The following is a 46,516-nucleotide window of genomic DNA, read 5'->3' as shown; positions in this document are numbered from 1 at the left end:
GCAGTTGTGTAACTGAATGAGGTGACAAGATAATCAATGTACAGCTCAAATATTTGTTTATTTTTATTCATGGCTCTACTTTAGCGGTTTTCGAAATGAAAGTTTAGTGATAATGCGTAACATCAGTTAGATAATTTAAGGTTAACCATGTTTCGTTCTCTAGCCAGTCAACTTTCCTTGATAATAGGCACACTATTTCTTTTTTCCGCAATCGCGTTATTTCAATGGTACTTACACAGTAGCGAGAAATTTGCAGATGAAGTAGGGCAACGTCTACATCATCAACTTGCAGCGCATATTGTCGAAGATGATGCTAATTTAAAAAGCGGTATTATTGACAGCCGTCATTTAATGGATGCATTTCATACACAAATGCTGTTGGGCCCTGAGTGGGAATTTTACGCCTTAGATAAAAAAGGAAATATTCTTGCCTACTCGGCACCAGAGGGCGTGGTAAAACTTGATAACGTTAATTTATCCCCTATTGACGATTACTTAAATGGTCAAGCTTTACCCATATACGGTAATGACCCACGTACTCCCAATACACAGAAAATATTCTCAGTGAGTCCAATCAACACCCTATCAGGTCAGCTCGAAGGCTATCTCTATGTCATTATCGGCGGACAAAAACGTGATAGTGCCATTGCATTACTCTCTGATAGTAAAGTATTAAAAGACAGCGCATTCATATTATGTTCGGCCATTATCTTTGGTTTAATCGCCCTGTGGTTAGCCATTCATTTCATCACTAACCCGCTTAAAAAACTCAGTCAACGTAGCCTTCAATACGTACACAATGACTTCACCGATATGCCTCTGCCCCCTCATTCGTTTTTTACTAATAATGAAATCCGAGCATTAGAAGCTAGCTTTATGTCATCGGCACAACATATTAAACAGCAATTAAGCCAGATTAAAAATACCGAACAATTACGTCGAGAATTGTTATCCCATATCTCTCATGATTTTAGAACGCCGTTAACCGCATTAAATGGTTACTTAGAAACCTGGCTTATTAGTCCTGAAAATAAACGCAGTATGGAATTAATCCAACTCGCACACAAAAATGGTCTGCAAGTTAACCAGTTAGTGGAACAGCTATTTGAGTTGGCACGACTTGAAAGTGGTGATATTCAATTTATCCCAGAGCCTGTCAATGTAGTTGAACTTGCTCATGATGTAATACAACGTTTACGCTATCAAGCGGAGCAACAGGATGTGCAATTAAGTGTTAAGTTTAATCATGATAAAGGCAATATTGCCTACGCCGACATCAGCAAATTAGAGCGTATTTTAGTTAATTTAATTGACAATGCCATCCGCCATACTCAAGCAAAGGGAGAAGTAAAAGTACAAATTAACGACCATAGAAACACTGTGGAATTACAGATTATTGACAATGGCAAAGGCATACAACATGATGAGTTAGAAGCTATTTTCAAACCGAAATATCGAGCGAGTAATACGCAGGGCAATTTAACCAATGCCGGTCTTGGTTTATCCATAGTCAAACATTTATTAGCAATGCACCATAGTGATATTTCAGTCAGCAGCGAACCCGGTTTAGGCAGCCAGTTTACATTCGCTCTACCGAAAGCAGCTTCTGCTTAATTTAATTGTGAGTTGCTTGGCAAATGATACAATTAGTATTAGTAAAAACTCTTATTTATTAGATGTTTATATTAACAATTGAAATGACGTTCAGGAGAATATTATAAATGGCAAAGCAGAAGATAAGTTAGGGAAGACGCCGCCATTGCTTTTGCTTTGTTTATATTCTATTACGCTTATTGTCAGCGTAAATTGGTTATGGCAAGTTAGTTACCAAAATCTCATCGAAACCAATCAACAACAACTCTGCTTTTTGTCCCTATTTTCAAGATGCAATGCAAGGCAAGCAAGGACATTATTTTGCTCTAAGCTCTCGGTCTGGAAAACGCGGTTATTACTTCTCCTCTCCCGTCAGGCATGTGGCAGAAATTCGGGGGGGGCGTCGTTAAAATGGATCTTTCTTTAAGATAAAAAGACTATGATTGATTATGGTGCGCTTAGTTTTTTACCTAATTGAGCGATATTATTAATAACCGTCATTTGACGATTACAGAATTTATAATTGAACGTTAAACGACAGATGCAGAAAAGGAGACAAGCCGTCTCCTTTTTGATCGCTATTTAACCTCTGGTAGGGATAAGCAAATCGATACAGTGTAGTTATTTCCATGTGTTGCGGTGTTAATTCAGCGACCAATAGCCGGCTGGTTTGCCTTGAACTACACAAAAACATCAATACTGTATGGCATGATTTTTTAACTTTATAATCTAAAATAGAATTTTGCTTTCATTATCCAGAGTTATGGTTATTCAAGTAGGGATTAATCTAGGAAGAGATCTTTAATGTTTTTAAAATCACCTTTCCCTTCCGTGATTTCCTCAATTGATAGACCGGAAACTTCATGTGGGAAGACTAACCACTCTTCTGATTCATGAATATAGTAGTCAGGTACAATAGATACCGCTTTGTTTTTTGGTTTGTAATATGGCGTTGCAATGCGCACATCTGTTGGCATATTTAAACGCATTAATTCTTTTAATTTCTCAGTTAAGGCGACAACACTGCGTCCTGAATCGAATACGTCATCGACAATTAATAATCCATCATCAGCATTAGCATTTTCGATAATGTAATGTAGGCCATGTACTTTAATTGTTTTACTTTGCTTGCCAATGCCGTAATAAGAAGAGGTGCGTACTGCTATATGATCCGTTTCTACTTTTTTGTAATCAAAGTATTCTTGAACAGCGATACCAATCGGAGCGCCTCCACGCCAAATACCGACAATGAACTGTGGGCGAAAACCGCTATCGTATACTTGCGCAGCAAGACGGAATGAGTCTTCAAGTAGTTGTTGAGCGCTTATAAATACTTTGCTAGACATAATAATCTCTCTTTGTGAATTTTGCGCAGATTTTAGACTAACGAGATAAAATAACAATGTTCTAGATGCTTTTTACTGCATCTTATTTAAGAATGCCGTTAAAACTTGTTTTTCAGTGAGGTGACGAGAAGTGTAGCGCTGGTCAACAACCACTCGTTACCCTTAAACATGCTGTATTTGCACTGATAATGCTACTAGATGTGGTTATTCAACGCTCTATCTTTTTTGATTTTTATTTTTTCATTATTAAAAAGCAACAATACGTAATTGCTACTTATGCTTAGAGGGGCGTTCTTGATTGCGCAGATAATCTAATGATGACAATTTACGCTTGTGTTACGCAGTAGGTTAAATTGACAAGCGCTCTATTTTTCCTTCATATAATACGCTTACTGTAATAAGCTAGTTGTTTTCTAAGCGATCAAGGAGTAGTAAATGAGAATTGCAATTGTTGGTATTGGCGATATTGCAGAAAAAGCTTATTTACCTATTTTGACCCAGTTAGAGGAGGTTGAGTTGGTCTTTTGCACGCGTAATAAGATGACTCTACAAAGACTGGCTAAGCAGTATCATATTAAACAGGTATATCAAGATTATCGACAATTAAGTCATGTAAATGTTGATGCGGTTATGATTCACAGCAGTACGGCTTCGCACCTTGAAATAGCGTCCTTTTTTTTACAGCTCGGGGTGCCGACCTTTGTTGATAAACCCCTTGCCGATAACGCTTTTGATTGCGAAAAGATTTATGAATTGGCGCAAAAACAGCAGCAGCCTCTATATATGGGGTTTAATCGCCGTTTTATTCCATTGTATAAACGCTATTTCGGTGACCCACAATCGACACTACCTGATACTTCTTTATTGTCTTTACGCTGGGAAAAGAATAGGCACAATTTGCCGGGAGATATCCGTAAAGTTATTTTTGATGATTTCATTCACCCTTTAGATAGTGTCAATTTGTGTGCTAAAAGTAACCTTGAAGATGTCCACCTCAGTAGTCAATTCAAAGGTACTCAGTTGGCTAGGATTGATGTGCAATGGCAAGATGGGAATATGCTACTTCATGCCTCTATGAACCGTTTGCATGGCATAACCCATGAGCGAGTTTCTGTGGGTTTTGAAAACCGTGCTTATGAGTTTGATTCATTTATGACTGGAAAATGTTTGCAGGATAAGCAAACATTTCTTCTTCAACTTAAGGATTGGACGCCTATGCTCACAGCAAAAGGTTTTACTGCTATGATTGCTGATTGGATAAATGTAGTTAAATCAGGTCAAATGAAACAGTCTGTGATTGAGCGTAACCTAAGCACTCACCAATTAGCGGAGGCTGTCTGCCAAAAAGTACAAACAAAGCTGAGTGGCAGCGAACAAAAACGCCGCTATTAAACGGCGTTGCTCTTTGTCTGCGATGTTTGCTTTAACTTACTTCATTACCATTAGGATGGCCGCTAGTAAAACTTTGCAAATTATCCAGCGTGGTTTGCGCAATACTAGTCAAAGCTTCTTTAGTTAAAAATGCCTGATGACCCGTAAATATGACATTATGGCAGGCTGATAAACGGCGGAATACATCATCTCCGATAATCTCATCTGAATGGTCACCAAAAAAGAGTGAATCTTCCTCCTCATAAACATCTAAGCCTAACGCGCCGATCTTACCTTCTTTTAAGGCGCCAATCGCATCGGTGGCATTGAGCAGAGCGCCACGACTAGTATTAATTATCATTACACCATCTTTCATCTTATCAAATGATTGGCTCTTAAGTAGATGGTGATTATCGTCGGTTAGTGGACAATGCAGCGTGATAATATCACTCTGCTCAAATAACTGTTCAGCGGAAACATATTCCGCTCCCAGCTCAATAGCCTGCGCCGAAGGGTATGGGTCAAATGCCAGTAGCTTACAGCCAAATCCTTTTAAAATGCGCATAGCTGCAAGGCCAATTTTTCCTGTACCGATAATGCCTACCGTTTTACCCGACATATTAAAACCAACTAAACCGTGCAGTGAGAAATTAGCATCTCGGGTGCGCTGGTAAGCTTTATGGATACGGCGATTAAGAGTCATCATTAATGCTATGGCATGCTCTGCCACGGCTTCGGGTGAATATGCGGGAACACGCATAACTGTTATACCTAATTTTTTGCAGGCACTTATATCGACATTGTTAAAGCCTGCGCAGCGCATTACGAGCGCTTTAATACCAAGTTCTGCAAGCTTAGTTAATACGGGAGCTGACAAATCATCGTTGACAAAGGCACAAACCGCATCATAACCCTGTGCAAGCTGGCTGGTATGGATATTGAGTTGAGTATCAAAATATTTGAGCTGAATAACTTGCGAATTGATAAGTGGGTTGAAATGATTAATGTCATAACTGCGCGTACTGAACATGGCGACTTTCATAATATAACTCCAATTGAGAAAAATGATTGCTTATAGCGTTATAAACGCTTTTTAGTGGCAGGGCAATCAAAGATGAAAATTATCCGGGTAACGTTTCTATTATACGCATTTTTATGCAAGGCATGGGGAGAATGAATGATTATGGATAAACAAATAAAGCACAATAAAAGCCGCAAAATTGTTAGTTTGTACGGCTTTTTTAACTTTTTTAGTTTCTAATTAAGCGAGCTCCTCAACGAGTTGTGGGCCTGCCGTAACGAGCGCCTGTCCTTCGGCCTTATCGGTATAACGATCAAAGTTATTAATAAAGAGCTTCGCTAGCGCGTGTGCTTTTTTGTCCCATTGTGCTGCATTTTCATAAGTATCACGCGGATCCAAAATAGAGCTATGCACGCCCGGTAGCGCCAGCGGCACAGATAAGTTAAAAATTGGAATCTGCTTGCTTTCTGCCTTTTCAATGGAGCCATCTAGGATTGCGTCAATAATACCGCGTGTATCTTGAATTGAGATTCGTTTACCGGACCCATTCCAACCCGTATTGACCAAGTAGGCTTCGGCTCCACAAGCTTCCATCCGTTTGACTAATTGCTCAGCATATTGCGTTGGATGCAAGGTTAAAAACGCTGCACCAAAACAGGCTGAGAAAGTCGGTGTCGGCTCTGTTATCCCTCGCTCTGTGCCGGCAAGTTTAGCGGTGAAACCAGATAGAAAATGGTATTGTGCTTGCGCTTTAGTTAGCTTCGATACAGGAGGCAAAACACCGAAGGCATCGGCTGTTAAGAAAATAACTTTTTGTGCATGACCGCCTCTAGAAATGGGTTCAACAATATTAGCAATATGATAGATGGGGTAGGAAACCCGCGCATTTTCAGTTTTGCTTGCATCATCGTAATCGACGACACCGTTGGCATCTGTGACCACATTCTCCAGTAGCGCATCACGCCTAATAGCACGGTAAATATCCGGCTCAGCTTCAGCGCTCAAACGAATTGTTTTTGCGTAACAACCTCCTTCAAAATTAAATACACCATCGTCATCCCAACCGTGTTCATCATCACCAATTAAAGCGCGTTTCGGATCTGTTGATAGGGTGGTTTTACCTGTGCCAGAGAGACCGAAGAAAATAGCAGTATCACCCTCAGTGCCCATGTTAGCGGAGCAGTGCATTGATGCCATGCCATTGAGGGGCAATAGGTAGTTCATAATAGAGAAAATACCTTTTTTCATTTCCCCCCCGTACCAGGAACCGCCAATAACGCTCATATTTTCCGTGAGATTAAAGGCAACAAAGTTTTCAGAATTTAAGTCTTGTGCCTGCCACTCTGGATTGCTGGTTTTAGATCCATTCATTAGAACAAAATCAGGTTCAAAATCAATGAGCTCTTCATCTGTTGGGCGAATAAACATGTTGGTTACAAAATGTGCTTGCCAAGCTACCTCCATAATAAAGCGCACTTTTAGACGGGAATTTTCATTGGTTCCACAAAATGCATCAATCACAAATAGGCGTTTATTAGAAAGTTGTTTAGTGACGATATCTTTTAAATGCTGCCAAGTAGATGGGTCGATTGCTTTATTATCATTTTTACCTTGATCACTCCACCACACTGTATCGCGTGTCGTATCGTCTTTGACGATATATTTATCTTTAGGTGAGCGGCCGGTGAATATGCCCGTGTCGACAGCGACAGTGCCATTTTCGGTGAGTGTTCCTTTTTCGAAACCGGTTAAGTCAGGTGACATCTCCTCTGCAAACAGGGTGTCGTAACTTGGGTTGTAGATAATGTCAGAAACGTCGGTAATGCCATATTGACTTAACTTATCAGTCGATAGTGATTTCGCAAGTGTCATGTATCAGTTCCTCTTAAGTGGTTGAAATTTCATTTTTATTATTAAATAAAATGTCAGTATCTAGAGTAGGGGATTAAAAAGAAAGTGTGGGAGATCTAGTTCAAATAATCGGCTTAAATCACACTGATTTTTATCAAAGCAGCTCTTTTTATTGGGGATTTTTGATCTCTGGCGATATTTTTTTATTTTATGCCGCCAGATTATGCGATTCTTTAGCCCATTGAGGGGGCAGAGATCTTATCTCTGCTTTATTTTGGTGCATTGTGAATCAATGTTTAGTGTGTAATTTCTCTTAGGTAAGCTTGTAACGGCAGCGTTAACAGCTGTTTTTAGCCCTTTTCAATTCATTTGTCACTTTTGTTACATAAATTGTTGCTTTTGTTGAGTATGGTATAGATTTTGCTCTTATCAGATTAAATGTTTGTAATTTGGTAAGGATTAAAATGGATCTAACAGCACAAGAGCGCCACTGGTTACCTCTGTTTGGAGCAACGGGTAAGCTCGCTATGGGTAAGGCGTGCTGGTTAAATAGCTCACGTAAGAAAACATTGGAACAAACCTTTACCAGTATCGCTAATACGCGGGTGCGCATTTTAAAATCTTGGGTAAATACGCAGTGGAGTTTCCTCTCTGATGCTTCGTTGTACATTACCTCCAAAGAGGAGGGGGAATGGCAAAATTCTTTGCAGAGCTTGTTGGCAAGGAACAATGATTTTTCGGAGCTGTTTATCGTGTTTGCTGATGGCCGTGTTGCATGCTCCAGTTATACTCCTTATTCACAGCAGGTGGTTGATGCGAAGGTGCTCCAAAAAGGGCTGCAAGCACAGTTTCTCCATGGCCCCTATTTGGATCCGCAAACTGAAGTAGTCGGTTCTTCAAGCTCCTCTTTTCATGACGCGGTTACGCTTATGTATTATCAGCCGCTGGTGGTTGACAAGCAAACGATAGGCTGCCTTTGTGGCCGGGTACCGAATGATGTGATGGGGGATCTTATCCAGCGCGAAGCGGGGCATGTTTATAGTGAATCAGGCGACAACTATATTTTTATGGTGCAGTCCAATCTGAATCCTGCAATTTCAGAGGGAACTGCATTGTCACGCTCCCGTTTTGAAGACAATACCTTCTCTCATGGGGAAAACCTTAAATCCGGGGTTAATACAGACTGGGGGATAGTAAAAGTAAGGGCGCATACTGAATTTGAAATCCGTTTTACCGATCCTGCAACTGGACAACTGCATCCCGGTGTCAGGGAAACCATCCGCCATGGCGAAAATCTTTATGTAGATTACCCGGGGTATTCTGATTATCGGCATATTCCAGTTATTGGTAAGGGGGTCACTTTTCAGCTACATGGCTCGCCAGATGTCTGGGGGATGATGTGTGAAGCTGATCTGGAGGAAGTTTACCGTCATCGCTCACTGACTTATACATTGGGTAAAAAACTGAGTTTTGCGATCAGTTTACCATTTGTTAGCCACCTTGTTGCCACTAGCTGGTTTGTTTTGTCACCTTTGCAAAGTCATCTTCTATTAGGCAGCGCTTCTTTATTGGCTATTTTTTGGTTCAGCTATTTTGCGCTTAAACCTGTTACAACGCACTTAAAACATATGATCGAAGTGATCCAGATGCTGGCGGAGGGGGATGCCAACCTTAATCATAGATTTAACACGGCACAGTTCAGTGCGGATGAATCTGGCGATCTGGGACGCTGGATTAACAGTTTTATTGATAATCTGGATAATATGGTCAGTGAGATGATCCACGCCTCCAATGAAGTTAAGGAGGTTAGTGAATCAATGCTACGCCGCTGCCTGAGTGTCGATAGGTCCAGTAAAGCGACCAGTTATTCCATCGGCTCTATGTTGAACTTATCTGCGAGCCAACAGGATGAGATAGCAAGTGCTACTGTTTCAGCGCACATTATGCAGCAACTCATGCATGATCTTGTTGAAAAATCGCAACAAGAGTATACGCAGGCGGTCAGTAATACTAACCAGATTAAAGAGATAGTTTTAGCATCGGCAAAAAGTGTGAATGACGTAAATGGGCAGATGAAAGAGATTGGTGCGATCGTTGGCTTGATCACTGAAATTACAGAGCAAACCAATCTGCTTGCACTCAATGCGGCGATTGAAGCGGCGCGAGCAGGTAAACATGGCCGCGGTTTCTCGGTTGTTGCGGATGAGGTGAGAAATCTAGCCACTAGAACATCTCAGGCTGCCAGCCATATTGGTAATATAACAGAAAAATTAAGCAAACAATCAGAGATGGCGGTTCGTTATATGGAACAAGGGGTTAAAAATGTCGACCAAAATAATTTTGTGATGGATTCGGGTGAAAGAAGTCTGAAGTTAAAAACGGCAGTTGAAAATATGTTCGACACGATGAAGCAGATAGCCAGTAGTAGTGAACAGCATGGTGAAACAGCCAAAGATGCGCAAAGTACCACGACCTCCATGGAAGTTTCGTCGCAGCAGCTGCTGCGCCGTACGACGCTGGTGAAAAATGCTGTTTTACGTCTCAACACACTGGTTGAGCGTTTTGAAGTATCGAAGCGAGCGACTTAAATAATAGTTATTTGATAAAGTTGCCATAAAAACGGAGGAGAGATATTCAGATCTCTCCTTTTACTTTTTTAGCTGCTAATGCTGCGTATTGTGCTGATCTGTTAACAGTATTTTTAAATCATCAGCTTCAAAGTGGTAATCGCTTGCGCAATATTCACAATGCATATCGATAGCACCATTCTCTTCTAGCATCTCTAAAATTTCTTCTGGGGCAATAGATGCGAGCGAAGATAAGCAACGTTCTTTAGAGCAGCTGCATTTAAAAGAGATTACTGTTGGTTCAAATAACCGCAGCGTTTCTTGGTGATACAAACGATGCAGTAATTGAGCATTTTCGAGCGTATATAATTCTTCCTCTTTAACAGTGGATGCTAATGCACTGACATGCTGGAATTGCTCCTCATGATCCTCATTAACCGCCGGTAATGTTTGCAATAACAAGCCGGCAGCTTGCGGTTTGTCGATATTGCTCGCATGTAAAATAATACGTGTTGGCAATTGTTCTGACTGTGCAAAATAATCCTCTAAGCATTCACTAAGTGACTCTTTGCGCAATTCAACAATGCCTTGATAGCGTTCACCATTATCCGGAGTAATGGTGATTAGAAGATGCCCTTTGCCAATAAGTTGTTTAAATGATAGGCCAGTGGTATCCCCTTCAACACGTGCTGTGCCGCGTAATTCTTGGTCCTGATTGCCATTAATAACCGCTAAGTTTAGCGGACCATCTCCCTGTAGCTGCACCGAGATCTTACCTGCGAATTTTAACGTGGCTGTCAATAGGCTGGTGGCGACTAATAATTCACCAATAATGTTAACAATTTCTGTGGGGTAATGATGATTTTTAATGATTTCACTAAAGCTATTATGTGCGCGGGCTATTTCGCCGCGGATTTGATAATCATCAAAAATAAAACGTTGTAGTTGGTCACTCATTTTGTCGGTTCTCTCTTAAATATCACCTAAAGCCTAGTCGTAAGTTGCAGTATTGCGTTGTATTTTGGCTTGGATTAGTTCTCTGCGCTGTTTCTTATTGGGTTTGCGCTCGGGATGTGGGGCATTTTGTAAACTTAATTTTCGTAAAATTTGGTACTGCTCGCGTTTCTTTAGACTTTCTACTGTCTCTTTATACAATGTTTCAGCAATCGGCGCCCCTTGGCGTTGATCTGCTAATATTTCAACCTTAACTTGTTTAACGAGATCACCTTGACGAATAGTTAAAAGTGCGCCGAGTTCCATAATTCGGCTCGCTTTACCACGCTGTCCGTTATAGTGCACTTTTCCGCCCTGTACCATTTCACGTGCAATGCTACGCGTTTTGTAAAAACGAGCTGCCCATAACCATTTATCTAAGCGAATTCTTTTCTCTGTCATTTTTTCACTCTCTTCATTGTGAAAAAACAGTATAGCAAATTGCAATAGCCAAACCAGCTACAAAAATAGACGAGTCGCAGGTTGATAAACGCGTTTTTTATGAAACAGCCGGGTTGCTGTTAACCGACTCCTTCTCAATCTGGTCACTATTTATTCCCCTAATTGGGGATAAGCACTTATTTTTTAGCCAGTTTAGATATACCCCACATTATTGATGTATTATGCTGGTTGCTAAAATAGGAACTGATGTAGCATGGCCGCTCACTGATTAGTGTGCTTTACTGTGTGTTAGATACTTAGAATGAGAAATGAAGCAGGGTATATGTTTATATCATTATCAATTTTATTACAAAAAACTTCTGGACTAGTGGTCGTGCTGGTAAGTAGTTTGTTAGCATATCAATTTGCTTTATTCACTTGGTTTTTATTACCAGAAGAGATGCCTTCGTATCAATGGACGGCCCCAATGATGAAAACGGGCGCCAAGGATAACAAGATTGGGACTAAAAAATTACAGCAGCAGCATCTCTTTGGTGAACTTGCAAAAGTTGAAAATACCGTAAAAAAAGTAGTCACGGTAAAGGAACTGCCAAAAACAAAATTAAATTTAAATCTAGTCGGGGTCGTTGCCGCTACCGAACCGTCATCTTCTAGTGCTATCGTCGCTTATCAAAACAAGCAAGATAGTTACTTTATTGGTTCAAAAATTGATGGAACAAATGCACTTGTTTCTGAAATATATGAAGATCGTATTATTATCGATGTCGATGGCGAATCGCAGACACTGATGTTAGATGGTGTTGATCAACTGAGTAAACAAAGAGCGATTCACGAAGCTCAAGCCCCAGCAGCATTCGTTGAAAGTGATGACAATGATGAAGTGAGTACGGTTGAATTAGATCGCGAAGCCTTGTTAAAAGATCCCGGTAAGCTGACTGATTATATCTATATTTCACCAGTACGGGAAGGCGGAGATGTGAAAGGGTATCGTGTCAAAGCAGGTAAAGATAGCAGCTTATTTGAGCAAGCCGGATTGAAAGATGGCGATCTTGCGATTGCATTAAACGGCATCGATTTAACGGATACACAGCAGGCATTTTCGTTAATGAAAGAGTTTCCGACGATGACTGAGATGAGTTTGACAGTTGAGAGAGACGGGCAGTTACACGACTTGTATTTACGAATTCCGTAATTTAGTCGCAAATAATGAGATTACATTATTATAGAAGAATTATAACAAGTAGTTAATCCGTAACAGAAAGTATAGATTTGGAGTTTCAGTTAAGATGATATGTTTAGGAATAAAAAACAGACTAGGTAAATTATTAAGTCTGAGTCTGTTTGCTTTAGTACTTAATGGAGCAAGCGCCGGTGTAGTATTTGCAACGGAATACTCTGCGAGTTTTAAAAATGCGGATATTAATGAATTCATCAATATTGTTGGCAAAAACCTAAATAAAACCATTATTTTAGACCCTTCTGTGCGCGGCAATATTAACGTTCGTAGTTATGATCTTTTAAATGAAAAACAGTATTACCAGTTTTTTTTAAATGTATTAGAAGTTTATGGTTTTGCCGTTGTTGAGATGGAAAGTGGTATTGTTAAAGTCATCAAGGCCAAAGATGCCAAAGTATCATCCATCCCTGTAGTTGATGATGGTCTGCAGTTTACTGGTGATGAGATGGTGACCCGCGTGGTACCTGTTACTAATGTCTCGGTACGAGAATTAGCCCCTTTACTACGTCAACTCAATGATAATGCAGGTGGTGGGAATGTCGTTCATTACGATCCTTCCAATGTGATAATGATCACTGGCCGAGCTGCAGTTGTAAATCGTTTGGTTAGAATAATTCACCGTGTTGATAAAGCGGGCGATCAGGACGTTGATATCGTAAAACTGAAATTTGCCAGCGCATTAGAGATGGTTAAAATTGTTACCGCGATTCAAAAACCTGCTGCAGGTTCTAAAAACACTACGCCGAGTATTTTACAGCCACGTTTAGTGGCTGATGAACGTACTAATTCACTGATCATTAGTGGTGAGCCAAAAACACGTGAGCGTATTGTTGCACTAGTCAATAAATTAGATGGGCAACTAATGAATGACGGTAATACACGTGTCTTTTATCTCAAATATGCCAAAGCCAAAGAGGTAGTCACCGTGCTACAAGGGGTGAGTAAAAGCATTGAAAAAGATGCTGGTAGCAACTCTAAATCAGCCTCTTCCTCTTTAAGCATAGAATCACATGAAGGGACTAATTCAGTTATTGTATCCGCGCAACCCGCATTAATGTCTTCACTGAGCAGTATTATTCACCAGCTTGATATCCGTCGCGCACAGGTATTGGTTGAAGCCATTATCGTTGAAGTATCAGAAAGTGATGGTATTAACTTAAGCACACAATGGGCAACGGAATACGGTGGCACACAATTTCAAGATAATGGTGTGACCACAGGTGAAATAGTGGGGGCCGCTTATGAAGTTAGTAATTCCGATAGTGGAGATGATTTAACCAGTGCTGCGACCGCGCTTGCAAGCATTGCAGGTGGTATTGTAGGTTTTGCAGGTAATGACTGGGGAGTGGTATTGCAAGCCATTAGCAATACAACAGGATCCAATATTCTCGCCACACCAAGCATTACCACCCTAGATAATCAAGAAGCGAGTTTTATTGTTGGTGATGAAGTGCCAGTTTTAACGGGATCGACCGCTAGCTCAGCTAATTCCAACCCGTTCCAAACTATTGAGCGTAAAGAGATAGGCATTAAACTAAAAGTCACCCCGCAAATCAATGAAGGTGATGCAGTGCAGTTGGTGATTGAACAGGAAGTGTCAACAATTAAAGGCAAAACTTCAGTTGATATTATTTTTGCAACACGCGCGGTGAAAACTACTGTTTTAGCTAAATCAGGTGAAACGGTTGTAATTGGCGGTCTAATTGATGAAAACGTCACTGAAACAGTGAATAAAGTACCCTTGTTAGGAGACATTCCCTTGTTAGGTTACCTCTTTAAATCAACGAAGAGCAGTACTGAAAAGCGCAACTTAATGGTCTTTATACGTGCCACTATTATCCGTGATGATAAGACTATGGCCGCGCTTAGTACACGTAAATACGGTTTAATCCGTAGTGTGCAACAAGAACAAAGAGATAAGGGGATTAGCTTAATGCCTAATAGTAATGCGCCAATATTACCGGAATGGGGAGAGAGTCATGAAATCAACCCTGATGATTTTGCACCAGCAAAAGATCATAAAAAAGTAGAAAAAAAGAGCGTGCAAACGAATAGTGCGCAACTGGATGCTCTGTAATGAACTTGCTTGAACAAATACCGCTTTCAGAAGAGGAGATTGCCGAGTTCACACCACGTGGCCAATTGCCCTTTCCTTTTTCTAAAAAGCATGAGTTAGTTATCCGTATCGAGGGTAACGACACTGAACTTTGTTATAAACAAAAACCGTCAGTGGATCTATTACTAGAAGTGCGCCGCGTAACTGGGCGTCCTTTTAGCTTACAGCAAGTTGATAGTGAACTTTTTGATAAGCTGGTTACATTAGCTTATCAATCGTCATCTTCAGAAGCGCAGCAATTGATGGAAGATATTGGTAGTGACGATTTCTTTGCGCTTGCAGAAGAGTTACCTGATGATGAAGATCTTCTTGAAACGGAAGATGATGCGCCGATTATCAAGCTTATCAATGCGATGTTGGGCGAGGCAATCAAAGAAGAAGCATCAGACATTCATATCGAAACCTTTGAGAACTCACTTATTATCCGTTTTCGTATTGACGGTGTGTTGCGTGAGATTTTAAAACCTCAGCGTAAGTTAGCTGCATTATTAGTTTCACGTATCAAGGTAATGGCAAAGCTGGATATCGCCGAAAAACGCATCCCACAAGACGGCCGTATTTCACTGCGCATTGGTGGGCGTGCAGTTGATGTACGTGTTTCCACTATGCCAGCAAGTTATGGTGAACGAGTTGTATTGCGTTTGCTGGATAAAAATGCGGTTAAGCTGGATCTGGCCACGCTGGGGATGACAGAGCAAAACCATACTTTATTACGTGAACTTATCCACAAACCGCATGGCATTATTTTGGTTACAGGCCCGACCGGTTCGGGAAAAAGTACAACGTTATATGCTGGGTTATTAGAGATAAATGCTAAAAACAGTAACATCCTTACGGTTGAAGATCCGATTGAGTATGCCATTGACGGGATAGGTCAAACGCAGGTAAATACTAAAGTTGATATGACTTTTGCACGTGGTTTACGGGCGATCTTACGTCAAGATCCCGATGTCGTGATGATTGGTGAAATTCGTGATTTAGAGACTGCTGAAATCGCCGTGCAGGCGAGTTTAACGGGGCACTTAGTTTTATCAACACTGCATACCAATAGCGCCGTTGGCGCCGTCACGCGTTTGCGTGATATGGGCGTTGAACCCTTTTTATTATCCTCGAGTTTGCTGGGAGTACTGGCTCAACGTTTAGTACGTCGTTTATGCCCCAGTTGCAAAGAGTCACACGTCCCAACGGAACAAGAAAAAAAGATATTAGGATTGCAATGTGACGACCCGCGGATTATTTTTCGTGCGATTGGTTGTAATAAATGTAACCAAACCGGTTACAAAGGGCGTACGGGTATCCATGAGCTGCTGGTGGTCAATGAAAATGTGCGCGAATTGATCCATACTAACGCAGGTGAGCAAGCGGTTGAAAAAGTGATTCGTCAATATACACCCAGCATTCGTGATGATGGTTTAGCCAAAGTGCTTGCCGGAAAAACAACGCTGGAAGAAATATTACGTGTAACAAGAGAGGATTAGTGTGGCTACGTTTCTTTATAAAGCAATAGATACGCGAGGAAAACAGAAGAAGGGCACATTAGAAGCTGATTCTGCACGTCTGCTACGCCAACAATTACGTAATACCGGCTTAATACCACTTGAAGTGGAAGCGGTGGCCAGTAAAAAATCCCAAAGTAGCCGTAGTTTGTTAAGCAGTAAAATTAAAACTGCAGATTTAGCATTAATTACCCGTCAATTATCTACCTTAGTGGCTTCCGCTATTCCAATCGAAGAGAGTTTGCATGCAGTTGCTGAGCAATGTGACAAAGTAAAAATAAAGTCGATGATCATTGCCGTACGTGGAGGTGTTATTGAAGGATATAGCCTTGCTGATAGTATGCGTGCTTTCCCGCTTATTTTTGATGAGCTTTTCTGTGCGATGGTTGCTGCGGGAGAAAAGTCTGGGCATCTTGATACCGTATTGGATAGGCTTGCCGATTATACTGAGCAACGGCAAGAGATGAAGAGCAAGATGATGCAAGCGCTGCTCTACCCCGTTGTATTGACACTAGTTGCCATTTCCGTGGTGGCTATTTTGCTCACCTCGGTTGTGCCGCAAGTAGTCGGTCAGTTTGAACATATGGGGGCTGAATTGCCAGGGTCTACTCGCTTCTTAATTGCAGCTAGTGACGCATTAAGTGCTTACGGTCTCTATTTTGTGGTTGTTGTTGTCGTTTTTCTGCTTGCTTGCCGGCAGATCTTAAAAAAACCAGCTAAGCAATTAAAGTTTGATCAAAAATTACTTAAATTGCCGATTATTGGTCGTGTGGCTAATGAATTAAATACCGCACGTTTTGCGCGTACACTCAGTATTTTAAATAGCAGTGCGGTACCCTTATTAGAGGCGATGTCTATTGCCGGGCAGGTACTCAGCAACCTTTATATTCGCCAGCAGGTAGGCGAAGCGACAGAGCGGGTGCGAGAAGGGGCAAGTTTAGGCGCTGCACTAAAAAGTACTAAATTATTTCCGCCAATGATGTTACATATGGTAGCCAGTGGTGAACGTAGTGGTGAACTAGGCAATATGCTGGAACGAGCCGCTGATAATCAAGACAAACAGTTTGCGGCACAAGTGACTCTTGCCTTAGGGCTTTTTGAGCCAGCTTTAGTGATTTCAATGGCTGGGGTGGTTTTATTTATCGTTGCCGCAATTTTGCAGCCAATTTTACAATTAAACAATATAGTTTCTGGTTGATTTTACAGAGCGAGTACAACTCATTAGGTATCAGATTGACTGCTGCTTTTAGATTAAATATAAAGGAAAATATCGTGAAGAATAACAACAACAAGCAAAAAGGTTTTACCTTACTCGAAATTATGGTGGTTATCGTTATTTTGGGAATTTTGGCTTCATTAGTCGTGCCGAATTTAATGGGTAACAAAGATAAAGCGGATCGTCAAAAAGTCATATCAGATGTGGTTGCATTAGAAAATGCGCTAGATATGTATAAATTAGATAATGGATCTTACCCAAGCACCGAGCAGGGAATTGAAGCATTAGTTGAACGCCCAAGTGGTTCTCCTGAGCCGCGTAATTATCTTGAAGATGGCTATATCAAACGTCTGCCGCAAGACCCATGGGGGAATAACTACGTCTTAAACAGCCCTGGTGAACACGGTAAAATTGATGTGTTATCTGTAGGACGAGATGGTGAAGAAGGGAGTGATGACGACATTGGTAATTGGAATTTGGATGGAAAAGAATAGGTCAGCCATTGTTATTTAAAACACCGCCCCAAAATAGCAGGCAGGCAGGTTTCACTCTACTTGAAATTATGCTGGTGTTGTTATTAATGGGGATGATATCTGTTGGGGTGATGATGACTATGCCTGAGCATATCATCTCAGAAGAAGATATCAGCTGGCAGGCACAACGCTTTAATACAGTGTTGCAGTTTGCCGAAGATGAAGCGTTGATTTCGGGCATTGAATTGGGCGTTTTTTTTGAAGATAACAGTTACCAATTTGTTTTTTATGATTATCCTAGTAAAAAGTGGCTAGCCGTAATTAGTGATCAGCTTCCTGGTAAAGTTGAGCTACCTGAGTCAATTCAGCTCGAGTATCTTTTATCCGGATCGGTTTGGGATGAAATAGTCAGCAATGAACAAGATGATTTTATTGATAATGATTACCTTGTTGAAATAGAAGGGGATAGCGAACTCCCCAATTTAACACCACAGGTTTATATCATGTCGAGTGGTGAAGTAACGCCATTTGAACTGCAATTTTCAGAGCGTGACGGCTTAACTAAAGCTCAATCACTGACGCTCTCTGTTAGTATGAGTGGTAAGATCAGCTTTTCTGAGTTAGTCAGCAAATGAGCATTAAGTTGACAGTAATCAAACTAAAGCAGCAAGGGATGACCCTGTTGGAGGTGATGCTTGCGCTGGCTATTTTGGCTACTGCTGGACTGTCGGTAATGAACGCTGCTTCTGAAGCATTAAGAAATCAAGCTTACTTGCAAGATAAAACTTTTGCTTTATGGGTTGCAAGTAATCGCATGGCTGAATTGAAACTAGAAAAAAAGTGGCCATCAACGAGCTGGCAGTCAGAGAGTAACGAGTTTGCGGGACAAACTTGGTATGTGCGTTATCAAACGGTAAAAACGACGGATAATAACTTTAAAGCATTGGATATTGAAGTGAGCAGTGTCAAAGAAGGCAATGCACTGGCTTATCTTAGGACCTACATTGCGAAATAATCACCAAGTGTCATCTAGACGGTTCAATAAAGGCTTTACACTGCTTGAAATGTTAGTCGCAATCTCTATCTTTGCGTTATTAAGTCTAACCGCATATCAAGTACTACAAGGTGTTCTACGCAGTGGTGAAATAAGCAAAGTGCACAGTGAATCTTTGACGCAGCTACAGCGTGCTATGCTCATTATAGAGCAGGACTTTACGCAAATCGTGGCACGCGCATCTCGCGATGAAAGTGATAACCAAGATGAATTACGGGTTATGACAGCGGGACGTTCACTGTTTGAGTCAGAAGATCAGGGCATTGAATTTAACCGCCTCGGTTGGCAAAACCCACTTAATTTATTGCCCCGCTCTAATGTTTTACGGGTACGTTATCGACTTCAAGAAGGACAATTACAACGTCTCTATTTTCTTCATCCGGATCTAGTGGTAGGACAGGAGCCACAAGTGCAGGTGTTATTAAACGATATTGAGACGCTCAGCTTCCGTTTTTGGAATGATGGTTGGCAAAGTACTTGGGAGCCCGAGAAAACGCTGCCCAGAGGGATCGAAATTACCTTTAGCAATAAGCAGTATTCTGAAATTCGTCGTGTGTTTTTAATCTCAGAAAGTGAGGTTATTAAACAATGAAAGTCGTTTGTAAGCGCAAAAAAAATAGCGTAGCACTGTTCATTGTATTGATGATTTTAGCTGTATTTTTGGTAAGAGTGGTTACTGTTGCAGCTATCATGAGCGGTCGATTAATGGTGTATTTATTAAGCTCTGAAGATGGGGGCATTCGATCATGAGCGTTATCAATAAGCGCAAACAGAATGGCGTAGCACTGATCACTGTCTTGATGATTTTAGCTGTATTTTTGGTAAGAGTGGTTACTGTTGCAGCTATCATGAGCGGTCGATTAATGGCGTATTTATTAACCTCTGAAGATGGGGTCATTCGAACATGAGCGTTATCAATAAGCGCAAACAGAATGGCGTAGCACTGATCACTGTATTGATTATTTTAGCTGTCTTTTTGGTAAGAGTGGTTACTGTTGCAGCTATCATGAGCGGTCGATTAATGGCGCATTTATTAACCTCTGAAGATGGGGTCATTCGATCATGAGCGTTATCAATAAGCGCAAACAGAATGGCGTAGCATTGATCACTGTCTTGATGATTTTAGCGATCATGGTGACAGTGGCAGCCACCATGACAGGGCGATTAACACTAAGTTTAAAACGTACTGAAGGGTTAACTTTTTCACAAAAGGTATATTGGTATGGGCAGGCTTCAGCAGATCTGGGGAGAATGATTTTAGATCAGGATTTTGCAGATAGTGACGTTGTCAGTTTGGATCAAATATGGGCAACCCCCGATATGGTGTTCCCGCTTGATAATGGCAATCTTGCTGGACAGATTAAAGATCAGCGCAGCTGTTTTAATGTAAATGCGATTGCTTTAGCTGATCAGGGTAATTCACCCGCCCTGCCAGTTACCCAATTTAGGGCTTTATTAGAGGCGATTGGTTTAACAGATTATTCTGCCGAAACGATTGCCGAATCAACACGAGATTGGATTGATAAAGATGATCAGAGTGATGCCTCTCAAGGGGCTGAAGATAGTACTTACGAAGGACGCAGTGTTGCCTATTTAGCTGCGAACGCTTTAATGGTTGATATTAGTGAGTTGCGTGCGGTGCAGGGGGTCGGTAAAAATGTATATGAAAAAATATCTCCTTATTTATGCGCATTACCTTCTGTCGATCAAAAAATCAATGTTAATACGGTGAGCGTAGATCAGCCAGAAATATTATATGCGTTATTTAAGAAAGGCCATAATATAGCTCTCTCTGATTTCAAAAAATTACTACAGGATCGGCCAACGAGTGGCTGGAATAGTGTTAATGCCTTTTTGGAAAACAGCTTATTTAAAGGCATATCTGTATCGGCAACGCTAAAAAAGCAACTTAGTGTCAGTAGTGAGTTTTTCCAATTAAACGGTCTTGTGGCGTTTGAAGATAGATTACTTGCGGTTAAGCTCTTATTTAAAATAAGCTCAAAAAAAGCCAAAGTGATACGGTATCAATCGGGCGGATTCAAATGAACTTAGTATTACAAGATGGATAATAGATACGCTAATAAGAGAGATAAAAAAAATGGAGATTATGGGTGACTGAACGATTAATAATCCGCTTAGCAAGTGAAGCTTCGCATAAAAATCATTGGCTTATATGGTCTGAAAGTGAAAATGAAATTATTGCATCTGGGCAAGTTGCTAATGCTGAGCAATTAAATCTATTAACTGAAAAAGCTGAACAGCGAGTAGTCATTTGTCTCCTGCCCGGTGTTGATATCTGTATCAAAAAGATTGCTATTAATGGCGCTTTTAATAGGCAAATGCAGCAGGCTTTACCTTATTTGGTGGAAGAAGAGTTAGCCTCTGATGTAGAAAAATTACACTTTTCAGTTATCGCCAAACAGACAGATTTACTGCATGTGGCTATTTGTGATAAACAGAAAATGTCAACTTGGTTGGCTTGGCTGAAGACGGCACAAATAATTTGTAAACAGTTTATTCCGGAAGGATTGACGCTGCCTCTTTGTGCTGATGGCAAGTGGCAAGCGGTGCAGCTTGAAAATCAGTGGATAGTCAGAGAAAGTATTCACCTTGCTTGGAGTTGTGAGCAAGCGATGCTTAATCTGCTACTAGAAAGCCAACTAGGCGATAAATTAACACAAGAGATTGAAAGCTACAGTCCGCATCCTGACAATCTGATTGGTCAGTGGACAAACCATGAGCCGGTTTTATCTATGGAGTTACTCGCAAAAGGGACACTCAATAACAAAATAAACTTACTAAGTGGTGAATTTAAGCCTAAAAAAGAGCGCAATCAGCAACTGGATAAATGGCGTATGCCTGCGATCTTAACTGTTGTGTTATTTATCTTGTTAATGATAAATATTCATTTACAGAGCACACAGCTGGAAAAGCAAACTCAGCTAGTTAAACAACACGTCGAGACGATTTATAAGCAAGCATTTCCTTTACAAGGGAAATTAAAATATGTGCGTATTAAGAAAAAACTGAAAACTATGCTGATCGGCTTAGAGGGGGATAATGCTGAATCTGGATTTTTGTCGATGCTTAACGAGTTGGTGCCCGCTTTTGCTAATAACCCACAACTTCAACCATCTAGTCTTAAGTTTGATGGTAAAAAACAAGAGATGCGAATTTTAGTTAATGGTAATAATTTTCAGTCATTTGAAAAATTTAGCGCTTTCGTGCCTGATCATTTCATTGTGGAGCAGGGTGCGCTTAATAGCAGTCATGATCGTGTTAGTGGCTTGCTAACAATAAGGAAAAGATAATGAATGAACAATTTCAAGCTTGGTGGAAGAGCCTTTCAGAAAGGGAGCAACAATTATCATCAATCAGCGCGGTTTCTTTATTGTTGGCGATTATTTATTGGGGAGCTTGGAAGCCATTATCGGACCAGTTGCAAGCGAGTCAGCAAGAATTGAGCAGTGCACAGCAGACATTAAGTTGGGTGCAGGATAAAGCAACACTATTGGTACAGGCTGGCGTCGGTAAGCAGGAAAGTAAGGGTGAAAATTTAAGCTTAGCGCAACTGGTGAATCAAAGTGCGAGAGAGCATGGTATCAATTTCTCTCGCATAGTGAATAAAAAGGAGGAGATTGAAGTTTGGATTAATGATGTTGAATTTACTCGCTTTGTCGGCTGGCTAACAGACTTAAATAATAACTATGCTGTGTCTGTTCTTAATACTGATTTTTCTAAAATGGATCAGCAGGGGCACATCAGAATTAATCGTTTATTACTTGGTTATTAATTCAGAATTAAATAAAGAGTTGTTATCTTCTATGAAAATCAAAATTATTTTATTTTTCGTTTTGTGCTACTTACTTTCACTGCTGATTACGTTACCAGCGAACAAAGTTACTGGCTTTATACCCGCGCGTTCAGGAATTCAAATAGCCAGCGTTTCTGGTTCAATCTGGCAGGGTAGGGCTAATCAACTGACTTATAAAAGAAAGTACCATTTGCAGCAGGTTGACTGGCAAATTGATTGGTCTGCATTGCTAAATCTACACTTAAAATTAAATATTGAGTTTACTAATGGTGCGCATGCAATGTCAGGGAAAGGGGCTGTTTTGTTTGGCATTTCTGGTGTGTCGGTAGAAAATTTAACTGTCGATAGCAGTGCCGCTGAATTGCTTGCCTATCTTAAATTACCGCTTCCCGTGCCTGTTGAAGCCACTGGCAATCTGCTCTTAGAGATAAAAAGTGCGACACAAGGGCAACCCTATTGCCAACTGCTCGATGGCGATATTAGTTGGCAAGATGCAGAGGTTAACAGTGATTTGGGTAATATTGATTTAGGGACGGTGGATATTGATTTAAGCTGTGAAGATGGGCAACTGGCCGCAAGTTTGCAACAGCAGTCTGGGCAGCTAAAAAGTACCATTAAGATGTTGTTAAAAGAGGGAGGGGCTTATCAGTTACAAGGTTCGCTCAAAGATAGTGATAAGTTGGAGCCTTCTATCAAGCAGGCATTATCTTGGCTGGGGCGTACAACTTCGTCGGGCGAAACGCAGCTTAACTATAAAGGTAGACTGTAATAGATTGAAAAAATCTTTAGCGTTACTGGTATAAATTCATGTGTAGATATACACTGTGTATATTTACAGCCTTATGGGGTAGTTATGAAAGAGTTAACCAAGCGTCAAAATGAAGTGCTCAATGTGATAAAAAACTGCATTGATAAAACCGGCATGCCGCCAACGCGTGTTGAGCTAGCTAAAATTCTCGGTTTTCGTAGTGCGAATGCTGCTGAAGAACATCTTAAAGCATTAGCACGTAAGGGTGCGATAGAAATGTTATCGGGCACATCACGTGGCATACGTATTCTCGGCGATTATAAAGATGATGAAGTCGTTGTTGAGCATGGGTTGCCTTTAATTGGCAGGGTTGCTGCTGGTGAGCCGATTTTGGCGCAAGAGCATATCGAGGCTCATTATAATGTTGATCCTTCCCTATTTCATCCCTGTGCGGATTTCTTATTGCGTGTATCGGGTGAGAGCATTAAAGATATTGGTATTATGGATGGTGATTTATTGGCTGTACATAAAACACAAAATATTAATAATGGGCAAGTGGTTGTCGCTCGTGTTGAAGATGAAGTCACCGTTAAACGCTTCTACCGTGAAGGTAGTCAGGTTGTTTTGAAAGCTGAAAATAACTTATTTGAGCCAATTAAAGTCGATCTGCAATATCAGTTATTTGCTATCGAAGGTGTTGCGGTAGGTGTTATTCGCACCGCTGATTGGATGTGAAAATGAAAAGTGGGGTATTGCTTGCTTTCATTGTTCTATTTACCTCCTTTTTTCTATTAGGGAAGATGCAAGCGAATCCCGGTTCCAGCAGTAACAAAGCTTTGTTGGTTCAACAAAAGGGCAAGATTTTGCCCCCTTTTTCGTTTGTTATATCAACAGACAAAACATTTTCTAACCAAGATTTGTTGAACAGATGGACTCTCTTTTTTATCGGCTACACTTACTGCCCAGATATTTGCCCGACAACATTAATGGACCTTAACCGTATCTATCCTGCGTTAGTCGCTCCCCCTTATAGTAATATTCAGGTGGTTTTTGTTTCTGTTGATCCTAACCGTGACCAAGCTGACCATTTGACTGAGTATGTTCACTATTTTAATCCTCACTTTAAAGGCGTGACAGGCACACATCAGCAACTGTTTCCTTTTGCTCAGAATTTAGGTTTGGTATACAGCATTGTTGATCAGCCGTTAGATAAATATTATTTAATCGATCATAGCGCTTCCCTTGTACTTATTAATCCTCGAGGAGAGCATCATGCCACATTTAAAGCTGAGTTGAATAAAGACGGTATTGCTCATGTGGATATGGATTTAATGGTCGAAGATATTCATCAGATCTATCAAAACTGGCAAGAAAATACGACTAGCTATTAAGCAACGGGATAGATGATAAAAAACACATTTTTAAAATTCTCAACGCATAAAAAAATATTTACTATTGCACTCCCGATGATGCTCTCCAATATTAGCGTGCCATTACTTGGCTTAGTGGATACAGCCGTGATCGGCCATCTGCCTGAATCCTATTATTTAGCCGGTGTTGCTGTGGGATCAATGGTGGTGACGTTACTTTTCTGGATGCTGGTTTTTCTACGTATGTCGACGACGGGATTGGTTGCTCAGGCATATGGCGCAAATGATTTTCAGCAGGTTTTGCGCCTTTTATTACAATCTATCCTAATTGCACTCGTATTAGCGTCGCTTTTATTGTTGCTACAGACCCCTCTCTCGTCACTCTTTTTTCATTTTATAGAGGGTAGTGAGCAGGTACTTTTATATGGCAAACAGTATTTTGATATCCGCATTTGGAGCGCACCTGCCGCTTTGCTTAATATGGTGGTGTTGGGTTGGCTATTAGGTATGCAGAATGCCAAAGTACCTATGTTTTTACTCATAATTAGTAACGCAGTTAATATTGCATTGAGCTTACTTTTTGTGGTCGGATTTGAATGGGGAGTCGCTGGCGTAGCGTGGGCTTCGTTACTTGCCGATTATATTGCGCTCATTTGTGGTTTATTGGTTATCATGAAGATGATTCAACCTTTCTACAACGTGGGGGATTTTATTAAGTTGTTAAAGCAACTGCTTAATTTGCATTCCCTACGCGCCTTTATTGCCCTAAACCGTGACATTTTCATTCGCACTTTATGCGTGCAAGTGACCTATGCATTTATGACCATGCAAGGGGTTAAACTAGGTGATGATGTCGTTTCTGCGAACTCCGTATTGATGCACTTTCTCCTCTTGATCTCTTTCTCTATGGACGGCCTTGCTTACGCGGCCGAAGCCTTAGTCGGGAAAAATATGGGTCATCGCTGTTTAAGTAAATTGAAGGACGCTGTTCATGTCACCCTATTTTGGGCATTTATTTTTAGCCTTATGCAGTCGCTACTCTTTTATTTCTATGGGCAGTGGATTATAAACCAGATCACCTCTATCAATAGCATACAAGTGGAGGCAAATAGTTATTTACCGTGGTTAATTTTGATCCCGCTGACCTCGATGCTTGGTTTCGTTTTTGATGGTGTCTTTATTGGTATGACGCGTGCAAAAGAGATGCGTAATAGTATGATTATTTCGCTGTGCTTGGTTTATTTTCCTGTTTGGTTTATTTTTTCAGCGCAAGGCAATCATGCTTTATGGATAGCGATGAATGCCTTTATGGCTGCGCGAGGAGTAACGCTTTTATGGATTTACTTACAGCTTAATAAAAAAAATAAGTTAATCGTGTAATGATTTAGTCCAGAATAGTGCATTACCAAATTTAGGATCAAGTTGATAACCGCAAAACCCCTGTTTTCGATAAGCATTTATTGCAATCTCATTGCCCTCTAATACCTCCAGCGTCATTTTGCAGCAGCCCCGAGAGAGTGCGATTTTTTCAATTTCACTGAACAGTAAATTTGTTACTCCTTGTCCCCGAAATGCAGCGCACACGGCAACATCATGAATATTGAGTAAGGGTTTGCAGGCAAAGGTTGAAAATCCCTCTATTGCGGTCAGTATGGCGGCTGCTTGCCCATTTTTGAAGGCTAATACAATAAACACATCATTACGTTTTAATAATGTCTCAATAAGATTTTGTTTAGCGAAATCGGAGAGATCTTCTCCTCCACCCATCGGATCGCATGCATAATCCGACATTAATTTTAGGTAGGCCTTTGCATGTTCTGCCTGTGTTAAATCAGCTTGAATAATTTTAAACATTTTTAGTCTCTTTATGGTTTTTAATAATATTACCATTTTACCGAAAATTTTGTTGTCTTGGCTAATTTAGGTTAGACTTCTAGATGTCTAAATGAAATAGTTAATATGGAGTTCTGTTATGCCTATTCGTATCCCTGATGATCTGCCTGCCGCAGGTATTTTAAAGTCTGAAAATATTTTCACTATGTCTGAAACACGCGCAAGCCATCAAAATATTCGCCCTCTTCGAGTCTTGATTTTGAATTTAATGCCTAAAAAGATTGAAACGGAAACGCAATTAATGCGGCTACTCTCTAATACCCCATTGCAAGTGGATATTGAATTATTACGTGTAGATGCACGTGCTTCACGAAATACTCCACAATCGCATTTAGATACTTTTTATGGCGATTTTGAACGTGTTAAGAATCAAAAATGGGATGGGTTTATTATTACCGGTGCACCACTGGGGACAATCCCTTTTGAAGAGGTTTATTACTGGGATAAATTTACTGAAATTTTAGAATGGTCTCGTCATAATGTTACTTCCACGCTATTTTTATGCTGGGCGGCACAGGCTGCATTTAAATATTTATACGGCCTAGAAAAAATGACACGTGAAAGAAAACTTTCGGGGATTTACGAGCATACAACACATCATCATCATCATCCTCTAGTACGTGGTTTTGATGACTTCTTTTGGGCGCCGTTGTCACGTTTTGCGGAGTTTGATTCAGAATATACAAGTGCGAATAGTGACTTAACTATTTTTGCTGACGCACCTGAAGCTGGTATCTATTTGGCTGCTAGCCCAGATTGTCGACAAGTATTTATTACCGGTCACCCCGAATATGATGCTGATACGCTCAACAATGAGTACTTGCGAGATCTTGATGAGGGGGTTAATCCGATGTTGCCTGAGAACTATTATCCCAGTGATGATGCACAGCAAACACCCCGTGCAACTTGGCGCAGTCATGGGAATTTATTGTATAGCAATTGGCTGAATTATTGTGTCTACCAAGTAACGCCTTATGATTTATCTGAGTTAATATAAAAATGTGATGAACTTAATAAAATAACTTATAAATAGTTTGCTGTACTGGAAATATGGAGAATCTTAACTATTATTAATGTAGTTAAGAAGGAAAAAGGAGGAATAGTTATTATCTTATATTGTTTTTCAGTAAGGCTAATACCTGATAGGAGTTGCTGTCGGTAGCTCATCGCCCAATGGGTATTGTGGGTTTGGTCTTTTTATTTGACTACTTTCACAGCTTAAAAAAAACATAATGCTGCGAATTTTTTACTAATGGAGGGCTTAGATATTATTACTTCATATCAGTTTGTTAAAAGTGGTAATAAATTTTTAGGAGTCTGTTATTTTAAGCGACTCATCGCCAAATTGGCCTTTTAATTATCACTTTATTTACAACATGGTAGTCGATTATAACCTAAATAAGTTTTAGTTTTGTTGTGAGTATTGAGTGTGTTATTGATCTTTGTATTTTAAATCTGTTTCATTGATAAACGTATTTATTTGGTCGTTTATGTTTTTTCAGATTAATGGAGTACAAACGCTGATGGATGGTAAGAGATCAACAAGCAAAGAAGCTACAAATTCTATTTATTATGATGACATTACAATGTTTTTTTAAGTTAAAGCGAGCTGTCTCTAGCTCGTTTTTTTATTTGTCTGGTAAAGTTGCGAATATCCCCTGCCCATTTATTTCTGCTATCTCTGTTTATACCAATAATCAACTATCAATTTATTCATTATTTATAACAAAATATTTCAATCAGCGGATACCTTTATGACATAAAAGCCGATTGCTTTTATGTTAATATATGTATATTCGAACTGCTTGAATTTGCATCATCAAGTAGCTTGGTCATACCAGTACTTATTAGCAAAAATAGCAGGGAACTCTATGCCAATTAACGATCGTAGCGCACTTATCAAGGCGCAATTAGCAAAACACATTCTTCTTATTGATGGCGGGATGGGCACCATGATCCAGTCCTATAAATTTGAAGAAGAGGATTATCGTGGCAAACGCTTCGCTGATTGGTCATCTGATGTAAAAGGTAATAACGATTTATTGGTGTTAACGCAACCTCGAGTGATTGCTGATATCCATCGTCAATATCTTGATGCGGGTGCCGATATTCTTGAAACTAATACCTTTAACGCAACGACGATTGCGATGGCTGATTACAATATGCAATCGCTTTCTGCTGAAATTAATCGACAAGCGGCGCGTTTGGCGCGCGAAGTTGCTGATCAGAAAACGTCGGAAACACCAGATCGTCCGCGTTTTGTTGCTGGCGTTTTAGGGCCGACAAATCGCACCTGTTCAATTTCACCTGATGTAAACGATCCCGCATTTCGTAACGTCAGTTTTGATGAATTAGTCGAGGCATACAGTGAATCAACCCACGCGTTAATTGCTGGCGGTTGTGATTTGATTTTAATTGAAACTATTTTTGATACGCTTAATGCCAAAGCGGCTGTTTTTGCGGTCAGTGGCGTCTTTGAAGAACTGGGTTATAAATTGCCCGTTATGATCTCCGGTACGATAACCGATGCTTCTGGGCGCACGCTGTCGGGACAAACAACCGAAGCATTTTATAACTCGCTGCGCCATATTGAACCAATTTCATTTGGCTTGAACTGCGCGCTTGGTCCTGATGAACTGCGTCAATATGTACAAGAGATGTCACGTATTTCAGAAACCTATGTTTCAGCGCACCCCAACGCAGGGTTACCTAATGCGTTTGGTGAATACGACTTAGAAGCCGATGAAATGGCTGTGCATATTAAGGAGTGGGCTAAAAGTGGTTTCTTAAATTTAGTCGGGGGCTGTTGTGGTACCACACCCGAGCATATTCGCGCCATGGCGGGTGCTGTTGCAGGGGTTAAACCGCGCGTATTACCTGATATTGAAATTGCTTGTCGCTTAAGTGGGTTAGAAGCATTAACAATACGCAATGATTCATTATTCCAGAACGTCGGTGAGCGTACCAATGTGACCGGATCGGCACGTTTTAAACGTTTAATTATGGATGAACGCTATGATGAAGCATTAGAAGTTGCACTTCATCAAGTTGAAGCTGGCGCAGATGTTATTGATATTAATATGGATGAAGCGATGCTTGATTCGCTGTCTGCGATGAAACGCTTTCTCAATTTATGTGCCTCTGAGCCAGATATTTGTAGAGTACCCATTATGGTCGATTCTTCTAAATGGGAAATTTTAGAAGCGGGTCTTAAGTGTGTGCAAGGTAAAGGGATTGTTAACTCAATCAGTATGAAAGAGGGCGTTGATAAGTTTATTGAGCAGGCGAAGTTAATTCGTCGTTATGGTTTTGCGATGATAGTCATGGCCTTTGATGAAAAGGGCCAAGCGGATACTCGAGCGCGTAAATTTGAAATCTGTAAACGCTCCTATGATATTTTGGTTAATCAAGTGGGATTCCCGCCGGAAGATATTATTTTCGATCCCAATATATTTGCAGTGGCAACAGGCATCGCAGAGCATAATAATTATGCCGTTGATTTTATTGAAGCGGTTAAAGATATTAAAGAGAATTTACCCCATGCGATGATTTCCGGTGGTGTCTCCAACGTATCTTTCTCTTTCCGTGGTAATAACCCTGTGCGTGAAGCAATTCATGCCGTATTTCTTTATTACTGTATTCAAAACGGTATGGATATGGGCATTGTCAATGCCGAACAATTAGCTATTTACGATGATATTGAAAAGGATCTTAAAAAAGCAGTTGAAGCGGTTATATTGAATACCAGCCCAGATGCTACCGACGCTCTCTTGGATATAGCCGAAAAATATCGCGGTGCAGGTGCAGAAAAAATCGATGATGGTAAAGCCTTAGAGTGGCGAAACCTACCTGTTAACGAGCGTATCGCCCATGCTTTAGTGAAAGGAATTACTGAGTTTATTGAAGCCGATACAGAAGAAGCACGTAGTCACGCAGAAATGCCCATCGATGTGATTGAAGGGCCATTAATGGATGGCATGAATATCGTAGGTGATCTTTTTGGTGAGGGGAAAATGTTTCTTCCTCAGGTGGTAAAATCTGCACGCGTGATGAAACAAGCGGTCGCATATCTCAATCCCTATATTGAAGCAACAAAACAGGCTGGGACAACCAATGGTAAGATCGTGATGGCAACCGTTAAAGGTGATGTTCACGATATTGGCAAAAATATAGTTGGTGTTATTTTACAGTGTAATAATTACCAGATTATCGATCTTGGTGTGATGGTGTCCTGTGAAAAAATTATCAAAACGGCAATTACAGAAAAAGCCGATATCATTGGCTTATCTGGTTTAATTACGCCTTCTCTTGATGAAATGGTCTATGTTGCCAAAGAGATGCAGCGTCAAGGTTTAAAACTGCCTCTTTTAATTGGCGGCGCAACAACATCGAAAGCCCATACTGCCGTTAAAATTGAGCAGAATTATGACCAGCCTGTGGTGTATGTCTCGAATGCCTCTCGTGCTGTAGGCGTTTGCCAGAAATTATTAAACCCAAAAAACAAACCCGAATTTGTTGAAAAACTCAATGAAGATTACCGTCGCGTACGTGAGCAATATGAAAATAGGCGTCCGCGCAGCGCTGCCGTATCACTGCAACGAGCACGCGCGAATAGCGCAAAAATAGATTGGGCTAATTACCAGCCGCCAGTGCCAAATCAGCTCGGGACGCAAGTAATTAAGCAGATGTCGATTAGTGTATTACGTGATTATATAGATTGGACTCCTTTCTTTATGACTTGGGGGCTGGCGGGTAAATATCCACGTATTCTTGACGATGAAGTGGTTGGCGAAGAGGCAAGCCGTGTTTTTAATGACGCTTTAGAAATGCTCGATATAGTTGAAGCACAAGGCGAAATTTCTGCAAACGGTATTGTCGGTATTTTTCCTGCCAATAGCATCGGGGATGATATTGAAATCTATGCCGATGAATCTCGAACAGAAATAATACAAGTGGGTCATCACCTGCGCCAGCAATCGGAGAAAAAAGCGCCTTTTGTTAACCATTGCTTGGCGGACTATATCGCTCCTAAATCGTCTGGGGTTGCTGATTATATTGGCGCATTTGCGGTGACTGGCGGTATTGGCGAACGACAGGTAGCTGAACGCTATCGAACTGATAATGATGATTATAATGCGATTTTAGTACAAGCTGTTTGTGACCGTTTAGCAGAGGCTTTTGCCGAGTACCTGCATCAAAAAACACGTAAAGAGTATTGGGGATTTGCAGCGCATGAAACATTAGCCAATGATGATCTTATTCGTGAGAAATACCAAGGTATTCGCCCTGCGCCGGGTTATCCCGCCTGCCCTGAACACTCAGAAAAAGAGGTTATTTGGGATTTAATGGATGTTGAGCAACAGATCGGCATGCAATTAACCAGTAGTTACGCTATGTACCCTGGGGCTGCTGTATCGGGCTGGATATTCTCGCATCCCGAAAGTCGTTATTTTGCAGTGGCAAAAATTCAGCAAGACCAACTTGATGATTATGCCTTGCGTAAAGGTTGGGACAAATTAACAGCAGAAAGATGGTTAGGCCCCAATTTGTCATAATTATTATTACTATAAGAGGGGCGAATTTGCCCCCCTTTCAGCTATTAAACGCAATTATTCCACAATTTATTTGCTAATAATTTAATAGGCCTTTATTTATCGCGCCTATCTCTCTATCATTAACGATCCATTTTTAAGTTGGTTGCACAGATGCCTAAGATTACCCAGCAAGATATTTTTACTAGTTTCGGTCGTAATATAATTGACCGTGGCACACGCTATTTTAAAGAAAGTCGCGTGCTATCTTGTGAATATGATAACGAAACTAATACGCTCAGTGGCAGTGTAAAAGGCAAACTTGAGATCCCTTATCAAACCAGTGCCTCAATTAAAAAATCCAACAAAGGGGGCTTTATTATCCACAGCAACTGCACTTGCCCAGTTGGCTGGAACTGTAAACATGCCGTCGCACTGTTACTTGCTTATCAAGCGGGCACCCCCAATTATAATATCGAAAACAGCTATCAAACTTGGTTTGAGTTATTGCAGGGGCAGCTGACGAAAAAACAACCCGCGTCAAGCGGTGGTGCTTATCAAGGCTATTTCCGCCTTTCATTTAATAAAAGCACTTACAACCACGCGTTGCAGTATCTGCAAGTTGAGTATGGATCAATGCGTTTTCTGAAAAGCGAAAACGTCAGTGTTTTTGCGGAAAAAGATCTGCTTTCAGTGGTTGAAAATGAAGCTTGGATGGAAAGCTATAAATGGGTAACGGCAGAGGATGTCAGTATTCTACAACTGCTTTTAGCCAAAGAGGGGCGGGTCGCTAAACTGCCTAAAACCTCTATCCATAGTGAGCATGATCTATTAGCGTTGCAAAAAATATTAGCGACTGGACGGTGTTTTTGGAAAGATCTCTCTTTACCTTTACTGGGTGCTGAAAGTCGAAAACTGTCATTACAATGGATTGAACAAGATGAACAGTTAAAACAGCTACAAGTCACATTGCAAGATAGTGAAAACTGGCTGTTGGTACCTACGCCGACTCCTTATTATATTGATACAGATAAAGGTTTCGTCGGTGCCATTGAAAGTGAATTTGATAGTCATTGGATCCTGTCTTTATTACAAACACCACCACTTGCTGATAAACAGTGTGTGCACTTTACCCAAGAAGTTTCACTGCGTTTTCCTAATGCGCTTTTACCTAACCCAATTAATTATCCAACGCGCGAAATTAACGCTAATTTGCAGGTTATCTGCTCGCTTAATGAAGCAACGATCAAAGAGCAACGCATGTTCATCGCGCGCTTGTTTTTCCGCTATGGTGAACTGATCCTCAACCCAAGTGTGGTTGATGATCCCACGCGTACACAGTTTATGCTGGCCAATGAAATAATCACCATTGAGCGCGACATTGATCATGAAGATTTAGCGATAAAGCAGTTCGAGAATTTATGTTTATTAGATCCGCTATTGTACGATTCTAAACAGCCGAAAGCAGGTCAGTTATTGGGCATTCTGCCGCCTGAACTGGGGGGATCACAACAGTTCCAGTGGCTATCTCTCTTAACTGCACATAAGGCACGTTTAGAAGTGTTCGGTTGGCACTTTGAGATATCGCTTGATCTAGCATTGTCGAGTGAAAAAATAGATAGCATTGATATCGAGATAGAAGAGCAGGGACACTGGTTTGATCTTGGTGTGTCGATTGAGATTGAGGGCAAACGGATTGAATTATTGCCTTTGCTTCTCGAGTGGTTGCGCAATAATGAAGATTGGCAGGAACATCTGTTTGATATATTGCTCCCTCAGGCTAACGGTAAACCGTTGCGCATTAAACGTACCTCTATTCAGCCTATTTTATCTATTTTACAAGAGTTGGGGGAGGTTAATAATGACAGTATCCATCTACCGCAAAGCCAAGCTGCATTATTGGCTCAGTTGCCTGAAATTAATCGCTGGGTAGGTGGTAATCATGTCAAAGCCTTGGCCGAAAAGCTAACTAACTTTACCGGTATTCAGGAGGTGTCATTACCTGAAGATCTCAATGCGACACTGCGCGATTATCAGCTGACTGGTTTGAATTGGTTAGTTTTTTTAAATGAATATGGATTTTCTGGCGTATTGGCCGATGATATGGGATTAGGTAAAACTATTCAGGCATTGGCTTATCTGCTTTATAAAAAGCAGCATCAGCAACAACGTTCTGAGCCGGCTTTGGTTATTTGCCCTACCTCCTTAGTCGGTAACTGGTTAAATGAAGCGACTAAATTCACTCCCACATTAAAAGTGCTAGTTTTACATGGTGTCGATCGTCATAAGCATTTTGCATCGATACCCGATTATGATCTGGTGATCACCACTTACCCATTAGTCGGTCGAGATTTCAGCCAGCTAGAAACAGTCACTTTTTCTGATTTAATTCTAGATGAAGCACAAACCATTAAAAACCCATTGGCGAAAATGACCAAAAGTATCAAACAGCTCAATGCTAAGCAGCGTTTATGTTTAACGGGGACGCCGATGGAAAACCATTTAGGTGAACTTTGGTCATTGTTTGATTTCTTAATGCCTGGTTTCTTAGGAACGCATAGCACCTTTAACCGTTTTTATCGCAAAGGGATCGAAGGCGAAGGCAACCAGCAAGTACAAAATTGGTTAATTCAGAAAACTCAGCCATTTTTATTACGCCGTACTAAAGATGAAGTGGCTAAAGAACTGCCTGCAAAAACAGAAATTATACATAAAATTGTTTTACCGAATGATCAACGTACTTTATATGAAAGTATCCGTATCACGATGGAAGCCAAAGTCCGTGATCTACTTAAAGAAAAAGGGATGGCAAGGAGCCGTATAGAGTTTCTTGATGCGCTGCTTAAACTACGTCAGGCTTGCTGTGATCCGCGCTTAGTCAAACTTGAGAATGCCAAACAGATTAAAGGTTCGGCCAAGTTAGACTTTCTGATGGAAATTGTGCCGCCAATGATTGAAGAGGGACGACGTATTTTAATCTTTTCGCAATTTGCGCAGATGTTGGCATTAATTGAACAATCGCTGCAAGAAAGAGGGATTGATTTTGTCAAATTGACAGGACAAACACGTAACCGAACAGAGGTGATTGATAAATTCCAAGCCGGTGAAGTGCCAATCTTCCTTGTTTCCTTAAAAGCAGGCGGTGTAGGGCTTAATTTAACGGCAGCGGATACCGTGATTCATTATGATCCTTGGTGGAATCCTGCAGTTGAAAAGCAAGCTACGGATAGGGCTTATCGAATTGGTCAGGATAAACCCGTTTTTGTGTATAAATTAATTTGTGAGCAAACGGTTGAAGAACGTGTTTTAGCTCTGCAGGCTCGTAAACAGAGACTCGCTGATAGCGTCTACGGAACAGACCAAGAAGAGAAATTCGCTCCAGATAATAGTGATGCGTTGTTAAAGTTATTTGAACATTATTGATAGCACCTTGGTGTACTTTTTGTTGTATAAGTCACCAACATGGTTCTATCGGCTTGTTTAGTTATTCTGATTTAATTGCTTAACTAGCTTCATAAAAAGTGGCGTTGTCTCTTTAAACAGTGGCTCAATTTTTATCATTTTGCTGTGTTTATTCATTCTCGCCACCGTTTTCATCGCCGGTCTGAAGATCATTTTAAAATAGGTTTCATTTTCTTCAACACAAAACTCATCTTCAGAAAAATGGCCCTGCCCACTCGGTTGGTAAGCACTAAAAATATTTACCAGCACGCTCATGCTCGGTCCTGAAACCCGATGTTGGGCTAATGTCATGCCTGCTGCGTTGGAGATGATAATTTCAAATGGGTTGGAGCGATAAGCTAATACGCTATATATTTTTCGTAATTGAGCGGATGTCGGTTTAACGGCCGTATGAATTTTACCGTCGATACAAAAACGCACCAGTTGCTCTCTGGCCATAAAGGCTATCATATCGGTATCGATAATCGAGTGATCTTGGCCGAGGAAAGAGGGCAGCAGCTTTAGCACATCTAAATGATTTTTACGTTTAAAGGTATTACTGCGGTCTAAATGTAGTAACCGCCCGTCTGGGAGAATATAGCCCGCTTCATTTATATTATGGGTTAACCCCAGCACGGCAACCAGTTTGTCAGTATCATTTTCAGGAATATCGCTTTGATCGATGTCTATATTCATAATAACCCCTAATGATTAATAATAATGTCAGATAAAGGAATGCAGCTGCAGGAAAGAATATAACCTTGCTGTTTCTCTTGATCGCTTAATCCTTCGTCATTTAGCGTGGTCACTTCGCCCTCTATTAGTTTTACTTTACAGCGTCCGCACTGACCGCCTCGGCATGAGTATGGGATATCAATTCCTGCTTGCTCGGCCTGATCTAATAACAGCTGCTGATTATCTCCCGTCGTCGTGATATCGGCTCCTTGATAATATATCTCAATATTTTTTTTGTTGCTGGCTTGTTGCTCTTGTTTTTCACTATAAAATCGAGCCCCTTGTGTGCTTATTATTTTTATCTCATCACCCGTACGGATAATTCCACTGTTAAGCGGGATTAAGTTTTGCCCAAAATCGATATTACCTTGGTGGTAACGGAAGGTTGCCAACGTTTTTAATGGCTGATCGTTATCGGCAACCCCAGTTTGCGGATCGACATTAGTAAACAGACAGCGTGAACAGGGCTTACTGACTTCGAACTCTACCTCTCCAATCTTAATACGTGCCCAGCTATCCTCAATAAAGGGGAAATCACCTTGCACAACAATATTAGGGCGGAAATGCAGTGGCGTGACCGGTTTCTCTAAACGTGCATTGAGAAAGTCGACCGAGGTTTGATTGATTAATAACAACGGGTAGCCATCTGCGAATGAAACTTGCGTTTTTCGGTTTTTTAACAGGCGCTTTGTTTCGTCGCTAAAAAAAACAAGTTGGCAGGGGTATTGCAAATAGTTTGAAAACCATTGGTCATAATCGTCATGACAATGTAATACCTCGACCGTATCAGACCAAACTTGGCTGGTTTGCATGCTTGTGCTGAATTGTTCGGGATCAATGCTAAGTGTCGGCATATTGGGGGCATCCACTAATAACAGCTTTCGTGAAAACTGTACCGTTATTTGTGTTAATTGTGGATGAGTTCGTCCGGTGATAAATTCCCCTTGCAGATCAACTAACATATAGCGGCGATCAAAACGTAATCCCTTTTCTTCCACATAGGCCGCCGGCTGGTTGATCGCCTTGATCGATTTAATTGGATAGATGTAAATATCGTTAAGTATTTGCAAATTAATTGCCTCCTTAATTATTCAGTACGCTCAGCCAAGTAGCCCTTATAATCAGGTATGCGCGTATAATAGCTATTATTGATATGCAGTGAATCCATCAGAAAATCAGCAGTGGCGATATTGGTTGCAACCGGAATATTCCATACAGCAGCTAAACGCAATAATGCTTTTACATCGGGATCGTGCGGCACCGCATTCATCGGATCCCAAAAGAAAATAAGCACATCTATTTCTCCCTCTGCAATTTTTGCTCCGAGCTGCTGATCGCCTCCCATTGGACCTGAGAACAAACATTTTATCGGCAATCCTAGCTCTTTAGATAAAAGCGATCCCGTTGTTCCCGTTGCATAAAGGTGATGTGATTTTAATGCTTCGCTGCGTCTTTCTGACCAAGCCAGTAGTTCCTGCTTCATATGATCGTGCGCAACCAGTGCAATATTTTTGTTCTTCGGTAGTTCGCGTGTTGTATATTTCATTTTTAACCCTTCAATAATCGCCAATAACTTGTAAAGTAAACCGTATAAGTTAAGCTAATACAAATAGTCATTCATCTTGTTGTATTTTAGGTTAAACCTCAAATATATTTTTCGGAGTTTTGTATGAGAAATAGTGAACAGTTATCTCTATATTTTGCAAATCAATTACCTACGTTATTAATCGCTCACCCAACTTTTAAGTTTATAGGACTAAAAATAAAGCAGGAAGATAGTCAAAGCGCATTGCATTCTATCTATATTGAAAAAGAAAATATATCTGATGAACTGCCTTTTAGATCACTTGTTACGGTTGCTGAATGGGACGGTAAAAGCGAGGAAGAAGAGTTTTTTTTAGAAGCATTAACCGCAGAACGTTTAATGGAAAAACTGCAGCATTTTGATGCCATTGGCTCGTTTGTATTTTTTAAGATCCCAAGCTCAGTGACGATGGACACCGTACATATGTACCCGCAAGCGATGTTCTGTAAGTTATTTCCTGAGTTAGGTGAATTTAACCGTCACGCATCAGCTGAAAAACTACTTGCACTTAAAGAGCAATCCGTTGCTTTATTAACAGGGCTAGAAGATCGTTTGAAGCGCGGTTAACATAAATAGACGATAAAAAAAAGGGCGTATTAATTTGATTAATACGCCCTTTCTAGTTATGCATAACGAATGTTATAAGAGCCGCTCCAATTAAGCCGAATAATGTTTATCGCCAAAGAGTAATTTGTACATTAACCAGATAGTTAGAATTAAAGTCAGGGTGACAGATATAAAGTTTGAGCCGAGCTCAGGGTGTCGCGCGCCGAGAAAAGCGGCATAAGAGGAGCCGCCAATAATAAGCGCAGCCCAAGCTGGGCGGATACTGACCTCGTTTTGCGCTTCTTTAATATAAAGGCTATAAAAATAGTTAACGGCAAAAAACAGAGTTAAGAACGGGAAAGGAGAGAAAGGAATTGCCGCAATGGTTAATATTGAGAAACAAGCGTTGGCGGAAAGCCCGATTAAAAAGGTGTAAGCAATCCATTTTAATGAAATTGTATGTTGACTCATAAACAGCTTCCTTTAATAAGATAAATGTTATCAAGATAAAAATAACATGATAAGTAATTTTTTACTCTTTTTATTTTACCGCGAATCTAATTTACAACCAACATTCTATGTGTAATAAGTTTGTATAACAAATGGGCGATAATTGTTAAACTTATCACTCCATCGTATATCTTCTTCAGAGGTTTAGCATGTCTAAGCATAAAAATAACAGTGATAAAAAACAGTACGATTACGATGCTATTGTGATTGGCAGCGGTCCCGGCGGAGAAGGGGCGTCAATGAAACTGGCAAAAGGAGGCCTGCGTGTTGCTGTTGTTGAAAAATACAAGGAGATTGGTGGTGGCTGTACGCATTGGGGCACTATCCCTTCAAAAGCATTACGCCACAGCGTTAGCCAGCTGATTGAAATTAATAATAATGCCTTTTTCTCACGCCACTACCCGCAGACAAAACCCTTCACTTTTGCCGATGCATTGACTCACAGCGAGCAGGTCATTAGCAAACAGGTAATGATGCGCCGTGGCTTTTACCAGCGCAACAACTGTGAGTTACATTTTGGTGAGGCATCATTTGTTGATAAACATACGCTTATTATTAAAAGCGAGGATGGCTCATCTGAGCAGATAAGTGCAAAAGACATTATTATCGCCACGGGCTCTCGCCCTTATCACCCCGACGATATTGACTTTACTGCTCGCCATATTTACGACAGTGATACTATTCTCTCTTTAAATGACCACCCGCAACATATTGCTATCTATGGTGCAGGCGTTATTGGATCAGAGTATGCTTCTATTTTTAGAGGGTTAGGTGTTAAAACGGATCTGATTAATACACAAGATCGCCTGCTCTCATTTTTAGACACTGAGATGTCAGACGCGATCTCTTACCATTTTAGAAACTCGGGCATTATTTTACGCCACGATGAAGCCTATGAAAAAATTGAAGCGACAGAGCAAGGCGTTGTCTTGCATTTTAAATCGGGCAAAAAAATGCAAGCCGACTGCCTGCTTTTTGCCAACGGTCGCACCGGCAATACCGACACATTAAATTTGAGTCATGTTGGATTAACGCCGGATCAACGCGGGCAGTTGACGATTAATCAGCACTACCAAACTGAAGTGAATAATATCTATGCGGTCGGTGATGTGATTGGTTATCCCAGTCTTGCCAGCGCTGCTTATGATCAAGGGCGAATTGCTGCGCACGTTATATTGACCCGCGAAGGTCAGAAAAAATTGATTAAAGATATCCCAACCGGTATCTATACTATTCCTGAAATGAGCTCTGTGGGTAAAACCGAACAGATGTTAACTCAGCAAAAAATCCCTTATGAAGTTGGCCGAGCACAGTTTAAAGATTTAGCGCGATCGCAAATATTAGGCTGTGAAGTGGGTAGTTTAAAAATACTCTTTCACCGAGAAAGTAAAGAGATCCTCGGTATTCACTGCTTTGGCGAGCGTGCAGCTGAGATTATTCATATCGGTCAAGCTATTATGGAACAGGAAGGGAAGGCTAATAATATTGAGTATTTTGTTAATACCACCTTTAATTACCCGACAATGGCAGAGGCTTATCGGGTGGCTGCGCTGAATGGATTAAACCGATTATTTTAATTTCGCTATTAAAGCGGCGCTCAAGCCGTTTTATCTTTGAGCGCTTTGAGTGTTAATAATAATGCGGCAATGCTGCGAGCTTCCTGGAAGTCTTCCCTTGCTAATAACTGGTCTACGTTAGCAAGAGGCCATTTTATCACCTCTAACGGTTCGGGCTCATCACCTGGCAACTTTTCAGGGTAAAGATCAGTGGCCATAAATAGCGTCATTTTACTACTGAAATGACTGGGTGGCATATTCACCTTTTTGAGTTTTTGCAGCTTGTTTGTACCAAACCCAACCTCTTCCTTTAACTCTCGGTTGGCCGCTATCTCAGCCGTTTCTCCAGGATCCATAAGCCCTTTAGGGAAGCCTAGCTCATAGGAATGCGTACCCGCTGCATATTCTCTAATTAGTAATAACGTCTCTTTATCAAAAAATGGAACAATCAGTACCGCGCCCTGATGATGGCTACGCATCCGTTCAAATTCACGCTGTTGACCATTACTAAATTTAAGCTGCAATGATTCAATTTTAAAAAATCGGCTACTAGCAATGAGGGTACATTTTAAAATTTCGGGTAATGCCGGCGATTGACTCATATAAACTCTCTTTAACCTGCGGGTAACATTTATATCCATAATACTTCAAGATGCGAAGTCAGCAAGACAAATTGTGCCGAGAGGATAGGCACAAAATTGAAGTATAGTTGTTCTACATAGATATATTATAACAACGCTGATTGGTATGAGTTGCCTTTCCCTAAGGGGCTTAGCTCCAAAGGCCCTCATGTTGCACCTCGCTCTGGTCTTTGAGTGAGTGTCAGAAAAGCATCTGAGGTAACATGGGTATAATTGCAAATGTAGCTCTATTGCGATTATCTTTTAACGCAGAAAAAGAAAGTAGAGGTCTTCGCGTCTTTGTAGTAATCACCATTTTAGCGCTATTACAGATGCTAATTGTGCTTATCTTTGATAGCATCAAAATATTCGTTTATTAATGAGATGACTGACTAATGACTGCGCAAATAATTCGTATTGCGACGCGCCATAGCCCGCTGGCAATGTGGCAGGCCAACTTTGTTAAAGCTGAGCTGCTAAAATATCATCCGCATTTAACGGTTGAGCTAGTGGCAATGAAAACTATGGGTGATAAGATTCTAGATACGCCGTTAGCTAAAGTTGGTGGTAAAGGGCTGTTTGTTAAAGAGTTGGAAGTAGCAATGTTAGAAGGGCGTGCCGATATTGCCGTGCACTCGATGAAAGATGTGCCTGTCGATTTCCCCGACGGGCTAGGTTTAACGGTGATTTGTAAGCGTGAAGATCCACGTGATGCATTTGTTGCCAATCATTACCAAAACATCGAGCAGTTACCACAAGGCGCTATTGTTGGTACTTCTAGTTTACGTCGTCAATGTCAGTTACGCGCATTACGGCCCGACCTTATTATTAAAGATCTGCGCGGTAACGTGAATACCCGACTACGCAAGTTAGATGAAGGGCAATATGATGCGATTATTTTGGCTGCAGCTGGCTTGATCCGTTTGCAGATGCACGCGCGTATTCGCTGTTATATTGCGCCAGAGGTTTGTCTACCCGCGGTTGGGCAAGGTGCGGTCGGTATTGAGTGTCGTTTGCATGATGTACACACCATCGCGTTATTAAAACCCTTGGAAGATGCACAGACACGCATCCGTGTGACTGCTGAACGCGCCATGAATCTTGCACTACAAGGAGGTTGTCAGGTGCCTATTGGTAGTTTTGCTGTACTCGACAATGAGCAGCTTTTGCTGCGCGGTCTAGTCGGCAGTGTCGATGGTAAAAATATTATTAGAAAACAGATACGTGGTCATCAAGACGATGCAGAGCAACTTGGATTGTCACTTGCGCAGCAGCTACTCGATAGCGGTGCTAAAGAAATACTGGCTGAAGTGTATCGCCAAGCATGAGCCCTATCGCTAAACCGCGTTTACTTATTACCCGTTTTGCAGTTGATGCCTTACGCTTAGCTAAGTTGCTTGATGAGCAAGGAACCTTTGCACTGGCGCAACCGCTGCTGGCTGTGCAAAAAAGTGCGGAGTTTGCCGACGCGATGCATATCTTTGCAAAAAAGTACGATTATATTATTGCCGTCAGCCGCAATGCAGTGGACTACGCCGATCGGGCTCTTGCCGGGAAAAGCTGGCCCATTGCTATTTATTTAGCGGTAGGGAAAAGAACCGCAGAAAAGTTATGCACGGTAACGGAGCAAAAAGTTATTATCCCACACGGACAGTTTGACAGCGAAGGTTTGTTGGCCTTGCCTTGTTTGGCTCTACCACAAGGTAAACGGGTACTTATTGTACGTGGTGTTGGTGGACGTGAGCTGCTCGCAGAAAGATTAACCGCTCGTGGTGCTATTATTGAGTATTATCAGCCCTATCAGCGTGTCGTTATTAATTTAAGTGCGAAGTTGGTAGTGGAGCAATGGCAGCAGCAAAGGATTAACGGCGCAATTGTCGGTAGCCTTGAGTTATTAGAAAGGTTAACCGAACTGCTGCCTAGTGAAGAATCTCTGTGGTTAAAAAAAATGACGATTTATGCGCCTAGTAAACGTATCACAGATCATGCTATAAGATTGGGGTGGTCTAATGTGGAAGTGCTGCCCGGTATGTCAGATAAGCAGATCGTTGATTATTTTAAATAAAATGAATAGTTCTATCGTTCTTTAGATGTGAGGTCGTTATGACAGAAAATAAAGCCAGTAATGAGCTGAAAATAGAAGAGAAAATCGTTATGCCTAAAAAAACGCTCCCGCAAACGGATACTCCAGCGTCCCCTAAAAACAAAAAAAGCGCCAAGCTGGCTATTTTTATCGCTTTGTTGTCACTTGTTTTGCTATTTGTTGCGCTAGTATTGGGCGGTTACTTCTACCAAAAAGATCAAAAATTAAATGCGCAGCAGCAGTTGCAAATTAATCATTTAGGAGAACAATTATCTGCACAGGTAACTAAGCAGCATAAACAAGCAGAGTACGGTCAACAATTACAATCTAATTTTAAAATCGAAATGGAGCAGATTAATTCTCAGCTTCAACAAGTTCAAAATGAAAATAAATTATATAAAACGGATATACAAGCCCTACAACGTACGTTGGCGGAGGCAAGAGTACGTCATCCGAATGATTGGGTTTTGGCTGAGGTTGAATACTTGGTGTCGCTTGCGGGAAGAAAAATTTGGCTCGAAAGAGATATCCCTACTGCAATCGCGCTGTTATTGACAGCAGACAAACGCATTGTTGAGTTAAGTGATTCGAGTTTAAGTGTTTTACGGTCGATGCTGCTTGATGATATTAACATGTTAGAAGCCTTACCCAAGCGCGATCCTGACGGCCTAGTAATCGCCCTCTCTAGTCTAGAGCGTCGTATTGATAAGCTAGTTGTTTTGGGGGGCGAAACGGCTCAGGCGGCAGAAAAGAAAGCAACCGGCATTTCTACTGATATTAATGACTGGCAGGAAAATTTAGCTAAGTCATGGTCTGATTTTGTGAACGGATTTATTGTTATTAATAAGCGTGAAACACAACTACAAGCATTACTTTCTCCACAACAACGCTGGTATTTGAAAGAGAAATTACGTAATGATTTAGCCAAAGCAGAATTTTCTATTTACCGAGAGCAGCAAGATATTTACGATATAGCGCTGCACAGTGCGACTGATTTACTCAAAAATTACTTCGATTTAACTGATAATACGACCAGCCACTTTTATAAGACTATCCAAGAGTTAGGCCAGCGAAAAATATCAATTAACTACCCTGATCAATTAAAAACAGCCCCTTTACTGGATCGGATCATACAGCAGCGTGTACAAAAATCACTCGCTGCTGGCTCTGCCGAGTAGGAGAAAATTATGATGCGAATTATTATTATTATTGCAGTGCTATTAGCTGGGCTGATTTTAGGACCTGAGATCAGTGCCAATAAAGGTTATATTTTAGTCTCTTTTGATGCTTATACTACCTATGAAATGACTATTATCAATGCCATTTTTATTGCCATTGTTTTTTATTTTTTATTGCTATTTGCGGAGTGGTTATTACGTAAACTGCTGTCGATGAGTGCATTAACACGTGGTTGGTTTGGCCGCCATAGGACTCGGAAAGCACAAAAAAATAGCGTCTTAGGTATGCTGGCACTGTTTGAAGGTGATACTAAACAAGCGCAAAAATTACTCGAGCAATCAGCTCCGCGCAGTGAATCGCCAGCATTGACTTATATCGCAGCAGCTAAAGCGGCGCATTCTCAGAAAAAATATGATCTGCGTGATGAATATCTACAACAGGCTTGTGATAGCCAGCCAGCGTGTGAGCTGGCGGCCGGGCTGGTGGGTGTCGAGCTACAGTTAGAGGCAAAACAGTATGAAAATGCGCTGACCAGATTAGAGTCATTGGAGAATAAATTTCCGAAGAATAGGCGTATTAGCGAGCTCTATCTGTTGACCTACCCCGCATTGGGTAAATGGCAACAATATTTAGGGTTATTAAATACTAAACGGCGCGCTTTTTCATTTGATGATCAGGCGTTTGACTCCATGCTGTTGGATGCTCACCAGCATCTTTTTAAGCAGCTTGCCTTACAAAGTGCTGATGCTTTGAAAAGCTACTGGGAGAAAAAAACCTCGCGTTGGATGCATAAAGACCTGCATTACCAGCAAATCTTATTAGATGCTTATATTGCAGCTGGCTATGACAAATTTGCTGAGCAATTTTTATTAGATAAACTTAATAAGCAGTTCTTACCAGCGCTGCTTACTTACCTCGATAAATTGACCCTTAGTGATCACTATCCATTAATTTTATTACTGGAGAAAAAGCTTAAAAAAGAACCGCAAACGGGCTTGATTCATCAAGCGCTGGCGAAGTTAAAGCTTAAAGAAGATAAAGTTAATGCTGCTATTGAGCATTTGAAGATAAGTATTGAAACGGTACCGAATAGTGCCGATTTTGTACTGCTTGCGAACCTTCTAGAAAAAGAAGACTGTCAGGATGATGCGCTCTACTATTACCGTAAAGGGTTGATTTTTGCAACCTCTGTAGCACCTTTGTAGTTGTCATTAAAATGCAATAAAGCCGAGGTAACATAACTCTGAGCAGGAGATTATCTGCTGCTTTTTATGGCCTATTTATGATTTTATAAGAGTAAAAAAATGTCAGTCATACATCCCATTTTCCCGATCCCCATTGCAGACAGCGCGGCAAAAATAATTTTAACGCCCTGTCCCGGTACAAAAGGCGCAGCACTGATTGCTTCTCTTGAACAGCTAAAAGCAGCAGGTGCTGAGGCGGTGCTGACTTTAATGACGCACAGTGAGCTGGAAAAAAACAGTTTGTCGGGGATTGGCGAAGCAGTCATCGCGCAGGGGATGAGCTGGTTTCACCTACCCATTGTTGATGATCATATTCCAGAAGCAGAGTTTTTGCGAGCTTGGAAAAACGCCGGACCTGCAGTGCAGTGTCTCCTTACACAAGGAAAAAGCATCGCCATTCACTGTAAAGGAGGCTCGGGGCGCACCGGTTTGCTTGCTGCGCAGATTCTTTTGCAGCGTGGTGAATGCATGGAACCAACAATGGCGTGTATTCAGGCTGTTCGAGCGAATGCTTTTACACACGTTTGCCAACGCGATTATTTGAACGCGTTGGATCAAAGCCTCAAGTCACAATAAAGGATATAAAAAATGACCATTAAAGTCGGAATTAACGGTTTTGGTAGAATCGGCCGTTTACTGATGCGCGCTGCTTATGATTGGAGCGATATCGAGTTTGTGTTAGTTAATGATTGCGCTGGCGATGCACAAACACTGGCGCATCTTCTTGAATTTGATTCAGTGCAGGGGCGTTGGGGGCATCAGGTTAACGCTTGTGATAATCATATTATTATCGGCAAGCATAAAATAAAATGCACACAGCAAAGCGACATTGACGCCGTCGATTGGTCCGATTGCGATGTGGTCATTGAAGCAACGGGTGTTCACCGCGATCCTACGCTGCTGCAACGCTATTTAACTCAAGGGG

Annotated in this window: 42 protein-coding genes (1 of these 42 running past the window's edge); 31 read left to right on the top strand and 11 right to left on the bottom strand. The window is 41.0% G+C overall.

Annotated features, from left to right (window positions below; all coding sequences use genetic code 11):
• The first annotated feature begins 147 nt into the window (after positions 1-147).
• On the top strand, positions 148-1,614 hold the full coding sequence (locus KSO91_RS02430) for a sensor histidine kinase (RefSeq protein WP_238741001.1): 1,467 nt from the start codon (positions 148-150) through the stop codon (positions 1,612-1,614).
• A 761-nt stretch (positions 1,615-2,375) separates the two neighbouring features.
• Here KSO91_RS02430 and KSO91_RS02425 read toward each other — a convergent pair.
• Positions 2,376-2,939: a phosphoribosyltransferase gene (locus KSO91_RS02425; RefSeq protein ID WP_238740999.1), complete on the bottom strand. Its 564-nt coding sequence runs from the start codon at positions 2,937-2,939 to the stop codon at positions 2,376-2,378.
• A gap of 435 nt (positions 2,940-3,374) precedes the next feature.
• Here KSO91_RS02425 and KSO91_RS02420 point away from each other — a divergent pair, with 435 nt between their 5' ends.
• The gene (locus tag KSO91_RS02420) at positions 3,375-4,331 is read left to right on the top strand and encodes a Gfo/Idh/MocA family protein (protein ID WP_238740997.1); all 957 of its coding nucleotides are present in this window, start codon (positions 3,375-3,377) and stop codon (positions 4,329-4,331) included.
• A 31-nt stretch (positions 4,332-4,362) separates the two neighbouring features.
• Here the strand turns inward: KSO91_RS02420 and KSO91_RS02415 are convergent, their stop codons facing one another.
• On the bottom strand, positions 4,363-5,352 hold the full coding sequence (locus KSO91_RS02415; RefSeq protein ID WP_238740995.1) for a 2-hydroxyacid dehydrogenase: 990 nt from the start codon (positions 5,350-5,352) through the stop codon (positions 4,363-4,365).
• Positions 5,353-5,571: 219 nt separating this feature from the next.
• A complete protein-coding gene (gene pckA / locus KSO91_RS02410) occupies positions 5,572-7,203 on the bottom strand; it encodes a phosphoenolpyruvate carboxykinase (ATP) (RefSeq protein WP_238740993.1) in 1,632 nt (543 codons plus the stop codon).
• Positions 7,204-7,646: 443 nt separating this feature from the next.
• On the opposite strand from pckA, the gene KSO91_RS02405 reads away from it, so the two are divergent.
• Positions 7,647-9,770 (top strand): methyl-accepting chemotaxis protein, encoded by a 2,124-nt coding sequence (locus KSO91_RS02405; protein WP_238740990.1) that lies wholly within the window; start codon positions 7,647-7,649, stop codon positions 9,768-9,770.
• A 75-nt stretch (positions 9,771-9,845) separates the two neighbouring features.
• On the opposite strand, the gene hslO is transcribed toward KSO91_RS02405, so the two are convergent.
• A complete protein-coding gene (gene hslO, locus KSO91_RS02400) occupies positions 9,846-10,706 on the bottom strand; it encodes an Hsp33 family molecular chaperone HslO (protein ID WP_238740988.1) in 861 nt (286 codons plus the stop codon).
• A gap of 33 nt (positions 10,707-10,739) precedes the next feature.
• Positions 10,740-11,144 (bottom strand): ribosome-associated heat shock protein Hsp15, encoded by a 405-nt coding sequence (gene hslR / locus KSO91_RS02395; RefSeq protein ID WP_238740986.1) that lies wholly within the window; start codon positions 11,142-11,144, stop codon positions 10,740-10,742.
• A 322-nt stretch (positions 11,145-11,466) separates the two neighbouring features.
• Here hslR and gspC point away from each other — a divergent pair, with 322 nt between their 5' ends.
• The 17 genes from gspC to KSO91_RS02310 all read left to right on the top strand — a co-directional run bounded on the left by gspC (position 11,467) and on the right by KSO91_RS02310 (position 26,048).
• Positions 11,467-12,336 (top strand): type II secretion system protein GspC, encoded by an 870-nt coding sequence (gene gspC, locus KSO91_RS02390; RefSeq protein WP_238740984.1) that lies wholly within the window; start codon positions 11,467-11,469, stop codon positions 12,334-12,336.
• A 94-nt stretch (positions 12,337-12,430) separates the two neighbouring features.
• Entirely contained in the window at positions 12,431-14,458 is a 2,028-nt protein-coding gene (gene gspD, locus KSO91_RS02385; protein WP_238740982.1) for a type II secretion system secretin GspD, read from the top strand.
• Complete coding sequence (gspE, locus tag KSO91_RS02380) at positions 14,458-15,975, top strand: type II secretion system ATPase GspE (RefSeq protein ID WP_238740980.1); 1,518 nt, start codon at positions 14,458-14,460, stop codon at positions 15,973-15,975. Before gspD ends, gspE begins: the two co-directional genes overlap by 1 nt.
• Before the next feature lies 1 nt (position 15,976).
• Positions 15,977-17,191, top strand: a complete 1,215-nt coding sequence (gene gspF, locus KSO91_RS02375; protein WP_238740979.1) for a type II secretion system inner membrane protein GspF — start codon at positions 15,977-15,979, stop codon at positions 17,189-17,191.
• Positions 17,192-17,265: 74 nt separating this feature from the next.
• Positions 17,266-17,703 carry a type II secretion system major pseudopilin GspG gene (gspG, locus tag KSO91_RS02370; RefSeq protein WP_338049729.1) on the top strand — a complete coding sequence of 146 codons (438 nt, stop codon included), beginning with the start codon at positions 17,266-17,268 and terminating at the stop codon, positions 17,701-17,703.
• Positions 17,704-17,711: 8 nt separating this feature from the next.
• On the top strand, positions 17,712-18,317 hold the full coding sequence (gene gspH / locus KSO91_RS02365) for a type II secretion system minor pseudopilin GspH (RefSeq protein WP_238740977.1): 606 nt from the start codon (positions 17,712-17,714) through the stop codon (positions 18,315-18,317).
• An 8-nt stretch (positions 18,318-18,325) separates the two neighbouring features.
• On the top strand, positions 18,326-18,697 hold the full coding sequence (gspI, locus tag KSO91_RS02360) for a type II secretion system minor pseudopilin GspI (protein WP_275113884.1): 372 nt from the start codon (positions 18,326-18,328) through the stop codon (positions 18,695-18,697).
• Entirely contained in the window at positions 18,687-19,328 is a 642-nt protein-coding gene (gene gspJ, locus KSO91_RS02355; RefSeq protein ID WP_238740975.1) for a type II secretion system minor pseudopilin GspJ, read from the top strand. The genes gspI and gspJ overlap by 11 nt, the downstream gene beginning before the upstream one ends.
• A gap of 154 nt (positions 19,329-19,482) precedes the next feature.
• A complete protein-coding gene (locus KSO91_RS02350; RefSeq protein WP_238740973.1) occupies positions 19,483-19,644 on the top strand; it encodes a hypothetical protein in 162 nt (53 codons plus the stop codon).
• On the top strand, positions 19,641-19,802 hold the full coding sequence (locus KSO91_RS02345) for a hypothetical protein (RefSeq protein ID WP_238740971.1): 162 nt from the start codon (positions 19,641-19,643) through the stop codon (positions 19,800-19,802). Before KSO91_RS02350 ends, KSO91_RS02345 begins: the two co-directional genes overlap by 4 nt.
• Positions 19,799-20,782, top strand: a complete 984-nt coding sequence (gene gspK, locus KSO91_RS02340) for a type II secretion system minor pseudopilin GspK (protein ID WP_238740968.1) — start codon at positions 19,799-19,801, stop codon at positions 20,780-20,782. Before KSO91_RS02345 ends, gspK begins: the two co-directional genes overlap by 4 nt.
• A gap of 65 nt (positions 20,783-20,847) precedes the next feature.
• A complete protein-coding gene (gspL, locus tag KSO91_RS02335; protein WP_238740967.1) occupies positions 20,848-22,047 on the top strand; it encodes a type II secretion system protein GspL in 1,200 nt (399 codons plus the stop codon).
• Positions 22,047-22,529: a type II secretion system protein M gene (locus KSO91_RS02330; RefSeq protein ID WP_238740966.1), complete on the top strand. Its 483-nt coding sequence runs from the start codon at positions 22,047-22,049 to the stop codon at positions 22,527-22,529. Before gspL ends, KSO91_RS02330 begins: the two co-directional genes overlap by 1 nt.
• Positions 22,530-22,560: 31 nt before the next feature.
• On the top strand, positions 22,561-23,319 hold the full coding sequence (locus KSO91_RS02325; RefSeq protein WP_238740965.1) for a type II secretion system protein N: 759 nt from the start codon (positions 22,561-22,563) through the stop codon (positions 23,317-23,319).
• An 84-nt stretch (positions 23,320-23,403) separates the two neighbouring features.
• Complete coding sequence (gene lexA, locus KSO91_RS02320; RefSeq protein WP_238740963.1) at positions 23,404-24,033, top strand: transcriptional repressor LexA; 630 nt, start codon at positions 23,404-23,406, stop codon at positions 24,031-24,033.
• Positions 24,034-24,035: 2 nt separating this feature from the next.
• Positions 24,036-24,689 (top strand): SCO family protein, encoded by a 654-nt coding sequence (locus tag KSO91_RS02315; protein ID WP_238740961.1) that lies wholly within the window; start codon positions 24,036-24,038, stop codon positions 24,687-24,689.
• A gap of 12 nt (positions 24,690-24,701) precedes the next feature.
• Complete coding sequence (locus KSO91_RS02310) at positions 24,702-26,048, top strand: MATE family efflux transporter (protein ID WP_238740959.1); 1,347 nt, start codon at positions 24,702-24,704, stop codon at positions 26,046-26,048.
• On the opposite strand, the gene KSO91_RS02305 is transcribed toward KSO91_RS02310, so the two are convergent.
• A complete protein-coding gene (locus KSO91_RS02305) occupies positions 26,037-26,522 on the bottom strand; it encodes a GNAT family N-acetyltransferase (RefSeq protein ID WP_238740958.1) in 486 nt (161 codons plus the stop codon). The two genes, KSO91_RS02310 and KSO91_RS02305, sit on opposite strands and share 12 nt — an antisense overlap.
• Positions 26,523-26,640: 118 nt before the next feature.
• Between KSO91_RS02305 and metA the strand changes: the two genes are divergently transcribed.
• From metA to KSO91_RS02290, 3 genes are all read left to right on the top strand, one after another.
• Complete coding sequence (metA, locus tag KSO91_RS02300) at positions 26,641-27,558, top strand: homoserine O-acetyltransferase MetA (protein ID WP_238740956.1); 918 nt, start codon at positions 26,641-26,643, stop codon at positions 27,556-27,558.
• An 874-nt stretch (positions 27,559-28,432) separates the two neighbouring features.
• Entirely contained in the window at positions 28,433-32,116 is a 3,684-nt protein-coding gene (gene metH / locus KSO91_RS02295; protein WP_238740954.1) for a methionine synthase, read from the top strand.
• Between the two features lie 150 nt (positions 32,117-32,266).
• Positions 32,267-35,515 (top strand): DEAD/DEAH box helicase, encoded by a 3,249-nt coding sequence (locus KSO91_RS02290; protein WP_238740952.1) that lies wholly within the window; start codon positions 32,267-32,269, stop codon positions 35,513-35,515.
• A gap of 57 nt (positions 35,516-35,572) precedes the next feature.
• Here the strand turns inward: KSO91_RS02290 and KSO91_RS02285 are convergent, their stop codons facing one another.
• Genes KSO91_RS02285 through KSO91_RS02275 form a run of 3 tightly spaced genes read right to left on the bottom strand, consistent with a single transcriptional unit; the run spans position 35,573 to position 37,814 of the window.
• On the bottom strand, positions 35,573-36,229 hold the full coding sequence (locus tag KSO91_RS02285) for a hypothetical protein (RefSeq protein WP_238740949.1): 657 nt from the start codon (positions 36,227-36,229) through the stop codon (positions 35,573-35,575).
• A gap of 8 nt (positions 36,230-36,237) precedes the next feature.
• Entirely contained in the window at positions 36,238-37,338 is a 1,101-nt protein-coding gene (locus tag KSO91_RS02280; protein WP_238740947.1) for a YcbX family protein, read from the bottom strand.
• Positions 37,339-37,355: 17 nt separating this feature from the next.
• Entirely contained in the window at positions 37,356-37,814 is a 459-nt protein-coding gene (locus KSO91_RS02275) for a methylglyoxal synthase (protein ID WP_238740945.1), read from the bottom strand.
• A gap of 123 nt (positions 37,815-37,937) precedes the next feature.
• On the opposite strand from KSO91_RS02275, the gene KSO91_RS02270 reads away from it, so the two are divergent.
• On the top strand, positions 37,938-38,420 hold the full coding sequence (locus tag KSO91_RS02270; protein WP_238740943.1) for a hypothetical protein: 483 nt from the start codon (positions 37,938-37,940) through the stop codon (positions 38,418-38,420).
• 90 nt (positions 38,421-38,510) lie between these two features.
• On the opposite strand, the gene KSO91_RS02265 is transcribed toward KSO91_RS02270, so the two are convergent.
• The gene (locus KSO91_RS02265; RefSeq protein ID WP_238740941.1) at positions 38,511-38,870 is read right to left on the bottom strand and encodes a DUF1422 family protein; all 360 of its coding nucleotides are present in this window, start codon (positions 38,868-38,870) and stop codon (positions 38,511-38,513) included.
• A gap of 188 nt (positions 38,871-39,058) precedes the next feature.
• Here KSO91_RS02265 and sthA point away from each other — a divergent pair, with 188 nt between their 5' ends.
• On the top strand, positions 39,059-40,486 hold the full coding sequence (gene sthA / locus KSO91_RS02260) for a Si-specific NAD(P)(+) transhydrogenase (protein WP_238740939.1): 1,428 nt from the start codon (positions 39,059-39,061) through the stop codon (positions 40,484-40,486).
• A 20-nt stretch (positions 40,487-40,506) separates the two neighbouring features.
• On the opposite strand, the gene nudE is transcribed toward sthA, so the two are convergent.
• Complete coding sequence (gene nudE, locus KSO91_RS02255) at positions 40,507-41,067, bottom strand: ADP compounds hydrolase NudE (RefSeq protein WP_238740937.1); 561 nt, start codon at positions 41,065-41,067, stop codon at positions 40,507-40,509.
• 413 nt (positions 41,068-41,480) lie between these two features.
• On the opposite strand from nudE, the gene hemC reads away from it, so the two are divergent.
• The 6 genes from hemC to KSO91_RS02225 all read left to right on the top strand — a co-directional run.
• Complete coding sequence (hemC, locus tag KSO91_RS02250) at positions 41,481-42,413, top strand: hydroxymethylbilane synthase (RefSeq protein ID WP_238740935.1); 933 nt, start codon at positions 41,481-41,483, stop codon at positions 42,411-42,413.
• Positions 42,410-43,150 carry a uroporphyrinogen-III synthase gene (locus KSO91_RS02245; RefSeq protein WP_238740933.1) on the top strand — a complete coding sequence of 247 codons (741 nt, stop codon included), beginning with the start codon at positions 42,410-42,412 and terminating at the stop codon, positions 43,148-43,150. Before hemC ends, KSO91_RS02245 begins: the two co-directional genes overlap by 4 nt.
• A 38-nt stretch (positions 43,151-43,188) precedes the next feature.
• Entirely contained in the window at positions 43,189-44,346 is a 1,158-nt protein-coding gene (locus KSO91_RS02240) for a uroporphyrinogen-III C-methyltransferase (RefSeq protein ID WP_238740931.1), read from the top strand.
• Positions 44,347-44,355: 9 nt separating this feature from the next.
• Positions 44,356-45,552, top strand: coding sequence for a heme biosynthesis HemY N-terminal domain-containing protein (locus KSO91_RS02235; protein WP_238740929.1), 1,197 nt, complete (start codon positions 44,356-44,358; stop codon positions 45,550-45,552).
• A gap of 99 nt (positions 45,553-45,651) precedes the next feature.
• Positions 45,652-46,167 (top strand): cyclin-dependent kinase inhibitor 3 family protein, encoded by a 516-nt coding sequence (locus KSO91_RS02230; RefSeq protein ID WP_238740928.1) that lies wholly within the window; start codon positions 45,652-45,654, stop codon positions 46,165-46,167.
• A 12-nt stretch (positions 46,168-46,179) separates the two neighbouring features.
• Positions 46,180-46,516, top strand: the start of a protein-coding gene (locus tag KSO91_RS02225; RefSeq protein WP_238740926.1) for an ArsJ-associated glyceraldehyde-3-phosphate dehydrogenase. Its footprint extends 671 nt past the window's final position; 337 of the gene's 1,008 nt are visible here — the first part of the coding sequence; the start codon lies at positions 46,180-46,182; its stop codon lies beyond the right edge, outside the window.

This window comes from Psychromonas antarctica, assembly GCF_022267535.1.
Taxonomy (GTDB): Bacteria; Pseudomonadota; Gammaproteobacteria; order Enterobacterales; family Psychromonadaceae; genus Psychromonas; species Psychromonas antarctica.
This window is presented reverse-complemented; position numbering and strand designations above follow the sequence as displayed.

What these genes read in the sequence shown, in the direction of transcription:
- KSO91_RS02270 (WP_238740943.1), top strand. Translation starts at nt 37,938, where the DNA reads ATGAGAAATAGTGAACAGTTATCTCTATATTTTGCAAATCAATTACCT.
- metA (WP_238740956.1), top strand. Translation starts at nt 26,641, where the DNA reads ATGCCTATTCGTATCCCTGATGATCTGCCTGCCGCAGGTATTTTAAAG.
- hemC (WP_238740935.1), top strand. Translation starts at nt 41,481, where the DNA reads ATGACTGCGCAAATAATTCGTATTGCGACGCGCCATAGCCCGCTGGCA.
- gspC (WP_238740984.1), top strand. Translation starts at nt 11,467, where the DNA reads ATGTTTATATCATTATCAATTTTATTACAAAAAACTTCTGGACTAGTG.
- hslR (WP_238740986.1), bottom strand. Translation starts at nt 11,144, where the DNA reads ATGACAGAGAAAAGAATTCGCTTAGATAAATGGTTATGGGCAGCTCGT.
- KSO91_RS02345 (WP_238740971.1), top strand. Translation starts at nt 19,641, where the DNA reads ATGAGCGTTATCAATAAGCGCAAACAGAATGGCGTAGCACTGATCACT.
- metH (WP_238740954.1), top strand. Translation starts at nt 28,433, where the DNA reads ATGCCAATTAACGATCGTAGCGCACTTATCAAGGCGCAATTAGCAAAA.
- KSO91_RS02305 (WP_238740958.1), bottom strand. Translation starts at nt 26,522, where the DNA reads ATGTTTAAAATTATTCAAGCTGATTTAACACAGGCAGAACATGCAAAG.
- KSO91_RS02430 (WP_238741001.1), top strand. Translation starts at nt 148, where the DNA reads ATGTTTCGTTCTCTAGCCAGTCAACTTTCCTTGATAATAGGCACACTA.
- KSO91_RS02310 (WP_238740959.1), top strand. Translation starts at nt 24,702, where the DNA reads ATGATAAAAAACACATTTTTAAAATTCTCAACGCATAAAAAAATATTT.
- gspD (WP_238740982.1), top strand. Translation starts at nt 12,431, where the DNA reads ATGATATGTTTAGGAATAAAAAACAGACTAGGTAAATTATTAAGTCTG.
- KSO91_RS02265 (WP_238740941.1), bottom strand. Translation starts at nt 38,870, where the DNA reads ATGAGTCAACATACAATTTCATTAAAATGGATTGCTTACACCTTTTTA.
- KSO91_RS02245 (WP_238740933.1), top strand. Translation starts at nt 42,410, where the DNA reads ATGAGCCCTATCGCTAAACCGCGTTTACTTATTACCCGTTTTGCAGTT.
- gspK (WP_238740968.1), top strand. Translation starts at nt 19,799, where the DNA reads ATGAGCGTTATCAATAAGCGCAAACAGAATGGCGTAGCATTGATCACT.
- lexA (WP_238740963.1), top strand. Translation starts at nt 23,404, where the DNA reads ATGAAAGAGTTAACCAAGCGTCAAAATGAAGTGCTCAATGTGATAAAA.
- KSO91_RS02230 (WP_238740928.1), top strand. Translation starts at nt 45,652, where the DNA reads ATGTCAGTCATACATCCCATTTTCCCGATCCCCATTGCAGACAGCGCG.
- KSO91_RS02425 (WP_238740999.1), bottom strand. Translation starts at nt 2,939, where the DNA reads ATGTCTAGCAAAGTATTTATAAGCGCTCAACAACTACTTGAAGACTCA.
- pckA (WP_238740993.1), bottom strand. Translation starts at nt 7,203, where the DNA reads ATGACACTTGCGAAATCACTATCGACTGATAAGTTAAGTCAATATGGC.
- KSO91_RS02285 (WP_238740949.1), bottom strand. Translation starts at nt 36,229, where the DNA reads ATGAATATAGACATCGATCAAAGCGATATTCCTGAAAATGATACTGAC.
- KSO91_RS02315 (WP_238740961.1), top strand. Translation starts at nt 24,036, where the DNA reads ATGAAAAGTGGGGTATTGCTTGCTTTCATTGTTCTATTTACCTCCTTT.
- KSO91_RS02330 (WP_238740966.1), top strand. Translation starts at nt 22,047, where the DNA reads ATGAATGAACAATTTCAAGCTTGGTGGAAGAGCCTTTCAGAAAGGGAG.
- hslO (WP_238740988.1), bottom strand. Translation starts at nt 10,706, where the DNA reads ATGAGTGACCAACTACAACGTTTTATTTTTGATGATTATCAAATCCGC.
- sthA (WP_238740939.1), top strand. Translation starts at nt 39,059, where the DNA reads ATGTCTAAGCATAAAAATAACAGTGATAAAAAACAGTACGATTACGAT.
- nudE (WP_238740937.1), bottom strand. Translation starts at nt 41,067, where the DNA reads ATGAGTCAATCGCCGGCATTACCCGAAATTTTAAAATGTACCCTCATT.
- KSO91_RS02325 (WP_238740965.1), top strand. Translation starts at nt 22,561, where the DNA reads ATGAAAATCAAAATTATTTTATTTTTCGTTTTGTGCTACTTACTTTCA.
- KSO91_RS02240 (WP_238740931.1), top strand. Translation starts at nt 43,189, where the DNA reads ATGACAGAAAATAAAGCCAGTAATGAGCTGAAAATAGAAGAGAAAATC.
- KSO91_RS02405 (WP_238740990.1), top strand. Translation starts at nt 7,647, where the DNA reads ATGGATCTAACAGCACAAGAGCGCCACTGGTTACCTCTGTTTGGAGCA.
- KSO91_RS02235 (WP_238740929.1), top strand. Translation starts at nt 44,356, where the DNA reads ATGATGCGAATTATTATTATTATTGCAGTGCTATTAGCTGGGCTGATT.
- KSO91_RS02350 (WP_238740973.1), top strand. Translation starts at nt 19,483, where the DNA reads ATGAGCGTTATCAATAAGCGCAAACAGAATGGCGTAGCACTGATCACT.
- KSO91_RS02290 (WP_238740952.1), top strand. Translation starts at nt 32,267, where the DNA reads ATGCCTAAGATTACCCAGCAAGATATTTTTACTAGTTTCGGTCGTAAT.
- KSO91_RS02275 (WP_238740945.1), bottom strand. Translation starts at nt 37,814, where the DNA reads ATGAAATATACAACACGCGAACTACCGAAGAACAAAAATATTGCACTG.
- gspE (WP_238740980.1), top strand. Translation starts at nt 14,458, where the DNA reads ATGAACTTGCTTGAACAAATACCGCTTTCAGAAGAGGAGATTGCCGAG.
- KSO91_RS02420 (WP_238740997.1), top strand. Translation starts at nt 3,375, where the DNA reads ATGAGAATTGCAATTGTTGGTATTGGCGATATTGCAGAAAAAGCTTAT.
- KSO91_RS02415 (WP_238740995.1), bottom strand. Translation starts at nt 5,352, where the DNA reads ATGAAAGTCGCCATGTTCAGTACGCGCAGTTATGACATTAATCATTTC.